Source organism: Micromonospora sp. LZ37 (assembly GCF_059359015.1).
On sequence record NZ_JCADBL010000010.1, the window covers coordinates 1 to 57,671 of the forward strand.

Genomic DNA, 57,671 nt, shown 5'->3' on the forward strand with positions numbered 1-57,671 from the left:
AACCCGGAAGCTAAGCCCTCCAGCGCCGATGGTACTGCACTCGGGAGGGTGTGGGAGAGTAGGACGCCGCCGGACAACCATTCCATTCAGGCCCACCCCGCAAGGGGTGGGCCTGAATGCGTTTCCAGACAGTTTCCCGGCGCAGGTCCGTGAAAGCCGCGGGCGGCACCGGCCACCGTGGAGTGAGTACCGAGACCGGGCAGCTCCGCCGGCCTCACCGCCCTTCGACCGGGTGACCTCCAAGAAGCGCAACGTCGTACCGGCTCAAGCAGTGGCGTGACGTGGCGAGCCGATAGGCCGGACGTTCATCCCGCTACCGCGCCGGCCTCGTCCTGGTCGCGGCCGTCAGCTGTCTTCTGCCGGAAGAGGCATCTTCAGCGGCGCCAGAATTGGCGCGGCGCGAACCCGTCACGTCGCAGCCAGTGCTCGGTGTAGACGATCCGCTCCGCCTCGACGACCACGAGTGTGTCCTGGGGCGGCTCGGACAGCGGTCGCCCCCGCTCGGCGTGCTCGTTCTCCCATCGGAACGCCGTCCAGTAGTGGGCCCGCTCCGGATGCTGCGGGTCAAGCACCTTGGCAGTTCCGAACAGTTGAGCACCCCGGCTGCTGGCGAGCCCGACCAGCGGCGCGAAGATGCCGATGGACACCCGCGGGTCGGTAGCGATGTTGCGCATCTTCGGCGAGCGGGCGCAGCGGTGAAGAGCACCGCGAAGCCAAGCGGGTAGTACCGCACCGGGGTGGCCAGCGGTCCGTCAGTTCCCGTGGTGGCCAGCACGCACATGTTCTGTGTCGACAGCAGGTGGAGGATGCGCTCTTCGAGCCGCTCGCGATCGAGCCGCTTCCCCGGCGTCGGCCCGGTCAGCCACGGATTCGTCAACGGCATGCAGTGTCCTCGACCATGGCGAGCACCATACCCATTTGACCTGCACGTCGACTACCAAGATCGATAGGGCAGGTAGCGAGCTGGAGCCTGCCGGAAGGCACGGCCGCGCAAGCCCCTACGGGCGTACGTGTGAAGGCCATTCACCAGGAGTGAGGCGGCCGTCACTAGGGCACACTGACCGGGTGGACGATGTGCGGTGTGACATGGAGATGGGCTCCGGCCCGGGCGGCCCGGCCGAACCGACCGTGCGGGTGGCGCTGGTGGGAGAGCGTGGCCTGCTGCGTACCGTCGTGGCCGGGGTCCTCGCCACGACGCCGGGCTTCGAGGTGGTCGGACAGGGTGTCCCGGACCAGGACGCCACCGGAGCTGACAGCCGGGCGGATCTCGTACTGATGGACCTCGACACGGTCGAGGACCCCTGGACCCTGACCGGGCGCCTGCACGCCCGCCGTCCGGAATGCGCGGTGGTGGTGCTGACTGCCCGGCGTACCGCGCGGGTGCTGCGGCGGGCGCTCCGGGCCGGCGTGCGGGGGCTCATCGGCAAGGACGTGGCGCCGGCGGAGCTGATCGACCAGCTTCGCGCGATCGCCGGCGGGCAGCGGAGGATCGATCCGCAGACCGCGCTGGCCGCTCTGGACGCCGCGGTCAACCCGTTGAGCGAGCGGGAACGGGAGGTGGCCGCGGCGGCCGCCCGGGGGTGGTCCGCCAGGGAGATCGCCGCCCGGCTCCACCTGGCTCCCGGCACGGTCCGCAACCACATCTCGACCCTGCTGCGGAAGACCGGCGGACGGAACCGGTGGGAGGCGGTGCAACACGCCCGGGATGCGGGTTGGATCTGACCGACATGCGTCGCCAGGGTTTCGCGGGGGCAGCATCTTCCATAGGATCCCTAACCGTGCGTCATCGAGTGCGCACGTCACGTCAGGCAGCGGGGGGTTGTCGACGGAAGGGTCCTGCATGGTCCGCACGCTGCTCGCGCTCAGGGGGAGGTTGGTCCGGGGGGCACTGGCCCACCTGTTGGCCGCGGAGGAGGACATCGACGTGGTCGGGGAGGCGGACACACCGAAGGAGTTCCAGGCCGCCCTGCGGGCCGAACGTCCCGATGTGGCCGTCATCGACGCTGAGATGGTCACCGCGGACCAGTTGTGCGACCTCGCGTCGGGCGACTCCGGCGGTCCTCCCGGCGACGGTCGGCTCGGCCGGTTGCTGGTGCTGGTGGAGCAGCGCCGCGCGGCCCGTCTGGGCCCGGTGCTCGTCGAACACGGCCGGCGGATCGGCTTCCTGAGCCACGACGTGCCGCCCGCGCGGATCGCCGACGGCGTGCGTCAGCTCGCGGACGGGCAGGTCGTCCTGGACCCGGACCTGGTGGTCGCGGCGCTGGCGGTCGCGGAGAATCCGCTGACCCCCCGCGAGCGGGAGGTGCTCGACGTGGCGGCCGAGGGCCACCCGGTCCGGGACATCGCCCAGAAGCTGGCCCTGTCGGCGGGGACGGTCCGCAACCACCTCTCCCGGGTCATGGCGAAGACCGGCGCGCGTACGCGGCTGGAAGCGGTGCGGATCGCCCGCGAGTCGGGCTGGATCTGACCTGAGCGGGCTCACCGTAGCCGACGAGTTCCCGGTACGCGGCCGAGCGGGCGAGCAGGCCCGGGTGACTGTCGACCAGCGCGGTGTGGCCGTCGAGCAGCAGGACCCGACGGGCCCGTAGGGCTGAGCTGATCCGGTGCGCGATGACCACCAGTGTGCCGGGCCGGTCGGCGAACGCCTCCTCCCAGCGCGCCTCGGTGGCTGGGTCGAGGTGGCAGGTCGCCTCGTCGAGGATCACGAGGGACGCGGGGGAGAGCCACGCCCGCAGCAGAGCCAGTTGCTGGCGCTCCCCGGCGGAGAGGTCCGCCGGGCACAGCGTCGCGTCGTGGCCGCCGAGCCGGGCCAGCAGCCCGGCGAGCCCCAGCCGCGTCGCCGCCCGCGTGATCGTCTCGTCGGGCAGGTCGGGGCGCAGGTAGGTGAGGTTCTCCCGGACCGTGCCGGTGAAGACGTACGCCTCCTGGGGGATCAGCACGCGCCGGTCGGCCAGCTCGGCCGGGGTCGCGTCGGCCACCCGCACCCCGCCCAGGTGGACCGTTCCGGCCTGCGGCCGCAGCACCCCGGCGACGAGTCCGGCCAGGGTGGACTTGCCGATGCCGCTCGCGCCCACGATCACCAGGTGGTCCCCGACGGGCACGTCGAGGTCGAATCCGTCGAGCACCGGGTCGGCGTGCGGGCCGTACCGGAAGGTCACGCCCCGCAGGGACAGCGCCGGCGCCGCCGTTCCCGGCGTCGGCAGCGGCACCCGGGCGGCGCTGGTGGCCGGCCGGTCCGGGGCGCCGGCGCGCAGCAGCCGGTCGAGGGTCACCGCGAAGCGGAGCCCCCCGGCGGCCACCCCCTGGACCAGGGTGTGCAGGGCGGGCTGCACCCCACTGACCACGTAGACCAGCGCGCCGAGCACCGCGCCGGGCCCGAGCCCCTGCCGGACCAGCCACGGGGTGGCCAGCAGCACCACCGGCACCGGCACCCACCCGCCGACGGCGAGGGTCAGTCCCCGGGTGACCGCCATGGTCGCCAGCCGCCGCTCCACCCGGGCCTGCGCGTCGACGTGCGCGCCGACCCAGCCGGTGACCCGGTCCCGCGCGCCGCTGACCGTGACGTCGCGGTGGCCGATCACCGCGGTCACCGCCACCCGGCCCAGCTCCTCGTCGGCGAGCACGTACTGCCGCTGGCGGGCGATCATCGCCGGCAGGGCCGCCACGAACAGGCCCAGCCCGACCAGCATCGGCACCGCCACCAGCAGCGCGACCGGCGCGGCCAGGGAGACCAGGCCGACGAGGGCGGCGGCGGCGGTGAACAGGAAACCGCGGACCACCATCAGCAGGCCGGCGTAGGTGTCCCGCACCATCTCCACCTGGTGGCTGAGCCGGGCCACCGCGGCGTCGTCGCCGCGCCCGCCGGCCGCACCGGTCAGCGCGCCGGTGACCACCCGGCGCAGCAGGTCGTCCCGGAACGGTTCGACCACGTCGCCGAGCAGGGCGTACGTCCGGTTGGTGCCGACGGCGCCGACGAGGACGGCGAGAGCGAGCAGGCCCAGCCACAGCAGCCCGGCCGCCGGCCGGCCGGCGAGGAAGCCGTCGTCGACCGCCCGCGCGGTCAGCAGGCCGGCCAGCGTGGCCGGCAGCGCCTCCGCGAGCGACCAGCCGGCCAGCCGGTACAGCTCGGAGCGGCGGGACCGCAGCGCCGCCCGGGTCACCTCGCCCACGGTGGTCACGACCGGAACACCGCCCGGTAGTCGGGGTCGTCCCACAGCGTCGGGTGCGGGCCGACCGCCCGGACCCGGCCGCCGTCCACCCAGGCCACCAGGTCCGCCCGGGCGGCCATGCCGACCCGGTGGCTGACCACGATCCGGGTACGCCGGTCGTCCGGCGCGGTCAACGCCCGGGTCACCCGGTACTCGGTGACGGTGTCCAGGCTGGACGTGGCGTCGTCGAGGATCAGCAGCCGCTTGGCGCGCAGCGCCCGGGCCAGCCCGAGCCGCTGCCGTTCGCCACCGGACATGGCGACGTCGGCCAACGGCGTCCGGTAGCGGTGCGGCAGCCGCTCGACGAAGTCGTGGATGGCCGCCGCTCTCGCCACCGGCGCCGGGTCGGCCCCGCAGCCGACGGCCTCGCCGACGGTGGCGCCGACCAGCACCGGCCGCTCGAAGCCGTAGCCGGTGGCGGTGGTCAGGGCCGTCGCGGTCAGCTCGGGCAGCGGTACGCCGTCGAGGCGTACCTGGCCGGTGTCCGGGTCGCGCAGCCGTCCGGCGACGGCCGCCAGCAGGGACTTGCCCGCCCCGGACCGGCCGACCACCACCAGCAGCGTCCCACCGGGTACCCGCAGGTCCACCCGGTCGAGCAGGGGACGCCCGTCGGCGCCCCGTACGGTGACCCCGCGCAGTTCCAGCTCGCCGGGCCCGGGGGGCAGGGTGCGGGTGCCGTGTTGCCGGACCGGCTCGTCGAGCACCTCCGTGGCGCGGCGGCAGCCGGCCCGTACCCGGACCGCCGCCTGGAGGGTGCTCACCACCGTGCCCAGGCCGGCGCCGATCGCGGCGTACTGGAGGGCGGCCAGCAGCTCACCGGGGGTCAACCGGCCGGCGGCCAACGACACCCCGCCGACGGCGACCACCGCCAGTTGCAGCAGCGGGTTGAGCACCGCGCCCCGGGTCGCCGCCCCGGCCAGCACGCTCCACGTCCGGGCGCCGTACGCCCGCAGTGTCGGGACCGGGGTCAGCACCCGCGCGACCTCGCGTTCCAGGGTGCCGGCGGCGGCGATGGTGCGCGCGCCGGCCAGGGCCTCCACCAGGAGGCCGGCGAGCGTGCCCTGGGCCTGCTGGTAGCCGGCGACGGCGGCGGACGCGTCGGCGACGAAGCGGCGAAGCAGCACGCCCAGCAGCAGCAACCCCACGACGAAGGTGAGGCCGAGCCACGGGTCGATCAGGGTGAGGGCCACCAGGCTTCCCACCGGGGGCAGCAGCACGGTGCCGGCCCGTACCAGGGTCGGGGCCGCCTGGCCGGCGTCGGCCACCTGGCCCACCAGCCGGCCCACCAGGTCGCCCACCGGGTGACGGGCCGCGGTGCGGGGGTCGAGGGAGAAGATGTGCCGGGTCAGGGTGTGCCGGAGAGCGGCGACGGACCGGGCGGTGGCCGCGCCCGTGCCGTAGTCGCGGATCGCGCCGGTGAGGACCAGCACGGCGATCAGCCCGACGGCGATGAGCAGCCAGTGGCCGGAGGAGGCCTCCGGCGTCACGCCGACGGCGGCGTCGACGGCGCGACCCAGGATCGCGGGCAGCGCCAGTTCGGCCGCCACGTGCGTCACGGTGACCGCGGCCAGCGTCGGGGTCCAGTGGCCGGTGGATCTGACGGCGCGCAGCAGGAGCCGGTCGGCCGGGTCCATGCCACCCCTCTCCCGTCGTCGCGCGGCCCCGGACCGGGGTAACCGGTCCGGGGCCAGGCGAACTGATCGTCAGTTACAGGTGGTGACGCTCAGCGAGCTGTCGCCGCAGAGCAGCAGGCTGGCGCGGCTGCCACCGCCGGTGCGCTCGGCGGCCGGCAGTTCCATCCCCTGGAGGTCGAGCAGAGCCATGTCGGTTCCTCTTTCTCTGTCGATGGTGCGGATCGGTGGGTCGGAGTGGTCGTCGGGTCGACGGCCACCAGGTCAGTTGCAGGTCGTGACGCTCAGCGAGCTGTCACCGCAGAGCAGCAGGCTGGCGCGGCTGCCACCGCCGGTACGCTCGGCGGCCGGCAGCTCCATCCCCTGGAGGTCGAGCAGAGCCATGTCGATTCACCTCCTTCCAGATAGTTCGGGTCGGTCGGCCCCGGGATGACTCCCGGGGAGCTGGTGGGCCGGTCAACCGGCCGGGGTGGTGGTGTCCTCCGCCCGGGTCGCCTCGGGCAGTGGCGTCAGGAACGGCAACCGGACCGCGTCCGCCGGTCGGGTCGCCGCCAAAGCGGTCAGGACGCCCGCGGTGCCGGTGGCCAGGTCCATGGAGAGCCGCAGCAGCTGGTCGCCGGGGAACGCGGTCGCGCCCCGGTACGGCAGCGCGTGCCAGCTCAGCAGCCGGGCCTGGTGCCGCGCCGCGTCGTACTCGCCCCGTTCCGCGAGGTAGGCGACGATCCCGGCGCGGCCGGCGAAGAGGCCCGACTGGGCGTAGAAGGGGGAGTCGGCGCACCGCCGGATCGCGGCCGCGGTGGTCCGCAGCTCCTCGTCGGGGCGGTGGCGCAGGTACTGGTCCAGGACCAGCCCGATGCCGACGCTGCCCTCGGCGAGGTACGGCATGGTCCGCCAGCCCTCGTTGACCTCGAGGTGGCCGGCGTCGCGCAGGACGCAGCGGCGCAGGTCCTGCCGCAGCGCGGTGGCGGCGTGGTCGAGCAGCGCCGGATCGTGGTCGAGTTCGTACATCCGCAGCAACATCAGCGCCACCCCGGCGCCGCCGCGGGTCAGCCCCGCGTACGGGTGCCGGCCGCCGCTGATCTCCGCGACGGACTCCACGTCTCCGAGCCGGTCGACGACCAGGCCGACCGCCCGCCGGGCGGCGTCGGCGTAGCGCCGCTCGCCGGTCACCCCGGCGAAGTGAGCCAGGTTGAGCGCGATCCCGGACAGCCCGTCGGTCAGGTCGTTGCCCAACTCCGTCCAGGGCTGGTCGAGGCAGAGCTCCAGCAGGCGGAGCGCCTCGTCGCGGTGCCCGAGCCGGTCCAGCACGTACGCGACGCCGTGCAGCCCGTCGTAGAAGCCGAGGCGGCTGCCGGGGGCCGGTTGGGCGACCCGGTCGATGAGCCACCGCGTGTGCTCGGGGTCGGTGGGGGCGCCGGCGGCGTGCAGGGCCCAGAGCACCCCGGCCGCGCCGTGCGCGACGCCGAGGCCGCCGTCGGCGCCGCTGAACTGGCGGATGTCGCCGGGGAAGAGCCGGTCGTGGCGGTGCGGGGTGGCGCTGGCGGTGATCGCGGCGGCGAGCCGGTCGCGCAGCCCCGGCCAGTCGTCCGGGTCGATCCGGACCGCGTCGCGGAGCGCGGCGGTCGCGGTCGGCTCGGCCGCCGCCTCGCCGACGATCACGCCGACCGTCTCGTCGAGCACGTCCCGGGGGACGGGGAACTGCGCGGCGACCACGTCGGCCAGGTGCGCGGCCTTGGCCGGGGCGAGCCGCAGCATCGCCGTCAGCGGCAGGAACAGCGCCAGCCGCAGGCAGGCCAGGGCGTACCGGTCGACGGCGAGGCCGGTGCGGTCGCGCGGCGCGGCGAAGGCCTGGTTGCGCAGCGCCGGCCGGTCCGCCTCGCCGACGGGCGCGGCGACCTCGAAGTCGACCAGCGTGACCGTCCCGTCCGGACCGACCAGGATGTTGAACATGTGCAGGTCGCCGTAGACGATCCCGTGGGCGTGGATGGCGTCGACCGCCTCGGTTACCTGCCGGTGGACGTCCAGCGCCCACCGGGTGTACGCGGCGCGGTCGCCGTCGTGGTTGACCAGCGGGTAGCGCTCCACGACCACCTGGTTGAGCGGGCGGCCCTCAACGAACTCCAGGGCCAGGAACTCGTGCCCGCCGAAGCTGAACTCGTCGTGCACCCGCACCAGGTGGGGCACGTCGGCGAGCCGGCGCAGCATCTCGGCCTCCCGGCGCAGCCGGGTCACCGCGTCGGCGCCGGTGGCGTCCAGTCCGGCGTGCGGACGGGCCTCCTTCAGCACCACCCGCGCCCCGGTTCGGGTGTCGCGCGCCTCGTACAGGCCACCGCCGTTGGAGAAGTGGATCACCTTCTCGATCCGGTACGGCAGGTCGGTGGTGTGCGCGGCGTTGCGGGCGGCCAGGTGCGGGGCGAGGAAGTCGGGCAGGGTGACCCACTCGGGCACGTGGAAGACCGGGTCCCGGCGGTCCGGCACCAGCGTGCCGTCCGGGTCCTCGATCGCCGCGACGACCTGCCCCTCGGGGGAGAGGCAGTAGCGGGCGGCGAAACCCCCGTAGCGCAGGTAGACCGGTCCCTCGCCGTAGCGCAGGTCGCTGAGGATGTACGGGCCCTGCTCCCCGTCGAGCAGCGCCGCCAGCTCCTTCGCGGTGAGCTCCAGCTCGGCGTCGTCGCGGGGGTAGACGGTGATGAACTTGCCGCTGCTGCCCCGCCGGGCGTATTTGCTGTTGCGCATGAGCAGCATCCGCGGCCCGCGCAGGTGCTTGTACGGGATGCCCCGGGGCTGGCAGTAGTCCATCACCCGGGTGAGCACCCGTTCGGCGTTGTCCAGCCGCGCCGACACGTGGATCTTCCAACCCTGCTGGGGGAGGGAGCCGCCGACCGGCGCGTGGATCAGCCAGTCGTCCTTGACCTCGACCTCCCAGCCGTCGGCGGTCGGGCGGTCCGCGGCGTACCGGGGGGTCTTGGTGCTGGCGCTGGCCAACGAGTCGTAGAAGAGCGGGTCGACCGCGCAGAACGAGTCGTATCGGTCATCCATGTCGCCTCCCTCCGCTGCCTGATCGGGTCAGGTCAATCCTGCGGACGGACGGCGGGTGTGCACAGTGCGATGAGTCATGGACCCTGGGTGAGTTTCGCACCCCCGGATCGTGACAACTGCGGAGTTTGAACTCGCGAACACCGCTTCACCTGGGACGACGTACCTCGTGACGGCCACCGGGGACGGGATCCGGTCCCGCCCCCGCCGGCCGTGCCCCGGTTTCAGCCGGCGGCGACGGAGGCCAGGTAGCTCTCCGCCCGGTCCGGCGCCATGAACCAGTGCTGCAAGTCGTTCGGGTCGCTGAAGCCGTTGGCGAACCGGCGGGCCACCGTCGGGTTCACCGAGGCCGTGCCGAGGACCTGCTGCACGTGCGGTGGCAGCGGCTGGAGCATGGCGTTGGTCCAGTCGGTGACCGCCAGCCCTGTCTCCGCCCAGAACCGCTCGAACGTCCGACCCATCCACTCCCGGTCGAAGGGTTGGTCACCGCGCTCCACGATGGACCGCAGATACGACGCCGCGCACTTCGCGGCGGTGTTGCTGCCCTGGCCGGTGATCGGATCGTTGGCGACCACCACGTCGGCCATGCCCAGGACGACGCCGCCCGAGGGAAGCTCCGCCACCGGGTGGCGCACCGTCGGGGTGTACCGGCCGGACAGGGTGGCGCGGGCGTCGGTCAGCTCGACCCCGGCGCACCGCTCGTAGATCCACGGGGTGTACCGCCGGGCCAGCTCCAGGGTCAGCCGGAGGTGCTCGGCCGGCTCCCGGCGTTCGGTCCACAGGTCGAGCGGGCCGCCGGGCACCGCCTCCCAGAACAGGATGTCGCAGGGGCCGGAGAGGGTGAGTGCGGGGATGACGAACAGCTCGCCGAGCCCGGGCACCGCGTTGAAGCTGACGTGGGGCACCGGCCAGAGCGGATCTGGCGCCATCCCGTGCACGTACGCTACCGCCAACCCTCGCTGGGGGGCGGTGTGCACCGAGCGCTGCGGGTCGCGGTCGAAGACGCCCACCAGGTCGCCCTTGCCGGCGGCCACCACGGTGAGGTCGTACCGGCCGAGCCGGGTCAGCCCGTCCAGGTCGGCGGTGGTGACGCCCTGGTAGTGCACCGTGCCGCCGCGCTGCTCGAACAGCTCGAGCCAGGCGGCCATCTTCACGCGCTGGTCGGTGCTCTGGGCGGGCTCGTCCAGGGGGCAGGGGATGCGCAGCGCCCGCTCTCCGGGCGGCGCGGAGAGCGACACGTGCAGTCCCTGCAGCGGTGGCGCCTGGTCCTGCCAGAGGTCCAGCCCGTACCGCCGCTCGATGCTCAGGGCGGCGCCGAACATGGCCTGCGTGCTCATCACCGCGCCCCGCCGGATCTCCTCCGGCGTGCGGGCCGCCATGACGGTCACGTCGTAGCCCTCGGCGAGCAGGCTCAGCCCGAGCTGAAGACCGGACTGGCCGGCCCCGACGATCAGAATTTTCCGCATTGGTACCTCCAGGTGGTTGGGCTACCGGGCGGCGGGGACGCCCGGGGACGGGTCGCCGGTGCGGTGCATCGTGTGCTCGACGACCGCCAGCAACGCTCGGGCGACCGAGGACGGGTCGCGGAGGTCGCCCGCGATGACCGGCACCGCGGGGGAGAGCCCGAGGGCCTCCCGTACGTCGTCCAGGTGGTGGGTCAGCACGCCGTCGAAGAGGTTCACGCAGACCACGAACGGCAGGTCGGTGTCCTGCTCGAAGTAGTTGACCGCGGGGAACGACGCTTCCAGGCGGCGGGTGTCGGCCAGCACCAGCGCGCCGACCGCCCCCCGGCACAGGTCGTCCCACATCGGCCAGAACCGGGGCTGGCCGGGCGTCCCGAACAGGTACAGCACCAGGTCCGGGCCGATCGTCAGCCGTCCGAAGTCCATCGCTACGGTCGTGGTCGTCTTGTCGATCCCCGGGTCGAGCCGGTCCACGGTCTCACTGGCCGCGGTCATCCACGCCTCGGTGTTGATCGGTGGGATCTCCGAGATGGACCGGACACAGGTCGTCTTGCCGACCCCGAAACCGCCGGCGATGACGATCTTCGCCGAGGTCAGCAGCGGGCTGTCAGGCAAGCTGGCGGAGGCCATCGCGGAGTCTCTCCAGAAGGCGGAAGTCGAACGGTGAGGTGTACTGGTCACTGTGGACCCGCAGCCGGTCGGTGGCGGCGAGGTCGTCGACCACCACCCGGGTGACACCCAGCGTCATCCCGCAAACCGCGGAGAGCTCGGCGACGGACCGGGTCCGGCGGGCGTGTTCGTAGAGCGACCGGGACTCGGGCAGCAGACCCGAGGCGAAGACGGCGTCGTAGTACGGCACCGACACCAGGGTGTGCACGAGCAGGTGACGCCGGGTGCGGGTACGGCCTCCGGTGAGGATGTACGGTCGCACCTTCCAGTACGGGGTGGGCACGGTGGCTCCCTCGGTTCTGGCCCGTCAGCGGGCCGGCTGGCTGGCGGTGAGGCGGTGCAGTTCGCTGCGGACCTGCGGGGTGAGCGCGTGTCGCACCGCTCCGACGAACTGCGTCATCCGATAGGAGACGACCCGCAGGTCACAGCCGGCCGCGGCGGCGACGGCCAGGCCCGCAGACTCGCCGACCCGCATGAACAGCAGGTGCCCGCGCGGCAGCCGGACCGTCAGGTACTCCGAGGCGCCGAGGTCGAGCAGCGCGGCGCTGCGGTCGGCCATGCTGAGCAGCCCCGAGGTCAGCGCGGCGAGCTGGTCGCCCAGGTCGCGGGGAACCTGACGGGACGCGGCGAGCTGGAGGCCGTCGAGGGAGACCAGCAGGGCGTGGTTGACGCCGGGCACGTCCTCGGCGAACTGCCGGATCAGCCAGGCGCAGTCGGGCTGGCCCGGGCCGGGCGTCGGCGGGGCGTCGTCGCGCCGGTGGATCGGGGTCATCGCAGGTGTCCTTCGTGCAGAGGGGCGGACTGTGCGTCGCTGATGCCGGCGGCGAAGGCGGCGGTCTCGTCGGGCCAGGCGTCGGGGGCGGACCCGTCGTCCACGCCGGTCGCCGCCGCGGACCGGGGCGGCGGCTGCCCCCCGGTCGGCTCGTCCGCGCGGACGCTTCCGGGCGTCCGTCGGGGCAGGCCGGCGCCCGGACCGGGCTGGCCGGCCCGGGTGCCGGGGTCGTCGCCGGCCGACGGGGCACCCAGCGCGTTCAGGCGCACCGTGGGTGACTGAGCGGCGTGGGACGGCGGCATGGGTGCGCTCCGATGGCGGGTCTGGGCCCAGGCCGGCGAGGGACCGGCCGGTGTCGGGGGCTCCGCGGCAGGCGCTCCGGCGGGCCCAGTCGCCACGTCGCACAGCAGGGCGCCGGGGATCAGCGCCGTTGCGGTCGTTCCGCCCGAGGGCCGGTTGGTGAGAGTGACCCGCAGCTGATTGGCGCGAGCCAGGTGCGCGACGACGACCAGGCCCAGGTGCGCCGCCGGGTTCTGCCCGGCCGGCGCCGGGCCGGTGCCGGCGAGCATGGCGTTGAGCGCCGTCAGGTGGTGAGGGTCCACCCCGACACCGGCGTCCTCGATCCGCAGCAGCACGCTCCCGTCCTCGGTGACGAACGCGGAGACGGTCACCGCCGAGGAGGGGGGCGAGAAGCGGGCGGCGTTGTCGAGCAGCTCGGTGAGCACCCGGATGACATCGTCCGCGGCGAACTCGACGACGCCGAGCGCCACGACGTGCCCGATCCTGATCCGGGGGTAGTACTCGACGGCCGAGGCGGCGGCGCGTACCACGTCGACCAGGGTGACGGTTTGCGGATCGGCGTCCTCGACCCGGCGACCCAACAGGACCTGCAGGTTCTCCGCGTGGCGGCGGATCCGGGTGTTGGCGTGGTCGATGCGGTAGAGCCGTTCCAGCCGTTCCGGGTCCTGCTCGTCGCTCTCGACGGCTTCGAGGTGGCTGCCCATCTGGTAGGCCGTGGCGAGGATGCGCAGGGCGAACTGCTCGCAGATCGCCGGCCAGAGGGTGTCCGTCGGCTTCTCGGGCGGGGGCGGGGGTGCGGTCTCCGCCGCGGCGACTGACCACTGCGCCACCGTCGGGTCCAGCCAGCGGGCCGCGCGCTGCCGCCAGGTCAACTGCCGCCGCGTCGAGGACTCCATTCGGGAAACATCAGCATGCTTCATGAAGTACCCGATCTATCGGTAATAGTCCTTTCTGGCATGGTGCAGCAGTCAACCACCGTCCTGTCCGGATGGCAACATTCAAGGTCAACTTGGGCCGGTTTTCACACCGCCGTACGCCATCGCGCCCGCCCCACGACCGGACCGACCGGCACGACACCACATGTATGCATCGCGTGCGACTCCCGGAACGCAACAGGCAATTCGATACGACACGGCGACGCGTCTCGTACGCGGGCGGTCGTCGGGGCGTGCGTCACCGGGTCGGCGGTCGGGCTCCCGCCGTCGGCGGTGGAAGGTGCCACGGGCCGCAGGCTCGCGGCACCCGCGGGTCAGCCGATCAGGTCCACAGTCGGCAGTGGCAGCTCGGGCAGCGACACCGAGGGCCTCGGCTTCGGCTCCGTCGGCAGGGGCAGTTCCGGCAGCGACGGCAGGAGGTTGCCACCCGACGCCGGCGTCGGCTTCGACGTCGGCTTCGGCGTGGGTGGCCGCGGGGCGGCCGGGCGGGGGGCCGGCGGACGGGTGGAGGCCGGACCGCCGGACGGGGAGGTCGTGGCGGGCGGCGTGAGCGGCGTGGGCGGCGGCGTCGAGGCGGCGCACCGGGGCCAGGTGGGACAGGCCGGAATGGTCATGTCGCCGAGAACGGCGTCGAGCTCGGCCAGCAGCCGGGCGGCCTCGGCCGGATCGCCGACCCCGGCCAGCTCCCGTCGGGCCTGGTCGACCAGCTGCCGGGCCTCCTCGAAGCGTCCCGCCGCGGCGGCCTCCCGGGCCCGGGCGATGGTTTCCTCGACCAGCCGCACCTCCGCCCGTTCGGGGTGCAGGACCTTGGTGAGCGACCACAGTGGGCTGGCCGGGCCCGCGTCGCGGCTGCCGATCCCCAGCCCGGCCACCAGCACCAGCGCGGCGGCCACGGCAGCGGCCAGCCGCACGGCCCGCCGCCGCAGGGGCAGCGGCCGGACCGGGGCGAGCGCGGGCGTCGGGGGAGCGTCGGGTCGGACCTGGGCGTGGTCGGGGTCCGGCGTGCCGGCGACCCACTCGAGCTCGTCCACCCCGGCGGCGACGTCGTCGCGCCAGGCGGCCAGCATCGCCGTGAGGTCGTCACCGTCGGACTCCGCCCCGCCCCGCCCGAGCGCGTCGAGGAGCAGGTCGTCGTGGGCGACCGTGCCGAGGTCCAGCTCCGCACCGTCGTCCGGCCAGCGCTCACTCATGCCGCCACCTCGTCGAGTCCGTTGCCGGCAAGCGTACGGAGCCGGGCGAGGGCGCGGGACTGGGCCACCCGTACGGCCGGGGCGGACATCCCGAGGATGGTGCCCACCTCATCGGCGGGCAGACCGACCGCCACCCGCAGGATGACGATCTCCCGCTGGACGTCGGGGAGGCGGTGCAGCAGCACCGCGAGCCGGCGGGCCAGGTCCGTGGCGACGGCCTGCTGCTCCGGCCCCGGCGCGGCGTCCGGGTGCTCGATCGGGGTGTCGGTGACGGCGACGGTGGCGTCGCGTACCGCCGCCCGCTGGGCGTCGGCGACCTTGTTCGCGGCGACGGCGAAGACGAACGCCGAGAACGGCCGGCCCTGGTCGCGGTAGCGGGGCAGGGCCTTCAACACCGCCAGGCAGACCTCCTGGGCGACGTCGTCGGCGGTGGTGTACGCACCGCCGACGCGGCCGAGGCGGGCCCGGCAGTAGCGGACGAGCTGTGGACGCACGTCGCTCAGCAGGGCCGCCATCGCCGCCCGGTCGCCGTCGGCGGCCAGGCGGACGAGCTCTGGCTCGATCGCTGTCGTCATTGATGCGAAACACCTTCGTTACCGGCGGGTGAACGAACGTTATCGAGACGCACGCCACTTCGCCAGGCCACATTCGGTGTCCGCCCGGTGACGCGAAAAAGGTTGTTGCGTTCCGACGGGCCGCCCCGATGTCACAGGTAACCAGCGACGAGGGGAGGGCAGGATGGGTGTCGAGGTGGCCGTGCGGGGACTGACCAAGTCCTTCGGCGGCCAACCGGTGTGGTCGGACATCAGCCTGACCCTGCCGGCCGGTGAGATCTCGGTGCTGCTGGGCCCCTCCGGCACCGGCAAGTCGGTCTTCCTCAAGACCCTGGTCGGCCTGCTGCGGCCCGACGCCGGCTCCATCCTGATCGAGGGCAAGGACCTGCCCCGGCTCTCCGAGCGCGCGCTGTACGAGGTGCGCAAGCTGTTCGGCGTGCTGTTCCAGGACGGCGCGCTCTTCGGCTCGATGACCATCTACGACAACGTGGCGTTCCCGCTGCGGGAGCACACCCGCAAGTCCGAGTCGCAGATCCGCGCCCTCGTCACCGAGAAGCTCGACATGGTCGGCCTGGTCGGCGCCGAGGGGAAGCTGCCCGGCGAGATCTCCGGCGGCATGCGCAAACGCGCCGGCCTGGCCCGCGCGCTGGTGCTCGACCCCCGCATCGTCCTGTTCGACGAGCCGGACTCCGGACTGGACCCGGTCCGCACCGCGTACCTGAACCAGCTCATCATCGACCTCAACCAGCGCACCGGCGCGACGTTCCTGATCGTCACCCACGACATCAACACCGCGCGGACGGTGCCGGACAACATCGGGCTGATCTACCACGGCCACCTGGCCATGTTCGGGCCCCGGGAGATGCTGCTGTCCAGCACCGAGCCGGTGGTGCGGCAGTTCCTCAACGCCCAGCGGGTCGGCCCGATCGGCATGGCCGAGGAGAAGGACGCCGAGGAGCTGCAGGCCGAGGCCGACGCCGGCGCCGAACTGGCCCCGCTGCCGCCCATCCCACGGCAACTGCAGCCCTCGGACGGACGGCCCCGCGCGGCCGAGCGGACACCCGGTCAGTGGCTGCGGGAGAACGGCGTCACCCCACCACCGGGCTCCTTCGAGGAGCAGCGCGGCGCGCAGCCGCCGACGGTTGAGCCGCGCCGTGAGGCCATGCACCGGGAGGAGGCCGGATGAGCGCCCCCGTCGCCGTGCTCCGCGGCACCGGCGAATTCTTCGCCTTCTGCCTGGACACCCTGCGCGGCCTCGGCCGCCGGCCGGTGCAGGTCCGCGAGTTCGTCCAGCAGGCCTGGTTCATCAGCTCGGTGTCGATCCTGCCCGCCGCGCTCGTCGCCATCCCCTTCGGCGCGGTCATCGCGTTGCAGCTCGGCTCGCTGGTCCGGCAGCTCGGCGCGCAGTCGTTCACCGGCGCCGCGTCGGTGCTCGCGGTGGTCCGCGAGGCGGGGCCGATCGTCACCGCGCTGGTCATCGCCGGCGCGGGCGGCTCGGCGATCTGCGCCGACCTCGGCTCCCGCAAGATCCGCGAGGAGCTCGACGCGATGCAGGTGCTGGGCATCGACCCGATCCACCGCCTCGTGGTGCCCCGGGTGCTCGCCTCGATGCTGGTCGCCGTCCTGCTCAACGGGCTGGTCAGCGTGGTCGGGGTCAGCGGCGGCTACCTGTTCAACGTGGTCATGCAGGGCGGCACGCCCGGCGCGTACCTGGCCAGCTTCCAGGCCCTCGGCCAACTGCCCGACCTGCTGGTGGGTGAGGTCAAGGCGCTGCTCTTCGGCGCCGCCGCCGCGCTGGTCGCCTCGTACAAGGGGATGACCGCGCGCGGCGGCCCGAAGGGGGTCGGCGACGCGGTCAACCAGAGCGTCGTCATCACCTTCATGCTGCTGTTCGCACTGAACTTCCTCGTCACGGCCGTGTACTTCCAGGTCGTACCGCAGAAGGGGAGCTGACGTGCCGGCGCTGCGACACCTCGACGACCTGGGCGGACAGCTCGCCTTCTACCTGCGCGCCTTCGCGTGGACGCCGCGCACCCTGCGCCGCTACAAGCGCGAGGTGGTACGGCTGCTGGCCGAGGTGAGCTTCGGCTCCGGCGCGCTCGCCGTGCTCGGCGGCACCGTCGGCGTCATCTGCTTCCTCACCTTCTTCACCGGCACCGAGGTCGGACTGCAGGGCTACCAGGCGCTCAACCAGCTCGGCAGCAGCGCGTTCACCGGTTTCGTCTCGGCGTACTTCAACACCCGGGAGATCTCGCCGCTGGTGGCGGCGCTGGCGCTGTCGGCGACCGTCGGCTGTGGCTTCACCGCCCAGCTGGGCGCGATGCGGATCTCCGAGGAGGTCGACGCCCTGGAGGTGATGGGGGTGCCGTCGCTGCCGTTCCTGGTGACCACCCGCATGATCGCCGGGTTCATCGCGGTGATCCCGCTCTACGTGGTCGGCCTGCTCTCCAGCTACCTGGCCACCCGCACCATCGCCGTGTACTACTTCGGACAGTCCGCCGGTACCTACGACTACTACTTTCACCTGTTCCTGCCGCCCGAGGACGTGCTCTGGTCCTTCTTCAAGGTGCTGGTGTTCAGCGTGATCGTGGTGCTGGTGCACTGCTACTACGGCTACACCGCCCGCGGTGGGCCGGCCGCCGTCGGCGTTGCCGTCGGCCGGGCCGTCCGCCTGGCGATCGTCGCGGTCAACATCGTCGACTTCTTCCTGTCGCTGGCCATCTGGGGCGCGACCACCACTGTCCGGATCGCGGGGTGAGCATGAGAAACCGACTGCTGGGCATCATCTTCATCGCCATCCTGACCGCGGCGCTGACCACCTCCGTGCTGCAGTACCGCAAGGCGTTCACCCCGGTCGCCTGGGTCACCCTGCACGCCGACCGCACCGGGTTGCAGCTCAGCCCGGGCGCCGACGTCAAGGTACGCGGCGTCGTCGTCGGCGAGGTCCGCTCGGTCGGCAGCCGGGGCGCCGGCGCGACCATCCGGCTGGCCCTGGACCCGGCCACGACGTCCCGCATCCCCGCCGACGTCGACGCGCGGCTGCTGCCCAAGACGCTCTTCGGCGAGCGGTACGTCGAACTGGTGCCGCTCGGCGCCGCCACCACGCCGATCCGGGACGGCGCGGTCATCGACCAGGACCGCAGCCGCGCGGCGGTGGAGCTGGAACGCGTCCTCGACGAGGCGCTGCCGCTGCTGCAGGCGATCCGACCCGACCAGCTCGCCGTGACGCTGGGCGCCATCGCCACCGCGCTCGAGGGGCGCGGCGAGCAGTTCGGCGCGAACATCGTCCGGCTGGAGGCGTACCTGCGGCAGCTCAACCCGGCGCTGCCGACGATCGCCGAGGACGTCCGCAAGCTCGCCGTCGTGCTGGACAGCTACGACGCCGCGCTGCCCGACCTGCTCGCCCTGCTGCGCGACGTGACCGTCACCGCCCGCACCATCAGCGACCAGCGCGGGCAGCTGGCGGCGTTCCTCGCCGACACCACCGACACCGCCGACGCCACCCGGGGCTTCCTCGACCGGCACGGCGACCAGCTCATCGAGCTGGGCCGGGTCAGCCGGCCGGTGCTGGAGCTGCTCGCCACCTACGCCCCCGAGTACCCGTGCCTGATGAGCGGGCTGGTCGCCCTGCAACCCCGGGTCGAGGAGGTCTTCGCCGGCGGGCGGATGCACATCACCCTGGAGGTCACCCGCGACGGCGGCAAGTACGAGAAGGGCCGCGACGAACCGGTGTACGGCGCGGACGACGGCCCGAACTGCCGCGGCCTGCCCGACCCGCGGCAGCCCGCGCCGGGGGTGCCGGTCGACGACGGCTACGACTATCGGGGCGAGCGCCCGCGTACCCCGCTGATCGTCGGCACGCCCGGCACCGCACCGGCCGGTGGTTCCCCGGCCATGGGCCGCGCCGGCACCGGCGAGGAGCAGGCCCTGGTCAAACCCCTCGTGGGCGCCGCCACCGGCACCCTGCCGGCCGAGGTCCCGGACATCGCGGTCCTGCTCTGGGGTCCGCTGCTGCGCGGCGGGGTGGTGAACGCCCGATGAGCACGAAGACGCTCCCGTCGCTGCTGAAGCTGCTGGCCTTCGCCGCGGTGACGCTGCTGCTGACCGCGCTGCTGGCGCAGACCCTCGGCGCCTTCCCACCCGGCGGCGTCACCTACCGCGCGCGGTTCACCGACGTCACCGGCCTGTTGCCCGGGGACGACGTCCGCGTCGCCGGGGTGAAGGTGGGCCGGGTCCGCGACATCCGGGTGGTCGACGACACCGTCGCCGAGGTGACCCTCACCGTCACCCCCGACGTCCCGGTGGCCACCAGCGTCCGCGCCAAGATCCGCTACCGCAACCTGGTGGGCCAGCGGTACGTCGCGCTGAGCGAGGGGCCGGGGGAGGGGCGACCGCTGCGGCCCGACGGTCTCATCCCGCTCGCCCAGACCACGCCGGCGCTGGACCTCACCGTCCTGTTCAACGGCTTCCGGCCCCTGTTCACCGCCCTGGACCCCGACGACGTCAACAAGCTCGCCTACGAGATCATCCAGGTGCTCCAGGGTGAGGGCGGCACGGTCACCAACCTGCTGCGCCGCACCGCGTCGCTGACCAACACCCTCGCCGACCGGGACGCCGTCGTCGGACGGGTCATCACCAACCTCAACGGGGTGCTGGCCACCCTGGCCGAGCGGGACCGCAACCTCGACCAGAGCATCAGCCAGCTGCAGGAGTTCGTCTCCGGGCTCTCCGCCGACCGCAAGGCCATCGGCGAGTCGCTGGTCAGCATCGGCGAACTCACCACCGCCACGGCCAGCCTGCTCGACGAGGTACGACCCCCGCTGGCCGCGGACGTCCGCGCCCTCGACGACCTCGCCGGCACCCTCGACCGCAACGCGGCCGTCATCGACGGCACCCTCGGGCGGCTGCCGGAGCGGTACGAGGCGCTGACCCGGACCGCCTCCCACGGCTCGTGGTTCAACTTCTACCTCTGCGACTTCGACGGCAACGTGGCGGTGTCCGGCCGGGCGCCGCTCGATTTGCCCACCTTCAGCGCCCCGGCCGCCCGATGCGCCAGCGGAGGCAGCCGGTGAGACCGTTCCGGGAACGCAACCCCGTCGTCGTCGGCGCGGTCGGCCTGACCCTGGTCGTCGCCGCCCTGCTCGGCGCCTTCCAGCTCGACCGGCTGGCCGACCTCACCGGACGCGCCTACCAGGCCGCCTTCCACGACGCCAGCGGCCTCACCACCGGCAACGAGGTCCGGGTCGCCGGCGTGCGGGTGGGCAAGGTGACCGCGGTCGAACTCGCCCGCGACGGCGCGCCCTACGTCCGGGTCCGGTTCCGGGTGGACGACGACAGCATCCGCCTGGGCGCCGACACCGGCGCCACCATCCGGATCAAGACCGTGCTCGGGCAGAAGTACCTGGCCCTCACCCCGGCCGGACCGGGCCGGCTGCCCGAGGGCGGGCAGATCCCCCTCGCGCGCACCGCGGCGCCGTTCGACGTGGTGCAGGCGGTCACCGGCCTCGCCGACACCCTCGACAAGGTCGACACCGAGCAGCTCGCCGAGGCGTTCACCACCCTGTCCGAGACCTTCGCCGACACCCCGGACAGCGTTGGCGCCTCCCTGGTCGGGCTCTCCCGGCTCTCCCGTACCGTCGCCGGACGCGACGCCGAGCTGCGGGCGCTGCTCACCCGCGCCCGCACCGTCACCGGCGTGCTCGCCACCCGCGACGAGGAGTTCCGCAAGCTGGTCACCGACGGTGAGGCGCTGCTGGGTGAGGTGAGCCGGCGCCGCGACGCCATCCGCAAGCTGCTCGTCGGCACCGACAAGCTCGCCACCGAGCTGTCCGGGCTGGTCGACGACAACCGCGAACGGCTCGCGCCCGCGCTGCGCAAGCTGCGCGACGTGGTCGCCGTCCTGCAACGCAACAAGGACGACCTGGAGAAGACCATCCAGCGGATGGGGCCCTTCGTCACCGCGTTCGCCAACGTGGTCGGCAACGGCCGCTGGTTCGACTCGTACGTCTCCGGTCTGCTCCAGCCGTACCAGCCCACGACGGGAGGCCGCTGATGCCCGGTCCGATCCAGCGCTGGCGACGGCCGCTCGCCGCCGCCACCGTCCTCCTGGTCGCCGTCGCCGCCGGGGTGGTCGTCCTGCGGGACGACACCCCGCCGCGGCTGGTGGTCGCCCACTTCACCCGCGCCGTCGGGGTGTATCCCGGCTCCGACGTGCGGGTGCTGGGCGTTCGCGTCGGCGAGGTGGTCGCGGTGACCCCGCGGGGCCGCACCGTCGAGGTGCGGATGCGCTACGAGCACGACCTCGACGTGCCCGCCGACGCGCAGGCGCTCATCGTCCCGCCCAGCGTGGTCAGCGACCGGTACGTGCAGCTCACCCCCGCCTACGCCGGCGGTGCCAGGCTCCCCGACGGGGCCGAGATTCCGGTGGAGCGGACCGCCGGGCCTATGGAGATCGACGACGTCTACCGGGCGCTCGACGAGTTCAACCGCGCCCTCGGCCCGGAGGGCGCCAACCGGGACGGCGCCCTGTCCAATCTGGTCGCGACCGGGCGCGCCAACCTGGAGGGCAACGGGCAGAACCTGCACGACACCCTCGACGGGCTGTCCCGGGCCTTGGGCACCCTCTCCGAGGGCCGGCAGGACCTCTTCGGCACCGTCACCAACCTGCAACGCTTCACCACCACCCTGGCCCGCAGCGACCGCCAGGTCCGCGACTTCAACCGGCAGTTGGCCGACGTCGCCGAACAGCTGGCCGGGCAGCGCGACGAACTCGCCGCCGCACTGCGCAACCTCGCCACCGCGCTGGACGAGGTCACCGGCTTCGTCCGCCAGAACCGGGCCGCGCTGACCGGCAACGTGGCCGCGCTGACGGAGATCACCGCCGTGCTGGTCCGCCAGCAACAGGCGGTCATCGAGATCCTCGACGTGGCCCCACTCGCCGTGAGCAACCTCCACCTCGCCTACAACCCCCGCTCCGGCACCCTGGACACCCGCAACAACGCGACGGGTCCGTACGACCCGGCCGCCTTCGCCTGCTCGCTGCTGGTGGACCAGCTCCCCGCGAAAGAGGTGCCGGCGAAGTGCCTGGCGCTCGCGCAGACGCTGCACGAGCGCGGGCTGCCCCTGACCGAACAGCTGAAAAAGCTGCTCAAGCTGCCGCCCGGCGCCCCGGGGATCGGGGGGTCCCCACCGGGTCCTCCGATCAGCTCCCCCGGTGCGCCGATCCCCGACCCGGCGCCGGGCGGCTCCCCCATCACCAGCGACCCCACCCTCGGCGGCATCCTGCGGGGCACCCCGTGAGCCGGCGGGCCCTGCGGGCGCTGGCCTGCGCGGTGCTGGTGGCGCTGCTGCCGAGCGGGTGCGGCCTGCCGGACCTCGCCGACGTGCCGCTGCCCGGCGGCGCACCGAAGGGCGAGGGCTACCGGATCACCGCCGAGTTCGGCGACGTGCTCGACCTGGTGCCGCAGGCCGCCGTCAAGGTCGACGACGTCACCGTCGGCAGCGTGGAGAAGATCTCCCTCGCCGGCTGGACCGCCCAGGTCACCCTCCGCATCGGCGCCGACGTACGCCTGCCGGCCGACGCCACCGCCGCCGTGCGGCAGAGCAGCCTGCTGGGTGAGAAGTACGTGACCGTCGCCGCGCCACCGACCGGCGGGTCGAGCACCCGGCTCGCCGACGGCGACGTCATCCCGCTGTCGCGCACCGCCCGTGGCGCCGAGGTGGAGGAGGTCCTCGCCGCCCTCGGGCTGCTGCTCAACGGTGGCGGGCTGGCCCAGCTGCGCACCATCAACCAGGAACTCGGGACCGCGCTCGACGGGCGGGAACCCGCCGTGCGCGACGCGTTGCACCAGCTCGACGAGTTCATCGGCGGGCTGGACAAGCAGAAGGCCGACCTGGTCCGCGCCCTGGACGCCCTCGACCGGCTGACCGCGCGCCTGCACCGGCAGAAGCAGGTGCTCGGCGAGGCGGTGGACTCGCTGGCCCCCGGCCTGACCGTGCTGGCCCGCCAGCGCGCCCAACTGACCAGCGCGCTGACCGCCCTCGGCAAGCTCGGCGACGTCGGCACCCGGGTGGTCGACCGCAGCCGCGACGACACCGTCGCCGACCTCAAGGCGTTGCAGCCGATCCTGGAACAACTGGCACGCGCCGGTGACGACCTGCCGAAGTCCCTGGACTTCATGCTGACCTACCCGTTCCCGCCGAACGTCACCGGCGCGATCGTCGGTGACTTCGTCAACCTCTCCGTCACCGCCGACCTCGACGCGGCGTCGATCCTGGCGAACCTGGTCGTCGCCGCCCCCGCACCGGCCCGCCAGGCCGCACCGGCGAAGCCGGCCGGTCCGACCCGGCCGCCCGCCGCCGGCGGCGACAAGACGCCCACCCCGCCGTCCGGCCCCGGTCCGGTCCCTGACCTGCCCCTGACGGAGTGCCTGCCCGACCCGGACGACTTCCCGGCGACCTGGACCCCACCGAAGGACTGCCTGCTGCCGGAGGGTTGTGTCCTGCTCCGGCCCGGCTCGAAGGTGCCCGTCGGCGGGCTGATCCTGCCCAAGGGCGTGGTGCCGCCGGGCACCGCTTTCCCCGCCGGGACCGAACTGCCCGCCAACACGGTCATGTCGGCGCAGTGCGTGCTGCCGGTCACCGGCGAGGTGCTCGGGCAGATCGGCGAGCTGCCCGAACTGCTCGGAGGAGGGCTGCAGCCATGATCGGACGTACCGCGAAGCTCCAGGTCCTGGCGTTCCTGCTGGTGAGCATCCTCGGCGTCTCGTACGTGGGGATCCGCTACGTGGGGCTCGGCGACCGGCTGCTCGGCGGCAGCTACGTCGTGCACCTGGACCTGGCCCGCGCCGGCGGCATCTTCACCAACGCCCCGGTCACCTTCCGTGGCGTGCCCGTCGGGCGGGTCACCGCGGTCAACCTGCGCGGCGACGGGGTCCGCGCCGACCTGCGGCTGCGCCGCGGCACCCAGGTGCCCGACGACCTGCGGGCCGTGGTGGCCCAACGCTCCGCCGTCGGCGAGCAGTACGTCGACCTGCGCCCCGAGCGCGACACCGGGCCCTACCTCGGCGACGGCGCGGTGATTCCGGCCGACCGCACCGGCGTCCCGCTGGCCCCGGAGACGCTGCTGACCAACCTCGACGCGCTGGTCCGCTCCCTCGACCCGGACGACCTGACCGTGCTGATCACGGAACTCGGCACCGCGTTCGAGGGCAACGAACAGGCGTTGGGCCGGATCCTCGACGCCGGGGACGCGCTGCTCACCGAGGCGGACGCCCATCTGCCGGAGACGCTCGCGTTGATCGAGGACGGCCGTACCGTGCTCACCACCCAGGCGGAGTCGGCGGAGGCGCTGCGGCGGTGGAGCGCCGGCCTGGCCCGGCTGGCGGAGACCCTCCGCGGCGCCGACCCCGACCTGCGCCGGCTGCTCGCCGCCGGGCCGCCCGCCGGGCAGGAGCTGGTCGCGCTGCTGCGCGGACTGGAGCCGAACATCGGCGCGCTGCTCGGCAACCTGGTGACGGTCAACGGCATCGCCGCCCGCCGGCTGCCCGGCATCGAGCACCTGCTGGTGGTCTACCCGCTCGCCGTGGCCGGCGGGTTCACCGTCGCCCCGGGCGACGGCACCGCGCACTTCGGCCTCGTCCTCAACGCCGGGGACCCGCCGTCCTGTGTGTACCGGGGCGGCGGCACCCGCTGCGGCGCGCAGGAGCGGGCGGCCGGCGCCAGCGTGCGCGGCGAGGGCAACGCGCCAAGGCAGGGCGGTCGGCCACCCGCGCCGGCCGAACCGGCGCCGTACGACCCGGCCGAGGGCGGCGGATACGACCCGGCGACCGGGACGGTGCTGGGCTCGGACGGCCGGCCGTTGCAGTTCGGCGGCACCGGCGGCCAGTCCCGGATGGCCGGCGACCAGTCGTGGAAGCAGCTGCTGCTCGCCGGGGTGACGCCGTGACGAGCGGGAAGAAGGAGGCGGCGATGCAGGCCCGCAGGAACCACACGCTGAAAGTGATCAAGGGGGCGAAGCCGGCGGCGCCGGGCCGGGCGCCGCAGCGCCGGGTCCTCTCCCGCCGGTTCACCCCGTCCGCCCAGCCGGTCGAGGAGCTGCTGCGGCGCATCGACCAGGAGCCGGTCGAGGACCCAGCGGAGCCCGGCGAGCCGGCCGAGTTCGACGACCCGACCGGCGGGGACGACCCGGCCGACCCGGACACCGACGCCGGGTCCCGGGGCGAGCCCGCCGGCACCGGCCGGTCCGGACGCCGCCGGGCACTGGTCGCCCTGCTGACCCTCGTGCTCGCCGCCACGGTCGCGGCCGCCGGGGTGACCGGGCACCGCTGGTACGTCGACCAGGCCACGGACCGGGCCCGGCAGGCGAGCCTCGCCGCCGCCAAGCAGGCCGCGGTCAACTTCGTCTCGGTCAGCGCCGCCAGCGTCGACCGGGACATGCAGCGGATCCTCACCGGGGCCACCGGCGACTTCAAGGAGGAGTTCACCCGGGGGCAGTCGCAGGTCCGCACCGCGGTCGTGGAGAACAAGGTCGACTCGCGCGGGTCCGTGCTGCGGGCCGGGCTGGTCTCCGGGGACCGCCGCCGCGCCGTCGCGCTGGTCGCCGTCGACGCCACCGTCAAGAACGTCAAGTCACCGCAGGGGCGGCCCTCGCACTACCGCATCCAGCTGGACCTGGTCCACGACCGGGACTCCGACCGGTGGCTCGTCTCCCGCCTGCAGTTCGTCGGATGAGAGAGGCAGGACCCGTGCGTACCCTGATCGACCGCGCGCGCCGGGCGCGCGTGCCCCGGCCCCGCCTTCCCCGGTTCGGGCTCGTCCCCAGCCTCGTCGCCGCGATCGTGCTCGCGGCCACCGTCGCCGGCCTCGGCTGGTGGAACGGGCACCGCGCCGAACAACGGGACGCGGCCGTACGGCAGGCCCTGGCCACCGCGCCCGCCGCCGCCAAGGCGATCTTCTCCTACGACTACCGCACCTTCGACGACAGCATCGCCAACGGCCGCACCTTCGCCACCGGCCAGTTCGGCGAGGAGTACGCGCAGACCACCAAGGCGTTGAAGCAGACCGCCACCACGCAGCAGGCCGTCGTCGCGGCGGAGGTCTCCGCCACGGGAGTGGTCACCGCGACCGCCGACCGGGTGGAGCTGCTGGTGTACCTCAACCAGTACCGGCGCAACGTCAACACCGCGGGGGAGAAGGTCGACCAGAACCGGGTGGTGCTGACCCTGGTCCCGGTCGACGGGGAGTGGAAGGTCTCCCGCGCCACGGCCATCTGACGTCCCGGGCGTTCATGAATGAACGCCCGGTCGCCCTACTTCGAGGAGAGGCTCATGTCGATCGCCCGGTTGTTCTCCGGCACCGCGGTGGCCGCCGTCGTGGTGGCCGTCGCCGCCGCGCCCGCGCAGGCCGCGACCAACGATCCGTTGTACGACAAGCAGTGGGGCCTGCGGCAGATCCACGCCGAGCGGGCCTGGGCGACCAGCACGGGAAGCGGCGTGGTGATCGCGGTCGTGGACACCGGCGTCGACCTCGGTCACCCGGACCTGAAGTCCAAGCTCGTGCCCGGCGCGACCTTCGTCGACTGCGGCCCGACCTCCTGCGGCAACGGCGACTGGCGGGGCCCCAACGGTCGGGCCGACGCCAGCGATGAGCACGGCACCCACGTGGCGGGCATCGCGGCCGCGTCGACCGGCAACGGCATCGGCGTGGCGGGGGCCGCCCCGGACGCGCGGATCATGCCGATCAAGGTGCTGGAGGAGGGCAGCGGCAGCTTCGCCGACATCGCCGCCGGCATCCGCTACGCCGCCGACCACGGCGCCAAGGTGATCAACCTCAGCCTCGGCGCGCTGCCGGGCGCCCAGGCCCTCACCCTCACCGGGCTCGAGGCCGAGGCGACCGAGGCAATCACGTACGCGCACGGCAAGGGCGTCGCCGTCATCGCCGCCGCCGGCAACGAGGCCGCGCCGCTCTGCGGCACCCCGGCCTGGGAAGCCGGCGCGCTCTGCGTCGCCGCCACCGACCGCAACGAGGTCAAGGCGTGGTACTCCAACCTGGGTGTCAAGGCCGACCTGAAGGCGGTCGCCGCCCCCGGTGGCGCCGGCCTGGTCAACTGCGACGACGACGTGTGGTCCACCGTCCCGGTGGGGACCGGCGCCGCCGGTTGCGGGCAGGGCGACTACGACGCCTACGCCGGCACGTCGATGGCGACGCCCTACGTCGCGGGCGTCGCGGCGCTGCTCGTCGCCCAGGGCCGCAGCGTCGACAACGTGTACTCGGTGCTGATGTCGACCGCCCGTACCCCCGTCGTCGGTCTGCGCGGCGTCTACTCGCCGGTGTACGGCTGGGGCATTGTCGACGCCGCAGCCGCCGTGGCCGCTCCCCGCACCTGACCCTCCCCGCAGTCGGCCCGGCCGCGACGACGGCGCCCCAGCTCGATACCGATCCCGAGCTGGGGCGTCGGCGTACCCGGACTTCCCCAAACCTCTCTTATCCCGAACAAAGGGAAGTATCGATCGGCGTGCGTTTCCTGGCGGGAACGCGAGCGGTTGTACCGGGTGTGACGGTGACATCACCCGACCTCATCATGATCCCCACAGCGGCGCGGCAGAGCTGGCGGGTCAGGTGGGCGGAGCGCGAGAACGAGCGGCGGCGGCACGCGTACGACGCGCAGGTCGAGGCCTGGCGTCGGCGCAACGACCATCTGATCCGGCTGCGGATCGAGGCCCACACCTTCCTCGGATACGCGCAGCCGCGCGCCGGCCTGCCGATGGACCTCGACGACGACGAACCGGTCTACCGGGTACTGCCGGCCGCGGAGCTGGTCGAGGCCAGGGCACGGCACGTCCCCGGCCTGCCCGCACCGGGGCTGACCCTAGCCACGGCCGACGTCGATCCCGCCGACCGGGCGCTGCCGAACGGCTTCCGCGTCGTCGACGCGGGAATGGTCGTCATCACCGACCGCCGGGTGATCTTCGCCGGGCGCACGGAACGGCGCGAGTGGACGTACGCGGACATGCTGGGGCCCGCGCACCACCCCGACGCGCCGCTCACCCTGCTGCACGCCACCGACGCGAGCCGACTCGCCGGGCTACGGGTACCGGCCGCGGCCACGGTGAACTTCCGCTTCTACCTGACCCTCGCCTTCGCCGCCGCCAGCGGCCAGCGGGCCGCCGTGGCCGCGCAGCTCGACGCCCTGCTGGCCGCCGAGGAGGCCGCGCGACCGGTCCCGCCGTCGCTGGCCGAGCCGGACCGGGCTCCGCTGGCCGCGGCGCGTCCCGACCGCCGGGCCGCACTCGTCGCCGCCGCCGTCGCGCTGGCCTTCGCCACGCTGACCAGCGCGACCGCGCACCTGCCGGAGCGGGCCGAGGTGCCGTTGCGGGCGGACGCCCCCACGACAGGCGTCGCCGACCCCGCCGACCCGCCGCACGTCATCGCCGTCGCGCTGCCGACCACCCCGGGCGACCTGGTAGCACCGCGCCCGACCACGGCCGGAACCGACACGACGGCAGCTTCCCTCCGGGCTGCGACCGGGGAGACCGCGTCCACGAGGCCGCCGATGGCGACGGGCCCGGCCCGGCCGGCGCAACCGGTCGCCCCGGCGGATCCGAAGCCGGCTCCACCGCCGGCCGCCGACCGGCCCCGGCCCACCGATCCGGCGCCGCCGACCGCCGCGCCTCCCAGCACCGCTCCGGCTCCCACCACGGCGCCCACGGCGCCGTCCGCGCCGGAGGCTCCCTTGATCGAACTCTGTCTGGAGCCGGTGCGACTGCCACTGGTGGACGGTCTGCTCTGCCCCTCGCTCGACCAGCCGTCCTGACGGCGGTGCCGCCCGCGGTGGGCGTCCCATCCGCTTGTCCCTCGGAACGCGATGGGCCGGCCCGTATCGGGCCGGCCCACCGGTCTTCGTCGCGTCGGAGGTTAGGGACGCCCGCTACTGGGTCGGGTACTGCTCCAGGTAGACCGGCGCGCCGACCCGGGTGGTGTCGGCCGCCGCGCCCACGCCGTTGACCACGTGGTCGATGATGCCGGCGCTCAGGTTCACCGTCATGATGTGGTGCAGCTTGACGCCCGGGGTCTCCGGGACCTCGAAGCCGTTCTCGGTGTGGATCGACGGGTTGTTCTGGTTGAAGACGTACACCCCACCGCCGTACAGGGTGTGGTGCTTGACGTGGTCGCCGACCTTGTAACCCGCCCAGCCCTCAACGTCGCCGTTCATCCAGTCGGCCTGCGTCGGCGGGTCGTACGGCAGCTCGTTCTGGTAGAGGATCGTCGTGCCGTGCTCACCGTTCCACACCGTGTTGTACCGCTGGAAGTGCTCGACGAACAGGCCCGTCGCCGTCACGTGGTCGCCGTTGATGACGGCGCCGTAGCGACCGGTGTTGGTCCGCCAGCGGTCGGTGTCGCCGTTGACGCCCTCGGTGAAGCCCTCGACACCGTGGTCGCCCCGCCACACCCAGGTGTGGTCGATGAGGACGTGGTCGCTGTTGACCTCGAGCGCGATGTTCGTCCGGCCGATGTGCGGGCCACCGACCCGGAAGTACACGTCGGAGAGCGTCGTGGGGTTCTGCGGGGTGCCGGCGTGGCGGCCGTGCCGGCTGCCGACCCGCAACAGCACCGGCGACTCCTCCAGACCGGCGTCGATCGTGACACCGGCCACGACCACGCCGGGTACGTCGGCGACCTGGAGCGGGATGGCGCCGTTCACCGCGGTGAGCGTGGCGTGCCCGATGCCGAGCACCACCGTGTCGGCGCGCCGGACCTGGATGCTGCGCGCGATGTCGTAGACGCCGGGGGTGATCAGGAGGTGCTTGCCGCGGGCGAGCTGGCTGTTGATGACGTGCACCGGGTCCGACGGCTTGGCGACGAAGAAGTCCCGGATCGGGATGGTCCGCCCCGGCGTCATCTGCGTACCCCAGGAGATGCCGCGGCTGTCGCGCTGCGCGGCGGGCACGCGGACCTGGTACTCGCCCTTGGCATCGACGAACAGGTACGGCTTCTCCCGGCTGAGCGGGGTGGTCTCGCGGGTGGTGTACGGCGGGTCGGGGAAGCCGCTGTCGTCCGGGGCGCCGACGGTGCCGGCGAAGACCTGGTTCCACACGGCGTTGGACCAGCCGGCGACCTCGCTGTTGCGGGTCAGCCACTGCTGCTGCGATCCGTTGGTGACGGAGGGCAGCCGGGAGTCGGCGATGAAGCCGCCGCTGGCGTACTGCGGGCCGGCGGTGCAGTAGTCCATCAGGGACAGGTTGCCGCCGCTGACATTGAGGCGGCGCATCGACACCGCCTGGGAGACGGCCCAGAAGTTCGCCGACGAGCGGCAGCCGTCCTGGCCCGCGGCGTTGATGTTGATCGACAGGTTGGACAGGGTCCGCCAGAAGTTGACCAGCGCCAGGCAGTTGGCCGTGCCGCCATCCTGGAGGCAGCGGTTGTAGACCTCGACCTTGCCGTTGATGGTGACGTCGGTGGGGGAGGCGCCCAGCCCGGAGATCTCGGTGTAGTAGCCGACCTTGATCTGCAGCGGCTGCTCGACGGTGCCGTAGGTGCCCGGCATGAACAGGTAGGCGTGCCGCGCGGTGCCCATCTCGTTGTCGACCTGCCGGGCGTGGGCGGCGTCCAGCGTCGCCTGGATCTCGCCGACCGGCATGCCCGGGTCGAAGATCGTCACGTTGGGCCCGAGGTCCGGCGCGCCGTGGCGCGGCGGGCCGGCGGTGGCCGATGTGCTGGTCAGGGTGGCGGTGGTGGTGGTCAGCACGAGGCCGAGCGCCAACGCCCGGCGCAGGCGCCGCCGCCTGTCGGGGGACTGGATGGTCATACGGTTCCTTTCCGGTGGCCGGAGGGGGAGAGCGCTCTCCGGTTCGGGTCGGACTTGCATCACGTCGTGAAAAAAGGGATCGAGATGTTTCTACCCTGTAAATCGACGGCCCGCTACCACCACGGGAGTCGAATTTGGGCCCCGGGCGCGCCCTCCCTAGTGGATACCGGCTTGGGGGCGGCGCTACGGCGTTGGAGTGGTGGCGGGGGTGGCCGCGCCGATCAGACCGCCGAAGAAGACCATGACGGTGAGGGCGATCATCGGGGCGACGAAGACATAGCCGAGGACCAGGCCGGCCACCGCCATCCCCCTGCCGGACTTCAGACCGTTGCGGGTGTCGTGCAGGCCGACGTGGCCCAGGATGACGGCGAGGACGCAGGGCAGGCCGAACACGCACCAACCGCCGAACACACCGACGATGCCGAGCACCATCGCGGCGGTGGCGGTGCCGGACGAGGGCTGGGTCGCGATCAGCATCGGCGGCGGATACGAGATGGCCGGGGGATACGGCCTGGCCGGCGGATAAGGCGCGGCCGTCGGGTATGGCCCGGCTGGCGGGTACGGGCCGGCGGGACCGGCCGAGATCGGCGGAAGGGGCCGGGTCGGCTCAGGCTGGTTCATCGTGGGGTTCCTCTTCGAGTCGGGTGAGCAGGGTGCTCACCTCGGTGTGCAGGCGACGAAGCTCCGCCGCGGTCGGGGCCAGCTCGTAGCAGTGGTGGTGCGCGGCGGCGGACAACGTCGCCCAGGCGTACGCGACCCGCCGGGCCACCTCCGCGCCCGGCCCAAGCCGGCCGCGCAGCATCAGGTGCCGGGCCCGGCCCTGCCGGCATGCCGCGACCGCGGGGCGGACCCGCCGCCAGTAGCCGTCGACGCCACCTTCGAGGGCGAGCCGGATCAGGCAGGCGCAGGCCCGCGGCCACCACCCGGCGGTCACCGCCGTCGCACCGAGGGCGCCCGCGCCGCGCAGCAACTGGTCGGCGGCCGCCAGGCAGCGGGCCGGCGTCGGCGCGGTCACGACAGGGCCTTCGCCAGGGCGCGGGCGTCGGTGACCAGGCCGGGCAGGTCCGCCCGGTACGCCCCGTGCACGCCCTCCCGGCACGCCTTGTAGACGCCGACCGCTCCACCGCCCCGGCGGGCCAGCCAACCGAGCACGTCCCCGCCCCGGTCCGCGTCGTCGAAGACGGCGAGGGCGACCATGGTGGTGAGCCGGCGGGAGGCAGCGGTGAGCGCCCCCTCGATGTCGGCATGCGGCACCCCGCGCGTCACCCGGGTCCGCCACACCCGCAGATGGCACGCCGCCTCCAGGGCCGAGCGGCACAGCTCCGCCACCACCGGCCCGCGTACCTCGGCGGGCACCTCGTCGGTGCGGGCCAGCGCGTGCGCGTCGTCGAGGTAGCGGGTGACCGGGTCGGAGCCGGGCCGCACGGTCACCACCGAGCGTTCGGCCCGGTGCACCTCCACGATCCGGGCCCGGCCCAGGTCGAGCCGGCGCACCGCGTCGGGCAGCCGGGTGTCGTGGGTGAAGACCACCACCTGCCGCTGCTCGGCCAGCTCGGCGAGGACCCGGGCCAGTCCGTCCACCTTCGACGGGTCCATGCTCTGCACCGGGTCGTCGACCACGATGAACCGGAACGGGCTCTCCGGCGCGCAGCTGCGCGGCAGGAACGTGGCCAGCCCGAGCGCCTGCATCTCGCCCTGGCTCATCACCCCCAGCGCGGTGCCGTTGTCGGCGCCGTCCACGCTGACCGGGAAGACCACCCGCCGCCGGGTGTTCGTCCCGGCCAGGGTCATCGCGCCCAGCTCGACGTTGCTCTCCTGGCGCAACCGCTCCCAGATCCGCTGCGAGTGCGCGGCGAACGGCGCCACCCGCTCGTCGCGGATCTCCGCGCCGGTCTCCTTCAGCCAGCCGCGCGCGGCCTTCAACCGGGCCAGGGTCGCCTCCCGCGCCGGCAGGCCGCTTGCGGCGGCGACCCAGTCGCGCAGCTCGGCCGCCGCCGCCCGCCACCCCGTGTCGCGCTGCCGCAGGAACCCCTCGGCGTACGCGCGGGCCGCGTCCGCCGCCGCCACCACCGTCGGGTACCGCGCCGCCAGGTGGTCGGCCAGGTCGGCCGGTTCCCCGGGTACGCCCCGAAGCGCCGCCACCGCCTCGCGCAGCGCCCCGAGCAGCGCCTCCACGCCGTGCCCGCCGGGCTGCGGCTCGCTGGAGGTCTCCGGTTCGGGGCTGCCGGGCACGATCAGGTCGTCGATCAGGTGGTGCGTCTGGCGCAGCAGAGCGGTGAGCCGGGTGGCCGCGTTCTGCGCGGCGACGCTGCGCTGCCGCAGCTCGACCAGGGACGCCGCCGCCTCGGCCCGCCAGCCGGCGTCGAGTTCGCCGGTGGCGCAGACCGGGCACGCCCCGTCGCCGCGTTCCTCGTGGTGTTCGAGGGCGAGGCGGAGCAGTTCGGCGCCGCGCAGCGCCGCCCGTGACCGGCCGCCGTCGTACCGCAGGGTCTCGGCCGCGGCGTCGCGGAGCTGCCCGGCGAGCCGGGTGACCTCGTCCACCGGCGGCGGGGTGAGCGCGGCGAGTTCCCGACAGAGCAGCACCGCCCGGTCGGTGGTCGCCTCGTCCGGCTCGTCGAGGATCGCGGTCACCTCCGCCAGGTCCACCGCGCCCCGGCCGCGCAGCAGCGCCCCAGCCCGTCGGGCCCGGTCGTCGTCGACCTCGGCCAGCGTGGCCGCCAGGGTGGCGCGCTGGGCGCGTACCTCCTTGACGGCCGCGTCGTGCGGCCGGGCGGCGCGCAGCAGACGCTGGTCGGCGTCGGTGAGGGCGTCCAGGCCGAGGATCGCGAAGAGCGCGTCGAAGAGCTGGCTCTGCGTGCCGGCGGCGAGCCGACCCAGCTCCGCGGCGGTGAGGAACGGCCGGTACAGCTCCAGCGGACGCGCCAGCCCCAGCTCGGCGAGGTCGCCGTGCCGGCCCTGCGCGCCGGTCACCGTCACCTCCGCGTCGGCCAGCTCCGCGCCGACTGGCCAGGAGCGGGTCACCCGGGTCGGCGTGGCCACTCCGTCAACGCGCAGCTCCACGCCGATCCGGCACGGGTCCGGGGCGTGCAGGTTGCGCCACCCCGTACGCCAGACGCTGGTCTTCTCCGCCCAGCGGGCGCTGTCGCCGGTGAGGGCGAGCTCGACGGCCTCGGCGAAGCTGGACTTGCCGGAGCCGTTGCGGCCGACGACCAGGGTGATGCCCGGGCCGGGCCCGATCTCGAGGGTCTGCTCCGGGCCGACGCCCCGGAAGCCGGCCACGGTCACCGACGTCAGCCAGATCCGCTCCGCCGGCTCGCCCGTGCCGACCGGGCGCGCGTCCAGCCGGGTGGGGTGGCCGGCGAGGGCGGCGGCGAGGTCGTCGTCGTCGCTGAGCGCGGCGAGGACCAGCTCGGCGGTGTCGGCGGGCACGGTGTCGTCGGCGGCCAGCCGGTCGAAGATCAGCTCGGTCAGGGGCTGCTGGGGCAGGGTCATGGTCGTCTCCAGGCGCGTGGTGTCCGCGGGCCGACGGTGGCCGGCCCGCCCGGGTGAGCGGTGGATGGGCATGCTCGCCAGCGGGATGTGCTGACGCTTTCGAGCTGATGACGTAGACGGATCAGAGGCGGCGGTGTTGGCCGCCCGGTGGCCGGCGCTCAGCCGGTCAGCGCGGCGTGCCAGTCCCGCAGGAAGGCCTCCACCAGGGCGTGCGCCCTGGGACGCAGGTCGAACGACTCCACCTGGCGGCGGCGAGCCATGTGGGACAGGCCGTCGGCGGCCTCGTTCAGGGCGTGACCGCTGTGCCCCTTGACGTGCGCGAAGTTCAGGTCGGGACGGCGGGCCACCAGCCCGGCGAGCCGGACCAGGGTCGGCTGGTCGGAGCAGCGGCGCTGCCGCAGGCTGTAGCCGGCCGGCATCGCCCCGGTGTGGCCGGCCTGCCAGCGGTGCAGGTACCGCAGGGCGCTGAGGCTGTCCACAAGCACCGTCATGCCGGCCGGCGCCTGGTCGTACCCGGTCAGCAGGTAGTCGACCGCGCGCAGCTCGTTGATCAGCACCCGGGAGGCGCCGGTCGGGTCGAGCCGGCCCGTGCCCCGACCGAGCAGGCCGTAGTGGCCGTCGCTCACCACGTACCCGATGCCGCCGACGCGGCCCTTCCAGCTGGCGTCGGTCGCGGCCACCAGCGGCGCGGAGCTGTCCGCCCAGCGGCGGACCTGGCCGCGACCGGGCTGGTGATCCGACCGGTCGGGGTTGGCGCAACCGCCCGCCGACCCGACGGCCTGGTCGGGGCGGCAGGAGAGGTGGTGCTGCGTTGCGAGCTGCTCGGCGGTGTCGAGCAGCTGCGCCGCCGAGCCGAGCTCGTTGTAGTGAGCGGCGGTCAACGCCAGCCGGACCGCGTCGCCCACGGCGGTGCAGGTCTCGCAGCGATGGGGCTTGACGTAGGTACGGAGAGCGGCGGCGCGGTTGTGCAGGGGAACGGGGAGGAAATCCAGGGCGCGGTGGAACTCGTCGAGACGCACGGAGCTTCCCCCTCAGAACTCGGAAACGTCGGTAACGACGGCGGTCAGCTTGTCGCCGGAGCGCTTGGTGCTGGCCATCTCCTCCTCCGGGACAGAGGCGGAGTCGCCAGTCACCTCGAAGGTGTTGATGATCGGATCCTCAGCACCCTTGACCTGGTAGGTCACCTCGTACGTCTTGGACGGGTCCAAGTCGCCAGCGCCGGCGTAGGTGACGTTGATCCGGTAGGTCACGTTGCAGCCGGCGCTGCCGAAGCACTGCTTGCTCAGGACCTTCACCTTCAGCTTGAAGTCGCTCTTGGTCGGCGTGTCGTAGGTGACGGACGGCGGCTCGGTGGTGGGCGGTGCCGCGGCGGCCGTGGTAGCGGCCGAGGTCGTGGCGGGCGGGGTCGGAGCGGTCGAGGTGGACGCGGCAGCCGGGTCGGGCTTGTCGGCCTTGTCGGCTGTGGCCAGCAGCGCGCCGCAGCCGCCGAAGCAGAGCAGCAGCACCAGGACCACCCCGCCGACGATCCATCCGATGAGCGGCTTCTTCCGACGGGCGATGGGCTGAGGGTCCACGGTCTCCGGCGGGCCGGGCTGGGCGTCGGACTGCGGCGGGAACTCGGGCTGGGTCAAGACTTCTCCTTGTCAGGTGAGTGGGCAGGGATCAGCGGCCGACTTCCGTGTTCAGCCGGGCGAGTCGGTGCCGGGGATCGAAGCTGGGTGTGTGTGCCTGATCAGACGGACGGGATGCCGATGACCTCAACCTCGACGCCTTCGGTGCGCAGCGTCTTCATCGCCTGGTAGAGCGCGACCTGGGCGAAGGTGAAGAGGGTGTCGACGGTGAGGGCCCGGCCCGACTTGAGCGCGATGGCGTAGACGACCTTTCGCGGCCGGAAGTCTTCGCAGACATCGGGCGCGTTGGGCTGCTGGCGGACCAGTTCGACGAACTTCGCTCGGGCCTCGGCGTCGTAGCGGAGGGCGTAAAAGGAGGTGACTCCCTGCGTGAAGAGGTGGCTGAGCGGGGAACTGCCGGAGGCCCGCTTCACGTGGATCAGTTCGCCGTTGGGGCCCAGCAGATCGCAAGCCTCGATGCCCCGCGGGTGCTGCGCCGTGTAGAGAAGCTTCTTGTCAAGCAGGACCAACCGCTGGTCGCGCTCGGCGGCCGAACGGTTGTAGCGGTCCTCGCGCGACACGTCCCCGGTCCACGGCGGCAGGACGACCGTGGACGGCTGGGCCAGGATCTGGGCGATCTCCTGGCGCAGGAACTCGCGGTGCCGGTCGCCGATCTCGTACCACTTGTCCTCGTGCAGCAGCAGGTGGCTGGTGCCGACGGCGATCTCGGCGGTGATCCACCGGGAGAGCCGCGTCGACGCCATCTCGTCGTTACCGCCAACGTCGCCACAGAGGGTGAGCGTGCCGGCGCGCAGGCCGGTCCACCGGTCACCGTCGAGTGCATGGTTGGTGTGGGCGAGGATCGTGGCCAGGTCCAGCTCGGCGGCCAGGCTAGGCCGGCGCCCGGACTTGGGCACCTGGATCCGGTACGACCCGACGTGCTCGATGTCGGCGATGAGGTCGCCCGGCACGGCCACGCCGAGCTCGGGCGGCTCCTGCAGCGCCAGCCGCTGGTCCATGGTGTCGACGAGTTCCTGCATCCGCGGATCGGACGGCGGAACCGGTCGGATCTGGGTGATGAATTCCAGGTCGGCCAGCGGACTCTCCTGCTGACACACCCGGTCGATCTCCCGCAGATCGGCCAGGAGCCCGTCGGGCTCGACGCAGAGCGGGATGCGCAGTGCGTCACCGCCTTCGACCTTCACCGAGCGGCCGGTACGGCGGCACGCCGTGAGGTTCGGGTTGTCCGTGCGGCCGCACACCTGGCCGACGATCTCGCCCCACTTGTCGATGCCGTACTTCCAGATGGGCTGCCCGCCGGGCACCAGGCTGCGGTCCACCCGCCCGCTGGAGCCGACAACCCGGCGGCGGACCTGGCGGATCTCGCTCGGCAGTAGCGCGCGGACGGCGAAGGACACGCCAAACGTCGGGTCGAACCAGTCGTGGTCGACCATGAACCGGCCCAGGGTCCCGTACGCCAGGGCGTACGCCCGTTCGTCGACGGCCAGAAGCAGCGCACCGCCGCCGCTGCTGTAGCCGAGGTCGACATCCTCGCCGATGAGCCCGGCAAGTACGTCGCACCACTCGGCTCGGGCGCGCGGCACCGTGCCGTGCACCAGCAGCGCCGGCACGCCGGCGATCTGCCGAGGCAGCGGCTCGAAGCCGTTCTCCCGCAGGTAGTCCTCGTTCAGAGCAGCAACGAGCCCGTCCGCGGTAGGTGGCACGGTGAGTCGGTAGACGGTCGTCGGGTAGGTGCCCAGCGGGGCCGGCGGCATCGGGTACTCGAACAGGGCGGGCTGGTTGGGGGAGCGGCGCCGGCGGCCCTTGCGGGTGGCGCTGGCAGGGTTCGTCGCACTGCGCATGTCGATTCTCCTCGCGTAGAGATTCGTGCTGGCGGAGGTGCGGTGCGGACTGCGCCGGGGGAGGGCTTCGCGGGTCCCGCCCCCGGCGAGGGCGAGGGTCAGCTCAGAGCGACGGTGACGCCGCCGGAGAACGGCGAGTCGTGCAGCTCGAGCTTGGCGAGCTTGATGCCCTTCGGAATGTCGAAGACCACGACGCCGGTGACCTGGTTGCCGGGGTTGATGTCGTTGAGGAACGTCTCGGCGTTCTTGTTGGCGTAGATGGCGGCGCCGCTGTCGGCGGAGTACTCGGTGCCGTCGGCGGCATACGCCTTCTGGCTGCTGCCGTCGAACATCTGCGCCTCCTTGCCGATGTTCTTGACGTTCACCGTGACGAGGCAGAACTGGCCCTGCGCCTTGGCACCGACCACACTGGTGCCGACCTTGGCGACGCCGCACTTGGCCGACTTCACGGTGAACTCGAACTTGCCGTCCCGGGCCGGCTGGCCGACCTTCGCGGTCTTCGGCTTGTCGTCGCCCTTGGCGCCCCCGGCGTCCGCCTTGCTGGTGGCCTCATCGGTGGTGCCGGCACCGCAGCCGAGCGCGATGAGGCCGGTGGCGAGCAGGGCGAAGGTAGCGGTCTTGCGCATGCTGAAGCTCCTGTCTAAAGAAGAGGGATTGCTGGTCGACTCGCCGGATCGGCGCTTCGTCGACGCCCATGAATCACAGCAGGAGCTACGACCTGGAGTCCAACTCTGGGGTTTCCAAGCGCTGATAACCCCGGTTACCAACAAAAGAGCTTCAGAAAAATACCGTGCGAGTCCACGGTCGACATGACCAGCGTTGATCCCGAGGCAGGGAGATACAGAGGTGGCGTGATTGCCCACGCCGGCGTCGTTACGCCGCCCGAGATCGCCACGCCGCCCCGGGGTGGGGCGGCGCGTCGTCACCCCGCGGTGCCGCCGGTATCCCGGCTTGCCACGGCCCTGTCAGGTCGACCGCAGTCCTCCGCTGTTCAAGGCATGGGAGGTCGGCGACGTGCCGCAAGTAGGAGGCACGGGTCGGCGAGAGGATTCCCAGCTGCCGACCCGTGGTACCTCCATACGTCCGAGCCGGTGTCGCTACTCCCTCGGCGCTCCGGGTGACCACTGGTTGGCGAAGGTTTCCATCTGGCGGATGACCAGGTCGACGGCGGCGCGCTCGTGGTCCGGCGGGTAGTCGTAGCGGGCCAGCAGCCGGCGGATGTGACTGCGCAGCTTGGCGCGTACCGGCTCGCGGGAGAACCAGTCCACCGTGATCGACGACTGGATCGACTTCACCAGCTCTCGTGCGATTGCCGCGAGGGTGCCGACGCCCATGAGCTCCGTAGCCGCCCCGTTCTGGGCGACGGCGTCGTAGAAGGCGAGTTCGGCGTGGTTCAGCGGAGGATCGAACTGCTGGCCGCGTCGGGCGTCGGCGGACACCTGCTTGGCCAGCTCGACCAGCTCGACGATCAGCTGCGCGCTGGTCAGCTGCTGACGCATGTAGCGGTTCATCAGGTCTTCGAGTTGGGCGGAGAAGCGTTCCTGCCGGACCACGTTGTGCTTGGTGACCTCGCGCATCTTTCGTTCGATCAGCCGGCGCAGCGCCGCGGCGGCCAGGTGCGGGGTCTCAGAGTTCTCCAGGCGTTCCAACGCCACCCCGTTGAGCTCGGTGATGTCGAGCTTGCCGAGGCCCGCCTCCTCGTAGATGTCGGTGATGTCGGCGGCGTCGACCACCTCGGCGGCGAGCTGGGACAGGTAGCGTTCCACCTCGGCCGTGTTGGGCAGGCCTTTGGCCTCCCGGTCGGCGGCCTCCTCCTTGACGATCCAGACCCGGACGTCGCGGAAGTAGTGGATGTCGCGGCGCATCCGCTGGATGTCGCCGGCACGTTCGGCGAAGTCGCGGCTGGTCGCGCAGAGCGTGTAGAACCGTTCCAGCCGGCCCGCCGCCTCACGGAAACGCCGGTGCAGCGGCTTTGTACCGGGATCGACGTCGTTGCCGGGCGTTCGCGGGTTGCGAAGGAAGTTGGCGGCCTTCTTCACTGCCCGGCGCCAGCGGGTCGGGTCCTTCTCGTCGTCCAGGATCTCCCGCCACTTGACTGGGGCCAGCATGGCCTCGAGGACCGAGATCTCGTTGTGCACCTCACTGATGGCACGCTCGATCTCGCGGCCGAGGGTCTGATCCTCCTGGTCGCTGGGCGTGTACTCGGTGAGCGCCTTGCGCAGGTTCTCGGTCAGCGGGGCGTAGCCGACCAGCAGGCCGTCCTGCTTCTCGCGGAACCGGCGGTTGACCCGGGCGAGCGCCTGCATCAGGTTGGCGCCCTTCATCGGCCGGTCCATGTAGATGGTGTGGATCGGCGGCGCGTCGTAGCCGGTGAGCAGCATCGAGTGGACGATCAGCAGCTCCAGCTCGTCGTCCGGGGCCTTGGCGCGGGCCTGGATGGTCTTCTGCTGTGATGGGCGCAGGTGGTGCGGGCGTAGCACCTCCTTGTCGCTGGGCACCCCATGGAAGACGATCTTCATCTTGCCCTTGTCGACTGCCGGGTCCGCCCAGTCGGGCCGCAGCTCCTTGAGGGCGTCGAAGACGCGGACGCAGATCTCCCGGGTCGCGCAGACCAGCATGGCCTTGCCCGGCCCGCCGAGCTGCGGCCGCATCAGCTCGCGCCGCTTCTCCCAGTGCTCGACGAGGTCCTTCGCGAGGGTCTCGACCCGGTCGGGGGCGCCGTAGACGGTGTTCATGGTGGCCGCGTACGCCTCGGCCTTGCGCCGCTCCGCGTCGTCCAGGCTGGCGGTGAGCTGCTCCACCTGCTCGTCGATGCTCTCCGGGTCGATGTCCGGCGGCAGCGACACCGGGATGATCCGCGGCTCGTGGTAGACCCGCACGGTCGCCTCGTCGTCGACGGCGCGCTTCAGGTCGTACACGTCGATGTAGTCGCCGAAGACGGCGCGGGTGTTCACCTCGGCGGTGGCGATCGGGGTGCCGGTGAAGGCGATGAACGTGGCGTGCGGCAGCGCGTCACGCAGGTGCCGGGCGTAGCCGTCCAGGCTGTCGTAGTGGCTGCGGTGCGCCTCGTCGACGATCACCAGGATGTTGCGCCGGTCGGAAAGGAGCGGATGCGGCCTGCCGGCGTCGCGCTCCTCTTTCGTACGCCCGAACTTCTGCAATGTGGTGAAGATGATGCCGCCGGCGTTCCGGTTCGACAGCTTGTCCCGCAGCTCGGCGCGGGTGTCGGCCTGCTCCGGCTCCTGGCCCAGCAGCGTCTGGCTGTCGAGGAACGTGTCGAAGAGCTGGTCATCGAGGTCGTTGCGGTCGGTGAGCACCACGATGGTCGGGTTCTTCAGGGCGGGGTGGCGGGCGGTCATCGCCGCCGTGCACACCATCTCCTCGGACTTGCCGGAGCCCTGGGTGTGCCAGACGACGCCCGCCTTCCCGTCGCTCTGCGATGCCCGCACGATGCACTCGACGGCCCGGATGACCGCGAAGTGTTGGTGGGCCTTCGCGATCCGTTTCGCCTTCGACGTGAAGTTGACGAAGCCGCCGGCGAGCTCCAGGAAGCGCCGCTGGTTGAACAGTCCGTAGAGGGCGACGATGAGCGCTTCCGGGCCGTCGTATTCTGGCGCGGTGGTGTCGACGCGTTCCCCCTCGTCGTCGATGTTCCACGGCGCGAAGTGCTCGTAGGGGGTGAACGGGCTGCCGTACTTCGCGGTGACCCCGTCGGAGATCAAGCACAGGACGGCGTGCCGGAAGGCGAGCGGGAACTCCGCGAGGTACGCCTGGAGTTGGGCGTGCGCGCCGGTCAGGGTGGCGTTCTCGTCGGCGGCGTTCTTCAGCTCGACGATCGCGACCGGCAGACCGTTGAGGTACAGCACGATGTCGAACCGGCGCCGGAAGTCACCATCGACGATCGTGACTTGGTTGATCGCCCGGTAGACGTTGCGGCCGGGGTCGTGCAGGTCAGCCAGGCGCACGGTGGGATTGTGGTCGGCACCGTACGCGTCGGTGTACGTGATCGAACGGATGCCGTGGACCAGCCGCTCGTGTGCCGCCCGGTTCTCGGCGAACGCCTCCCGGGAGGCCACGTCGGTGGCGGCCCGCATCGCGTCGGCGACCGCCGTGGGCGGCAGGTCGGGGTTGAGCCGCTCGATCGCCGCCTGCAGGTCCTCGACGAGCACCAGATCGGCCCAGTCCCGCCGCTGCCCCGACCCCGGCGCGAAATCCTTCCCGGCACCCGGCTCCCACCCGAGCTCACCGAGCTGGTCCAGCGCGAGCGCCTCCCAGTCCGCCTCGTTCATCCACCCGCCCGCACCCACCACAACCCCTCCCCGTTAACCGTTTACTTACCTAAACCGCTTCTTCCACGACCTTCTCGGCGTCCCTGACCCGCAACCGCCCCGACATCAACTCGGGCAACAACGTGTCCCGCAGGCGTACGAGGACGCGCGACTCCTCCATGAGGGATTTCAGATGGCGGAACGCGACGCCAACCTCGGCGCCGAAGGCCGAAAGCTGACCAAAGTCCGGTCGACGCACGAAGAAGTCCGCCGCGTCGGCAGCACTCACTCGCTGCCGCCCAGATGAACCCACCATTTTCCGTATCGCGTGTTCCCGGAAGCGCTCATCTCGGGCGAGGAAGTAAGAGAACTCCGGCGGCACACCCTCCCGAGACCGCATCACGATGAACTCAGTCGACCCGGTTCCGGTCTCACCATCCTTGAGGAAGTCCACGTATCCTGTCTTACCGTTCTCCAAGCAGGGGGTGATGCGGGCCAGTACCGTGTCGCCATTCTGGAAGCGGCTACCGCCCTTCGGGGGCCGGTGAGCCCAGGTCCGGATCGAGGATAGGCGCGTAGGTAGGGCCGCCATGTCAACGTAGACCGCGTCGTCCTGAGTGGGGCGTGGCGTGCGTGGATTGAACTCGACCAGCTCGGTAATGGCGCAATCACCCTCCCCTGCCGTGCCGAGAGTGGCGAATTTCGCCTGGAATATGCCGTCATACGTTGCCGCGATTCGGTCATTAATCGCGATCTTGTCATCCAGAGCGGAAAGCAGGGCGACGACGGCGTTCTGAACGGGCAGCTCGGGAACCGGAACCTGCAGTCGCGACAGATCGCTTCCTCTGATACCAGCTGCAGCGACTTGGTGGATTATCGGTTCTATGGATTGGCGGCCCAGGGCCGATCGGAAGTAGTAGTAGTAGTAGCGAGGATTCACGGTCGCGGAATCGAGTCGCACTCGGATTAGGTGACTTTCCCAGGTGCGCGGCTCGATGCCTGCGGCGACGTAAACACATCTCCCAGCACCCTCGTACTTTAACGATTGCCGTACGAAAAGCAAATCGCCTTCCTGGAGAAGGTAGCGCTGTCGCTCTGTATCCGTGAGGGGAACGCGCTCGCACTCCTGGTCTGCAATGACGTCGTACTTGAAGGCCTCCCCCATGTTCACCATCGGAACACCGCTTCCACGTGTGGCCGACGGATAGCTGACGCCATTGCGTAGAGGTGAGGCGAATAGTTGCTGGAACTCGGCCTGCTTCATCGCGTGACCTCGCCCAGCCGGCTACGAAGAGCCGCTTCAATCCGGGACGACTCGTCGAAGTGGGCGTACAGCTCCTTGGTGAGGCGCTCGATGCGGTCGGCGAGCGGCTCGGCGTCCGGGTCTTCCTCAGCTTCGGCGGCGCCCACGTACCGGCCGGGGGTGAGGACGTGGTCGTGGGCGGCCACCTCGTCGAGCTTCGCGGAGTAGCAGAAGCCGGGGATGTTTTCGTAGGTCTGGCCCTTGGTCTTGGCGGACTTGGTGCCGCGCCAGGCGTGGTAGGTGTCGGCGATTTTGGTGATGTCGTCGTCGGTGAGGACGCGCTCGGTACGGTCGACCATGGTGCCGAGGGCGCGGGCGTCGATGAAGAGGATCTCGCCGCGCCGGTCGGTCAGCGCCTTCGCGCCTTGCGGGGTCTTGTCCTTCGTCAGGAACCACAGGCAGGCGGGGATCGCGGTGGTGCGGAACAGGTTCGGCGGGAGAGCGACCATGCAGGCCACCAGATCAGCCTCGACCATCGCGCGTCGGATGTCGCCTTCGCCGGACTGCTTCGATGACATCGAGCCGTTGGCGAGGACGACGCCAGCGCTGCCGCGGTCGCCCAGCTTGAAGAGGATGTGCTGGAGCCAGGCGTAGTTGGCGTTGCTCTGCGGCGGCACACCGTAGCGCCAGCGCGGATCGCTCTCGCGGCGCGCCCAGTCGCTCATGTTGAACGGCGGGTTGGCCATGATGAAGTGGGCCCGCTGGTCCGGGTGCTTGTCGTCGGAGAACGTGTCGGCCCAGCGGTCGCCGATGCCGACCGGGTCCATCCCGTGGATGGCGAGGTTCATCTTCGCCAGCCGCCAGGTGCGCTCGTTGGCCTCCTGACCGTAGACGGCGATGTCGTGGGTGTGGTCGCGGCCGGCGCGGGCCTCGACGAACTTCTTCGACTGCACGAACATGCCACCGGATCCGCAGCACGGGTCATAGACCCGGCCCTCGTAGGGCTCCAGCACCTCGACAAGAACCCGCACCACGCTGGACGGGGTGTAGAACTCGCCGGCCCGCTTGCCCTCGGCGCGGGCGAAGCGCTCCAGGAAGTACTCGTACACCTCGCCAAGGACGTCCTGTGCCTTCCGGTCGCCGTGGCCGGTGAAGCGGGCGTCGCTGATCAGGTCGACGAGTTCCTTCAACCGCTTCTGGTCGACGTTGTCCCGGTTGAAGATCTTCGGGAGGACGCCGGTGAGTGCCGGGTTCTCCCGCATGATCGCGTCCATGGCGTTGTCGAGCAGCTCGCCGACGCCGGTGGGGGCGTTCTCCACCAGGTAGTCCCAGCGGGCGTTCTCCGGGACCCAGAAGACGTTGGCGCTGGTGTATTCGTCACGCTCGTCGAGGAACTCGGCGCGGCGGTTCTCCGGGATGTCGGAGAGGCTGTCCGCGATCTGGTCGCGGCGCTCGGCGAACGCGTCGGAGACGTACTTCAGGAAGACCAGGCCGAGGACGAACTCCTTGTACTGTGCGGCGTCCATGGAGCCGCGCAGCTTGTCGGCGGCCTTCCACAGGATGTCCTGGATCTGCTTGGTGCTGGACATGCCGGGCAGCTCGCCCTGTCCGTTGGCACGTTTGCGTGGGGGCACTGTGTGTTCCGTTCTCTCGTTCAGGAGTTCGTACCGTACAGAGTGGTGAGGGTGCCGTCGGCGAAGCCGGTTATGGCGAGTTCGCGCAGTTCGGCGAGGAGGTCGGCCTGCCGTCGCAGTAGGCGCTCGCGTTCGTCGAGGCGGCGCAGCACGTCGTCCAGGCGGGCCGCCTCGTTCCGGCTCAGGTCGGGGATCGTCACGTCGCGCAGCCGTGGGCCGCGCACCGCGCCGGGGCTACGTGCGGTGTTGCGGGCGGTGTCCAGCAGCCCCTTCAGCACCCGTGGGGTGAGGGCGTCACCGGGAGACGTGCGCAGACCACGGGCCGGAAACTCGATCACCGAGAAACCGTCCTCGTCGAGGAGGACACCGAACTGGGGCACGGCGGTGACCACGAGGTCACCCGGGTCGGTGAGGGCGACGTGCGGGTACTCGGCGGCGAGCGTGAGCCGGTCCATCCAGCGCTTCGCCGATTGCGCGACGACCTCCACGGCGCCGATGACCCGATGGTGGCCGTGCGGCCTGACATGCTCGGGTAACAGGCGGTGCCCCGGGAGGAGACGGACGCGGCGAGCCGTGCGCAGTGCGCCGAGGGAGAGCTCCCTCGGCCGGGTCCCGTCGCGCTGCACCGCCCCGGTGTTCAGGGCGCCGTGCTCGTCGGCGTACCGGATGGTTTCTTGCTCGGCGTCGGTGAGACGGCGCTCGAGCTCGCCGATCAGCGCGGGCCGGTCGGCGGCCTGCCGGGAACGCAGGGTTACCGACGCCGGGCCCGGCGGCCGCAGCGTAGCGCCGCGGCGCAGGTCGAGGGCGTCGAGCGGGACCACCAGGCCCGTCCGCGGGTCGTGCCCGTCACGCCGGTGTCCCTCGGCACGCCACAACAGAATGTCCTCGGCCGCGGTCTCCACGACGCGCTGATCGAGGGCGCCTCCGCTGAGGTCGGCCAGCAGTAGGCGGCCCTGGGTGTCCGGGACGGGATCGCGAGTCAGCGTCCAGAGCGCGACGGAGTGGCCGGGGCGGGCCGGGAAGACGCCGCCGGGGAGTCGCACCACGGCCTCGACGAGGCCACTGGTCAGCAGGTTCGCCCGCTTGGTGATCGCGTCGGTTTCGCGCAGGGCGTCGACCAGGCTCGCGGCGGGGCCGACCACGACGGCGGTGCAGCCGGGGCCGAGCCGATCGGCGATGTCGCTGATCCTGGCGAGATCCTCGGCCGTGTCGCAGAGCTCGGCGGGCTGGTAGGGAAGCCTGGTGACGATCACGTTCACGTCGGCGAACTCGTCGTTCAGGTCGTCCGGGAGCACCGCGAAGTTGAACTCGGGGACGCCGGTGAGCAGCAGGCGGCGGCGGATCAGACGGGCCAACTCGGGGTCCGGCTGCGCGGCGTTGAAAACCAACGCCTCCGGCTCCTGACCGACCAGCAGGGCGGCGAGTAGATCGCCGGAGCCCGCATGAGGGTCGCCAACGGTGAGGCGGCCGCCGGTGCGTAACCGACCAGGCACGTCGGCGGTGAGCCGGATCAGCGTGACCAGGTGGGGAGTGAGCGCATCGGTGGCCAGTTCCGGCCAACCGAAGCGAGCGCAGTTGCCGAGCAGGAACTGGTAAGCCCGGCTCGCCTCGTAGGCGCCCTCAATGAACTGCTCGACCATCCCCGGAAGATCGGCCAACGCCGGGGCTTCCTGCAGGTTGGTGAGCAGGAACTCGTCATCGGGGTCCAGCCGCTCGGCCAGCGGCAGTGGATCGGCCGGCAATGGCCGTCCGGCCAGGTGACGCAGGCAGAGGGCGGCGCCCAGGGACAGCACCAGGCGGCGGCCGCCGTGCGCACGGGCGTACGCGGTCAAAGTGTGCATCGCGCGCTCGGCGCGCAAGCTGTCGGCGTCGGCGTTACCGAGCTTGCGGTCCAGCAGCCAGGTGAGGACGGCGTCGGCGGGGAAGAGCGGCTGGCCGCTGCTGCCCGGGGCCGGAGCGGGGAAGTCGGGGTGGCGGCGCCGCCAGGTCGTCACGACTGGGCGCTCAACCTGTGCCAACAGGGCGATCTCGCCGTATGACATCAGCTCAGTGGCCACGCCTCTCACCTCCTCCGCGATCACGGAGGCTCACTGTAGTCGTGACGATCGTCGTAGTCGACGCCACTGCTTGATAACCCGCCTTATCAAATATCCGTATCCGCTGTGCGGACGGAGGATGGTGTTCTAGTCCGGCGAGTGGCTGCGGCGGCTCGTCCGCGGTGTGGTTACCTTCGTCGACTCGGCGCGGACGCCCCCACTGGGCATCAGGAGCAGCAAGACCAAGATCGGCATCAAGATAACTGAGCGAATGGCAGGGCTGACTGTGCGGTACTTCGTGGGCACCCACGGGCGGATCGACCGCTCGTGGCTCGACGAGCAACCCGAGATGAAGCGACACTTCAAGGAAGATCCGCAGGACTGGCTCGCGGTCCTCCCCTATGACGTGGCGTTGCGTGACGTGGAGCTGATCAAGGCGGTCGTCGAGCCGAAGACGCTGGGGGAGGTGCGCCGGTCACCGCTCGCGCTTCCACTGGTCAAGGCCCAGTTCGATGATCGGGCGGCCATGGACGGTGAGCCGGCGTTCAACGACCTGGGGGACGACGTCCCGTTCGATTGGTATGACGATCTCGGTCTCTTCTGGCGGCCGGACCCACGATTGCGTACGGCGGAACTGGCGCCGCCCAGCCTGCTCGCTACCTTCGGCCGGGAAGACCACGCGTACGGCATGGACTACGAGCCGGCGACCTGGTTGCCGCTCGACGACCAGGTCGCCATCGAGGCGGCGCTTCGCGAGCTGGGGCACGAAATCGCCTACGACGACACCCTTCTGGACCGCTACCTGGCGTAAGTCGGTCAGGGAGCCGTGAACTGGCAGCTCTTCAAGATCACCCGGATGGTTGAGTGTGGGGCCGCGGTGTCAGCTCTAAGGTCGAACGGATCTTCATGAACGATGACATCACTCTGCTCCGGCACGACGACCGATGGGCGGGATCGCGGCTGAGGGCACACATGGCCTGCCCGATCGTTCTTCGGTTGACGTCTGCTTGGGCCGCAGATGGAACGTTCAGCTTCTCGACGAGCGCCTGATCAGCGGCGCGGTAACAAGACCTGGCTCGTGTAGTTGGATGGAGAAACCTGAAATGGGCGGAATCGTCGGCATGACCGAGGACCTTCCGGCGCAGGATCGGCTGCTGCAGGCGACCATCCGTCAATGGCGTGACAGTCTCATCAACCTCTCCGGCACGAACCGGCTTCTCAACTTCCGACCGAGCAAGTCAGGGGCGGTCCGGGTGCTCGATCCGGCCGCCCCGGAGGTTCTGGCCGGTCTGAGCGCCGGCCGCTACTTCCGGTTCCGTCCTGCGGAGGAGGGCAGCGACGAGTTTGAGACGGCATCGACCGAACCGGGCCGCGCCCTCCCCGCGGGTGATCTCGGCACGTCGGGCAAGGCTTTCCGGGTCGATGTCCTGCGCACGGACAAGCCGGTCAGTGATCTGAGCTCGGCACTTCGCAACCTCATGCGTCGGTCGAACCAGGAGTTCCTGGACCGAGGACTATGGATCCTCTACCTCGCCTTCGGATCGCTCACTTGGACTGACGGTGACAAAGCGCGGTACACCAGTCCGCTGCTTCTCGTCCCGGTCCGGCTCGTTGCGACCGGGGCGCGGCAGCTGCCCTTGCTGCAGCGCGCGGACGAAGATCCAGTGGTTAACCCGGCGCTGGCGCTGAAGCTCAATCAGCTCATGGTCACGTTGCCGTCCGTCGACGACCTCGAGGACGTCGCCTATGCCGACTTCCTGGCCGACGCGCGGTCTGCGGTTGCCGAGCACGCCGGCTGGCGGGTCAACGACGAGGTCACCCTCTCCTACTTCTCGTTCGCGAAGGAGGCGATGTACCGCGACCTGCTCGACAACGAGGCGTCTGTCGCCGGACATCCGGTTATTCAGGCGCTGGCGACAGGTGGGCGAGGCTCGGGAGGCGCCGGCTTCCTCTTCGAAGAGTTGACCGACGATCGGATCGACCGGGACATGCCTGCGGAGCAGATCCCGCTGGTGCTCGACGCCGACTCCTCGCAGCGGGCCAGCGTCGCCGCCGCGCTGGCAGGCCGCTCGTTCGTCATGGACGGCCCGCCCGGAACCGGGAAGTCGCAGACCATCGCGAACATGATCGGCGCACTGCTGCACGCCGGTAAGCGGGTGCTGTTCGTCTCCGAGAAGGCTGCGGCGCTCGAAGTGGTCCGGAACCGGCTCCACGACGTGGGGCTCAGCGCCTACCTGCTGGAGCTGCACTCGCACAAGGCGACGCGGAAGGAGGTCGCGTCGGCTCTGGGGCAGGCATTGGAGACTGTTCCGGTCGCCCCGAGCGGGATCAACGACATCGATCTGGACAACGCCCGCCGCAGCCGTGAGGAGCTGAACGCGTACGCCGAAGCCATGAACGTGCTGCGGGCGCCGCTCAACTACTCGCTGCACGACGTCCTCGGCATGATCGCCAACTTGCACGACGTGCCCGCGGCTCCGATGAGCGGCATCGTGCCCGTCGATCTGACCGTCGAGATGTTCGGCACCGTGCGGGCCACCGCTGCGGCGCTGGCCAGGGCCTGGCGCCCCGCTTCTCAGGGACGCTCGTTCGCCTGGCGTGGTGTCACGCATCGCGGCTCCCTGGACGCACGTCTCTACGCAGCCGATTCAGCGCTCGACGCGTTGGCCGGCGTCACCGCCGCCCATTCGCCACTGGCCGCCGCGTTCGACGTCAGCCGGTTGTGCCAGGCGTCCGATCTCGCGCGCATCGTCGCCCACTGCGCGGTACGGCCGGCCGGCGTGCCGCAGCAGTGGCTGACCGCTGCGGCGCTCGACTCGGCCAGGGAATCCGCGGATCGTCTCGCCACGGAACTGCGGGAGCTCGCCGAACGGCAGGACGCAGCCAGCCGTGCCGCCGGTGTGTCCTGGTCCGACATTCCCACTACGGAAAGCACGCCGGACCTCGACACCTCCGCGCTGGAAGACCTCACGGTGGCGCCACTGCACCTCGCAGGACTGACCTCGGAGCAGGCCACGGTGCTTGCCGACACATTCGCGCGCGACGCCGAGACACTGCAGGCCGCCAGCCGTTCGCTCACCGGGCTGGCCGTCATGCTGGGTGTGCCGCCCGTCGTGTCGTTCGACGATGCCGAGGCGACTCTGGCGGTGGCCGGTCTCGGCGGCAGCGACATCCGTCCGGAACGTGCGTGGCTATCCGCCGAGGGCCATGCTGCAGCCACCCAGGCCGCGCAGGCGCTCCAGCAGGCCATTGCCGCCCTGCTAGAGGCAGAGAAGGCAGCGGCACCGCACTACACCGATGCCCTGCTCGTGGCGGACGTCGAGGGATTGGCGCACCGTTTCGCGCACGAGCACCGGGGCATGAAGAAGCTCGGCGGCGCTTACCGCGCCGACAAGCGTGCTCTAGCGGCGTTCACCTGTGCGGGCGTCGCCTGGCAGTCGGCGCGCGACCAGCTGCTGTTGGCGATCGCCTGGAAGCAGGCCGCAGCCGCCCTCACCGAGTCAGAAACTCGGTATGCGGAGACCCTCGGCGCCTACTACGACGGCCGTTCCACCGACTTCGGCCGGATCGCCCGGGCGTTGGCGGCTGCGGACACCGCGATCCGCCAGGCCCGCACCACCGACTTGCGGAAGCTGGCCGATCACATCGCCCGTGACGCGACCCCCAACGCCAGCGTCCTCAACGTCGCCCACGAGACGCGCGCGCGGTTGCAGGACTGGCGGTCGCGCCTGGCACCGGAACCGCTGCCCGCCGCACGGCCGGAGCTCGCGCTGCTTCCCATCACGGAGGCAGTCGGATGGCTGCGCACGCACCTGACCCCACTGCGGTCGGCGGCTGTGCTGGCAGGGTCGGTCAGCCAGGCGGTGAACCGACAGTTGACCGTCGCAGAGTCCCGCCACCTGCTTGAGCTGCGCGCGTCCGTCGACGCCGCCTACACCGCGCTCGCAGCAAGCGGCCACGGTTACTCATCGATCCTCGGCTCGCTGTACGCCGGCGAGCGGACCGATCTGCCGTCGGTGCACACGGCACTGGACTGGGCCGCACAGATGCGCGCCTGCACGAAGGGCTTCGACGAGCCCCTGACCCTCGCTCAGGCGGAGGCGCTGGAGAGCATCGTCCCAACGCCCCAACTCGGCGACATCGAACGGCGGTGGGCCGCAGCGCGTGCCGATCTGCTGGCGGCCTTCGAACCGGGCAGGCACGCGGAACTCGGCACCGAACTCGACGACTACGCCGAGGCGGGCGACCTCATCGCGGCCCTGCGCGAGGACAGCGCCGGACAGGACGAGTGGTTCGCGTATCAAGGCGCTCGCGCTGAACTCGTCGCCGTGGGACTCGAGACCGCCATCGACTTCTGCATCACCGAGGGCATCAGCGCCGAGCAGGTGCCGCTGGTTCTGGAGCGAGCCCTGCTGCAGGAGTGGGCCGACCATCACCTGCATCAGGATGCGGCCCTACGTGTCATGCGGGCCGAGGATCGCGACTCACTCGTGGCCGAGTACCGCGCCCTGGACCGGGCGCTCATCACGGCGGCGACCTCGCGGATCATCACCGCGTGCAATACGCGTCGGCCTCGCAACAACCTCGGTGAGTCGGGTGTCATCCGCCGCGAAGCTGGCAAGAAGAAGAAGCACATGCCGGTGCGGCTGCTGTTGGAGCGTACGCGCCATGTCACTCAGGCGATCAAGCCATGCTTCATGATGTCGCCGCTGGCGGTCAGTCAGTATCTCCCGTCCGACCTGCGGTTCGACGTCGTCATCTTCGACGAGGCGAGTCAGGTCGCACCCGCCGACGCTGTCAACTGCATCTACCGAGGCGACGCGCTGATCACGGCCGGTGACCAGAAGCAGCTCCCGCCGACCAGCTTCTTCACCGCCGGCGTCGCCGACGACAGCGACGAATGGGATGAGGAGGCCGAGGACGGTGTCGACTTCGAGTCCGTTCTCGACCTCATGAAAGGTTCTGCGGAGTTCCGCGCGCTCACGCTGCGCTGGCACTACCGGTCCCGGCACGAGGCGCTCATCGCCTTCTCGAACTCGTCGTTCTACAAGGGCCGGCTCATCACGTTCCCTGGAGCCGAGGACGTCGGTCCCGACGTGGGCGTGGAGCTGTTCCACGTCGCCGGCACCTACCGGCGCGGCTCGTCGCGCGACAATCCGATCGAGGCGGCCAAGGTTGCCGATCGGGTCATCCACCACTTCACCACCCGCCCCCACCTCACGCTCGGTGTGGTCAGCTTCTCCGAGGCACAGGCCGCCGCCATCGAGCATGCCGTGGAACAGGCCCGCCAGGACCGCCCTGAACTGGACAAGTTCTTCACCGACGACCGGCTCGACGGTTTCTTCGTCAAGAACCTCGAATCGGTGCAGGGCGACGAGCGCGACGTGATGATCTTTTCGATCGGGTACGGCCCGGACGAGGCCGGCAAGACGACGATGAACTTCGGCCCGTTGAACCGGGCCGGTGGGTGGCGGCGATTGAACGTGGCCATCACCCGGGCGCGCTTCCGCAACGAAGTCGTCGCCAGCGTGCGGGCATCCGACATCGTTGCCGCTGCCGGCAGCGAAGGGTTGCGGCATCTGCGCCGCTATCTGGACTACGCCGAGCGTGGCATGGCGGCACTGGCGCTGGACACCAGCACCGGCGGTGATGCCGAATCACCGTTCGAGGAGTCGGTCATCTCCGTGATCCGCTCCTGGGGCTACGAGGTGACCCCGCAGGTCGGTGCCGCCGGCTACCGGATTGACATGGGGGTGCGTCATCCGGATCGGCCCGGCGTCTATGTGCTGGGCGTCGAGTGCGACGGTTTCCAGTATCACTCCTCCAAGGTCGCCCGGGACCGGGACCGGCTGCGTGATCAGGTGCTGCGCGGCCTCGGATGGCGGCTGCACCGGATTTGGGGCACCGCTTGGTATCGCAACCGTCTCGGCGAGGAAGAGCGCCTGCGTGTCGCGATCGAGAAGGCCGTCGCCGCTCCAGTGCGTGGGCTTTTGTCCAGTCTGGAAGAGGCGATCGAGCGCCCCACGGTCACCACCGAGGCAGCGGCCCTCGACCTGCATCCGACTTGGGTGACGCCGTACCGGACGGCGATGGTCGATCGCCTGCCGTACTGGGCGGATCCGGGCGAACGCGGGAGCGCGCACGCCATGCGGGTCGGCGTCGCCGAGGTCGCCGCCGTCGAAGGGCCGGTGCATATCACGGTCATGCACCAGAGGTTGCGCGAATGCTGGGGCATTGGCCGGGTCGGATCGCGGATCCGGGACAACATCGATGCCGCGATTCGTCAGGCTGGTCTCGACCGTGATGGCGATTTCGTGCGTGTGCCCGGCGCCGTCGTCAGCGAGGTCCGTAGCCCCGTCGACGCCTGCAGCCGCAGTGTCGAGCAGGTCCACGACGACGAGTTGGCGCTCGCCTTGACGAATCTCGTCCGGGACACAGGTGGCGTGGCCCGCGACGAGCTGAGTGCACACGTGGCCAAGCTGTACGGCTGGACCCGGCGTGGACCGGACATCTCCCGGCGCCTTGGACTACTCATCGACCGCCTGGTCGCTGACGGCGTACTCATCGCCAATGGGCACAGCCTGTCGGCCGGCTTCGCCGCCTCGAAGGATCGTGAGTAGTTGACGCCAGACGGCGCGGAGCCGCAATGCGCCCACAACAGGGGAGTGTCGCCATCCGTACCCACTTCACCCTGCGCATGCGCATGAATGCACCGGCGAACCACGTGGCCGCTACGGCGGCCACGTGGAACGGGAGGGGAGCGTCGATTTACCCTTGGTCCTAATCAGCTCGCGAGGTGAAGCGCCATGGCCGCATTGACGAAGGCGGACCAGTTCTTGGAGCTGAAGATGAGAACGGGCCCGGTGTCGTGCTTGGAGTCACGTACGGCGACGATGCCGGGGAGGTTGGTGGCGACTTCGACGCAGGCACCGCCGTTGTCGCCGCTGCGGGTGCTCTTGCGCCAGATCGCGCCGGTCAGGTCAGTCATGCCGCGTCTCCCCGGTGATCCTCTTGATCATGTCCTTCGATTCTGCCTCGCCGAGGGTCAGCGCATCCAGACCCTTCCAGACGCGTTCATAGGCGGCCAGCTCGTCCGGCTTGTCAAGGTAGAGCGCCCCGGTCAGCGACTCGGAGTAAACAACGGACGGTTCTGGTGCGGCCCGGCCACCCTTGGTTGACGGGAAGTCGAGAATCATGAAGGTGCCGGCGACCGCACCGGGCTGAGGCCCCGCTGCGAGCGGCAGCACTCGGACGGAGACGTTCGGCAGCTCCGAGAGCTTAAGCAGGTGGTCGAGCTGGGCGGTCATCACCGCTGGGCCGCCGACGGTGCGGCGGAGCACCACCTCGGACAGCACCGACTCCAACCGCGGAGCTGCCGGCAGCCGTCGCATCAGCAGTGCTTGCCGTTGTAGCCGCACCTGGACAGCCCGCTCGCGCTCCTCGTCGCTCAGCGTCCGGCCGAGGCGGTAGAGCGAGTGCGCGTACTCCTTGGTCTGAAGGATGCCGGGGATCAGCGACTCGTCGTAGCCGCGAAGGCGGGAAGCGGCGGACTCCAGCCCCACGTACAGCTCGAACCAGCTCGGCACCGCGTCCCCGTACGCGTGCCACCACCCCTTCGACTTCGTCTCCGCCGCCAGCCCCCGCATCGCCTCGGTCATCTCCGGCGACACGTGGTACAGCTCGCACATCGCCTTGACGTCGAGCACCCGCACCGGCCCCAGGCCGCTCTCGATACGCCAGATCTTCTGCCGGCTGTACTCAAGAGCTTCGGCAGCGGCGTCCAGCGTCACCCCCGCCTCGGTCCGGAACTGGCGCAGCAGCCGACCGAGCTGCCGCCGCGGCACGGTCGATCCGACATCCTCCGTCACCCGAGCACTCCTTGATTCCATTCCGCAACACTGCGTAACGCGTCCACGTAACTCATATCGGTTGCAGTAAAAGAAGTCAACGCTCCGCCCATGAATTCTGCCGTGGAACGTTGCATCCCCACTGCGCTCTGTCACACGATGACTACAAGGCCCTGATGCCGTACCGCTGATCGCAAGCTGCGGTGGCAGGGCGGGGTGGGTCCGCGCGTGCGGGGAGGGCGAGTGTCCCCACCCCTTCCAGCCGACACGAGAGGCAGACAGCAGATGAGCGTCCGCAATCAACGCCCGACCTACGGCGGCGCGGCGATGCCGTACACCCCGCTGCTGCCCTGGCAGGTGCGCGAGCGCCGCTTCAAGCCGGTCGGGCTCGGACGCCGCGGCCTTGAGCCGGACCACGTGTACGCCTTCCTCGACCGGGTCGCCGTGGACATGGCAGCCGTCTACGCGGCCCTGGCCGAGAGCCGGCGGGAAGCCGCCGTCCTCAAAGCCGGGATGCACCACCCCCGCGCGGACCGAGGCCCCAAGGCATGAGCGAGCGGTACGTCATCCACCTGCCGGTCGTCGCCGCCGACCTGCCCGCCGCGCAGCGCCTGGCCCGGGTGGTCGGCCGCTGGGTGCTCGTCCTGCCCCAGACCGACCCGGGGGAGACCACCGTCTCGGCCGAGGACGACCAGAACGTACGCCATCGGGTCTTCTGCGACCTGCTGATGCCCGGCGGTCGGCGCTGCCTGCTCCGCGCCGACCACGACGGCCCGTGCTCCCGCCGCCTGCGCCGTTGAGCCGCTGCTGCGCCAGGCGTCGCTACCGGGTGTCGGCAGTTCCATCAAGGGCTGGGCGCGTAGGGCGTTACGACGGTGACGGGGCATGGCCGGTCGGGCGCCGCCGGCCGCTGAATGCCGGCAACCCACCGGCTGCCGACACCGGCTGACCGTTGCCGAGCGCCGAGTGGTGGAAGTCGCCGACCTTCTGGTAGGTGGACGCATAGGTGTTGCCGTTCCGGTCCATCACGAAGATCGCTTGGCCGGGTACCACGAGGACGATGCCCGCGCCGGACGTGTCGTACGACCCATCCTCCTCCCGAAGCCGCCGCCTGCCGACTCACCCTCGACCTTCCGATCAGGCGGCCCAGACCGGGTGTGCGGCGGCCAGCGCGGCGGCCTGGTAAGGCGTAAGCGGTGAACTGTCGGCGACGACCTCAAGTTGCCACTTCTCCCGTAGGGAGGTCCACAGCTTGGAGGTCAGGCCGGAGTGCATCTTGAGTTCGTCCGTGCCGTCGGCCACCCGCAGCACGTACAACCACGTCGCTCCGTCCGGGGCGCCGTCGAAGGGGTCCCGCCAGGCGCGATGCAGGCTGTGGCCCCGGCGCCGCGGGGCTTCGGTGGACAGGAACGTGTCCGCCAGGATCGGGTCGGGGGCATTCGCGGGGCCGGTCGGGCTGAACCGGTACGGCGGTGGGGGCACCTCGGCGATGACCGGCACGTTGAGCAGGGCGGGGTCGTCGGGGTCGCCGAGGAAGGAACGGATCAGGTCCTGTTCCTCGGGGCTGATGGCGACGACCTCGTACGCCAGGTTGAGCAGGAGTGTCGCGTCGGCCAGGTCCCACTCACCCGCGGCGTACTGATCGCGTAGGGCACCCAGGGTGTCGTCGGACAGCCGGCCCGCGAGCCGCGCGCACATGTCGGTGATCGCCGCGTAGGTCTTCTCGTCCATGGCGCTCATTTCTTCCTGTAGTCGCCGAGCACTGTTGTGGTGACGTTCCCCTGAGCGTCCTGGACCACTCTAATGATCTTGTTGCCCTTCGGGCCTTCCCACGTCCAACTGCCGTCACCACCCACATCGGGGTGACTGTAACGGGGCGGGTTGCCCATCGGCACGCCCTTCGGAGCGGGGTTCGGCGCGGTCGGGTTGGTGATGACGCCCGGGTCGTCGGGGTCGGTCGGGAAGGCGGTGCGCACCTCGCCGCCGGCGAGCACGATCGTCTTGACCTCAACACCGTCGACCACGCCCTTGTAGTCGTAGGCCCACGCCGGATTGCCATCGGCGTCCTGGGTCAGGTACGGCCCCTTCGCCGGCGGGCCCTGCTGTGTCACCTGGTACGTCGCCTCGAGGATCCTCGCCTCGTCCCAGTCCTTGGGGAACTCGGTCTTCTTCGAGAAGCCGGTGCCCGCGAGGTGGCCACCCTGCCGGCCGCCGTCGCCCTCGATGATGTGCTTTCTCGACGCCGCACTGTGGTGGATGTCGTCCGCCGCGGGCGGCGCGGTCGGTGGGGTGGTCCTGCCGGGCCCCGTCGGCGTGGTGGGGCTGTTGGATCCCTGGCCGGTACCCCCGGGACGGCCCGACTGCGCGGCCTGGGCGATTGCCTGCTGCGCGCTCGAGATGCCGTTGCTCGCGTCGATGCCGCCATGGCTCCTCGATGGCCCCCCGGTGGTGCCGTCACCACCGTCCGCGCCGCCGGGCGTCTTCGGTTTCGCCATGAACGCCTTATCCGTTGATGAGCCGGGAGAGGTTGGTCAGGCTGGTGACCAGTGCGGTGACGTAGGTGAGGATGCGCGCGGCCCATTTGACGACGGCTGCCGCGATCTGCGCGGCGATCACCGGGATCGTGACGACGAAGATGGCCTCGACCGCCCAGACGACCACCCGTGCCACCAGGTCGGCGATGAGGTCGCGCACGATGTCGCGGGTGAAGGCCACCAGGCTCCCGGCAGCCTGGGTGGCCACCGCCATCGCGGTGGAAACCGCCCCGAGCCCGCTGATGGCCTCGACGTTGTGGCCCATCAACCCCTGGTACGCCTCGGCGGCCTGCCCCTGCCAGTCGGGCAGGTCCCCGTCGAGACGCGACCGCAGGTCGGCGGCCATGCGCTGCAGTTCGACGGCCATGTTGTCCCAGGTGGCGGCGTGCGAGGCCACCACGTCGGGCATTCCGGTGAGGTCGTCGAGGATCTGCCGCAGCGGCTCGAAGTACTCCATCGCCCAGCCCAACCCGTTGGCCAGCAGCGCGCTGAACGGGTCGATCACGCTGGCCACGACGTCGAGCCCGAACGCGGCGCCGGCAAGCAGATCGTCGACCCAGCCCTCACTCCTGATCGCGTCGA

Annotated in this window: 49 protein-coding genes, 1 rRNA gene and 1 pseudogene (1 of these 51 running past the window's edge); 20 read left to right on the forward strand and 31 right to left on the reverse strand. The window is 71.5% G+C overall.

The genetic code is table 11. From position 1 onward, the window contains the following. Positions 1–75, forward strand: a 5S ribosomal RNA gene (rrf, locus tag AC5L3Z_RS20205); the annotation flags it as partial. Positions 76–374: 299 nt separating this feature from the next. Here the strand turns inward: rrf and AC5L3Z_RS20210 are convergent. Then, positions 375–883, reverse strand: a pseudogene (locus tag AC5L3Z_RS20210) (pyridoxamine 5'-phosphate oxidase family protein). 182 nt (positions 884–1,065) lie between these two features. Between AC5L3Z_RS20210 and AC5L3Z_RS20215 the strand changes: the two are divergent. Then, entirely contained in the window at positions 1,066–1,722 is a 657-nt protein-coding gene (locus AC5L3Z_RS20215) for a LuxR C-terminal-related transcriptional regulator (RefSeq protein ID WP_494844174.1), read from the forward strand. A 118-nt stretch (positions 1,723–1,840) separates the two neighbouring features. Continuing rightward, entirely contained in the window at positions 1,841–2,467 is a 627-nt protein-coding gene (locus AC5L3Z_RS20220; RefSeq protein WP_494844176.1) for a response regulator transcription factor, read from the forward strand. Here AC5L3Z_RS20220 and AC5L3Z_RS20225 read toward each other — a convergent pair. From AC5L3Z_RS20225 to shbA, 12 genes are all read right to left on the reverse strand, one after another. Continuing rightward, positions 2,397–4,178, reverse strand: a complete 1,782-nt coding sequence (locus AC5L3Z_RS20225) for an ATP-binding cassette domain-containing protein (RefSeq protein ID WP_494844177.1) — start codon at positions 4,176–4,178, stop codon at positions 2,397–2,399. The two genes, AC5L3Z_RS20220 and AC5L3Z_RS20225, sit on opposite strands and share 71 nt — an antisense overlap. Further along, positions 4,175–5,842 (reverse strand): ABC transporter ATP-binding protein, encoded by a 1,668-nt coding sequence (locus AC5L3Z_RS20230; RefSeq protein ID WP_494844179.1) that lies wholly within the window; start codon positions 5,840–5,842, stop codon positions 4,175–4,177. Before AC5L3Z_RS20230 ends, AC5L3Z_RS20225 begins: the two co-directional genes overlap by 4 nt. 69 nt (positions 5,843–5,911) lie before the next feature. After that, the gene (locus AC5L3Z_RS20235; protein WP_088647629.1) at positions 5,912–6,031 is read right to left on the reverse strand and encodes a SapB/AmfS family lanthipeptide; all 120 of its coding nucleotides are present in this window, start codon (positions 6,029–6,031) and stop codon (positions 5,912–5,914) included. Positions 6,032–6,103: 72 nt separating this feature from the next. Continuing rightward, positions 6,104–6,223, reverse strand: coding sequence for a SapB/AmfS family lanthipeptide (locus AC5L3Z_RS20240; RefSeq protein WP_088647629.1), 120 nt, complete (start codon positions 6,221–6,223; stop codon positions 6,104–6,106). A 72-nt stretch (positions 6,224–6,295) separates the two neighbouring features. Then, a complete protein-coding gene (gene lanKC / locus AC5L3Z_RS20245; RefSeq protein WP_494844181.1) occupies positions 6,296–8,878 on the reverse strand; it encodes a class III lanthionine synthetase LanKC in 2,583 nt (860 codons plus the stop codon). Positions 8,879–9,099: 221 nt separating this feature from the next. Beyond that, positions 9,100–10,341, reverse strand: a complete 1,242-nt coding sequence (locus tag AC5L3Z_RS20250; RefSeq protein ID WP_494844183.1) for a styrene monooxygenase/indole monooxygenase family protein — start codon at positions 10,339–10,341, stop codon at positions 9,100–9,102. Positions 10,342–10,362: 21 nt separating this feature from the next. Next, a complete protein-coding gene (locus tag AC5L3Z_RS20255) occupies positions 10,363–10,968 on the reverse strand; it encodes a GTP-binding protein (RefSeq protein WP_334533712.1) in 606 nt (201 codons plus the stop codon). Further along, the gene (locus AC5L3Z_RS20260; protein WP_334616142.1) at positions 10,946–11,290 is read right to left on the reverse strand and encodes a DUF742 domain-containing protein; all 345 of its coding nucleotides are present in this window, start codon (positions 11,288–11,290) and stop codon (positions 10,946–10,948) included. Before AC5L3Z_RS20260 ends, AC5L3Z_RS20255 begins: the two co-directional genes overlap by 23 nt. 24 nt (positions 11,291–11,314) lie before the next feature. Continuing rightward, positions 11,315–11,779 (reverse strand): roadblock/LC7 domain-containing protein, encoded by a 465-nt coding sequence (locus AC5L3Z_RS20265; protein ID WP_334533717.1) that lies wholly within the window; start codon positions 11,777–11,779, stop codon positions 11,315–11,317. Continuing rightward, positions 11,776–12,975 (reverse strand): sensor histidine kinase, encoded by a 1,200-nt coding sequence (locus AC5L3Z_RS20270; RefSeq protein ID WP_494844185.1) that lies wholly within the window; start codon positions 12,973–12,975, stop codon positions 11,776–11,778. Before AC5L3Z_RS20270 ends, AC5L3Z_RS20265 begins: the two co-directional genes overlap by 4 nt. 353 nt (positions 12,976–13,328) lie before the next feature. Further along, positions 13,329–14,204, reverse strand: coding sequence for an anti-sigma-D factor RsdA (locus AC5L3Z_RS20275; RefSeq protein WP_494844186.1), 876 nt, complete (start codon positions 14,202–14,204; stop codon positions 13,329–13,331). Continuing rightward, positions 14,201–14,779 carry an RNA polymerase sigma factor ShbA gene (shbA, locus tag AC5L3Z_RS20280; RefSeq protein ID WP_494844187.1) on the reverse strand — a complete coding sequence of 193 codons (579 nt, stop codon included), beginning with the start codon at positions 14,777–14,779 and terminating at the stop codon, positions 14,201–14,203. Before shbA ends, AC5L3Z_RS20275 begins: the two co-directional genes overlap by 4 nt. 163 nt (positions 14,780–14,942) lie before the next feature. On the opposite strand from shbA, the gene AC5L3Z_RS20285 reads away from it, so the two are divergent. The 13 genes from AC5L3Z_RS20285 (at position 14,943) to AC5L3Z_RS20345 (ending at position 28,571) form a co-directional block, all read left to right on the forward strand. Then, positions 14,943–15,944 (forward strand): ABC transporter ATP-binding protein, encoded by a 1,002-nt coding sequence (locus tag AC5L3Z_RS20285; RefSeq protein WP_494844189.1) that lies wholly within the window; start codon positions 14,943–14,945, stop codon positions 15,942–15,944. Beyond that, a complete protein-coding gene (locus AC5L3Z_RS20290) occupies positions 15,941–16,711 on the forward strand; it encodes an MlaE family ABC transporter permease (RefSeq protein ID WP_334533730.1) in 771 nt (256 codons plus the stop codon). The genes AC5L3Z_RS20285 and AC5L3Z_RS20290 overlap by 4 nt, the downstream gene beginning before the upstream one ends. A 1-nt stretch (position 16,712) precedes the next feature. After that, complete coding sequence (locus AC5L3Z_RS20295) at positions 16,713–17,516, forward strand: MlaE family ABC transporter permease (RefSeq protein WP_494844190.1); 804 nt, start codon at positions 16,713–16,715, stop codon at positions 17,514–17,516. Between the two features lie 2 nt (positions 17,517–17,518). Beyond that, positions 17,519–18,799, forward strand: a complete 1,281-nt coding sequence (locus AC5L3Z_RS20300; protein WP_494844191.1) for an MCE family protein — start codon at positions 17,519–17,521, stop codon at positions 18,797–18,799. Further along, the gene (locus AC5L3Z_RS20305; protein ID WP_494844193.1) at positions 18,796–19,830 is read left to right on the forward strand and encodes an MCE family protein; all 1,035 of its coding nucleotides are present in this window, start codon (positions 18,796–18,798) and stop codon (positions 19,828–19,830) included. Before AC5L3Z_RS20300 ends, AC5L3Z_RS20305 begins: the two co-directional genes overlap by 4 nt. Further along, complete coding sequence (locus tag AC5L3Z_RS20310) at positions 19,827–20,810, forward strand: MCE family protein (protein WP_494844194.1); 984 nt, start codon at positions 19,827–19,829, stop codon at positions 20,808–20,810. Before AC5L3Z_RS20305 ends, AC5L3Z_RS20310 begins: the two co-directional genes overlap by 4 nt. Continuing rightward, positions 20,810–22,057, forward strand: a complete 1,248-nt coding sequence (locus AC5L3Z_RS20315; RefSeq protein WP_494844196.1) for an MCE family protein — start codon at positions 20,810–20,812, stop codon at positions 22,055–22,057. Before AC5L3Z_RS20310 ends, AC5L3Z_RS20315 begins: the two co-directional genes overlap by 1 nt. After that, entirely contained in the window at positions 22,054–23,463 is a 1,410-nt protein-coding gene (locus tag AC5L3Z_RS20320; protein WP_494844197.1) for an MCE family protein, read from the forward strand. The genes AC5L3Z_RS20315 and AC5L3Z_RS20320 overlap by 4 nt, the downstream gene beginning before the upstream one ends. Then, positions 23,460–24,704, forward strand: coding sequence for an MCE family protein (locus AC5L3Z_RS20325; protein WP_494844198.1), 1,245 nt, complete (start codon positions 23,460–23,462; stop codon positions 24,702–24,704). The genes AC5L3Z_RS20320 and AC5L3Z_RS20325 overlap by 4 nt, the downstream gene beginning before the upstream one ends. Continuing rightward, a complete protein-coding gene (locus AC5L3Z_RS20330; protein WP_494844200.1) occupies positions 24,701–25,489 on the forward strand; it encodes an Rv1363c family protein in 789 nt (262 codons plus the stop codon). Before AC5L3Z_RS20325 ends, AC5L3Z_RS20330 begins: the two co-directional genes overlap by 4 nt. Positions 25,490–25,503: 14 nt before the next feature. Then, on the forward strand, positions 25,504–26,031 hold the full coding sequence (locus AC5L3Z_RS20335) for a hypothetical protein (RefSeq protein WP_494844201.1): 528 nt from the start codon (positions 25,504–25,506) through the stop codon (positions 26,029–26,031). 54 nt (positions 26,032–26,085) lie between these two features. Continuing rightward, entirely contained in the window at positions 26,086–27,144 is a 1,059-nt protein-coding gene (locus AC5L3Z_RS20340; RefSeq protein ID WP_494844203.1) for a S8 family peptidase, read from the forward strand. A gap of 173 nt (positions 27,145–27,317) precedes the next feature. After that, positions 27,318–28,571, forward strand: a complete 1,254-nt coding sequence (locus AC5L3Z_RS20345) for a hypothetical protein (RefSeq protein WP_494844205.1) — start codon at positions 27,318–27,320, stop codon at positions 28,569–28,571. Between the two features lie 114 nt (positions 28,572–28,685). On the opposite strand, the gene AC5L3Z_RS20350 is transcribed toward AC5L3Z_RS20345, so the two are convergent. The 12 genes from AC5L3Z_RS20350 to AC5L3Z_RS20405 form a co-directional block, all read right to left on the reverse strand. Continuing rightward, positions 28,686–30,563 (reverse strand): pectate lyase-like domain-containing protein, encoded by a 1,878-nt coding sequence (locus tag AC5L3Z_RS20350; protein ID WP_494844207.1) that lies wholly within the window; start codon positions 30,561–30,563, stop codon positions 28,686–28,688. Between the two features lie 183 nt (positions 30,564–30,746). Further along, positions 30,747–31,040, reverse strand: coding sequence for a DUF4190 domain-containing protein (locus AC5L3Z_RS20355; protein WP_494844209.1), 294 nt, complete (start codon positions 31,038–31,040; stop codon positions 30,747–30,749). A gap of 130 nt (positions 31,041–31,170) precedes the next feature. Then, a complete protein-coding gene (locus AC5L3Z_RS20360; protein ID WP_494844210.1) occupies positions 31,171–31,578 on the reverse strand; it encodes a hypothetical protein in 408 nt (135 codons plus the stop codon). Further along, positions 31,575–34,055, reverse strand: coding sequence for an AAA family ATPase (locus tag AC5L3Z_RS20365; RefSeq protein ID WP_494844212.1), 2,481 nt, complete (start codon positions 34,053–34,055; stop codon positions 31,575–31,577). Before AC5L3Z_RS20365 ends, AC5L3Z_RS20360 begins: the two co-directional genes overlap by 4 nt. A 158-nt stretch (positions 34,056–34,213) precedes the next feature. Beyond that, the gene (locus tag AC5L3Z_RS20370; protein WP_494844213.1) at positions 34,214–35,074 is read right to left on the reverse strand and encodes a ribonuclease HI; all 861 of its coding nucleotides are present in this window, start codon (positions 35,072–35,074) and stop codon (positions 34,214–34,216) included. 12 nt (positions 35,075–35,086) lie between these two features. Then, positions 35,087–35,686 (reverse strand): hypothetical protein, encoded by a 600-nt coding sequence (locus AC5L3Z_RS20375; protein ID WP_494844214.1) that lies wholly within the window; start codon positions 35,684–35,686, stop codon positions 35,087–35,089. Between the two features lie 101 nt (positions 35,687–35,787). Next, positions 35,788–37,527, reverse strand: a complete 1,740-nt coding sequence (locus AC5L3Z_RS20380; RefSeq protein WP_494844215.1) for a DUF6119 family protein — start codon at positions 37,525–37,527, stop codon at positions 35,788–35,790. Between the two features lie 98 nt (positions 37,528–37,625). After that, positions 37,626–38,153, reverse strand: a complete 528-nt coding sequence (locus AC5L3Z_RS20385; protein ID WP_494844217.1) for a DUF4352 domain-containing protein — start codon at positions 38,151–38,153, stop codon at positions 37,626–37,628. Positions 38,154–38,624: 471 nt separating this feature from the next. Next, on the reverse strand, positions 38,625–41,834 hold the full coding sequence (locus tag AC5L3Z_RS20390; RefSeq protein WP_494844560.1) for a type I restriction endonuclease subunit R: 3,210 nt from the start codon (positions 41,832–41,834) through the stop codon (positions 38,625–38,627). A gap of 31 nt (positions 41,835–41,865) precedes the next feature. Next, positions 41,866–43,059, reverse strand: a complete 1,194-nt coding sequence (locus AC5L3Z_RS20395; RefSeq protein ID WP_494844218.1) for a restriction endonuclease subunit S — start codon at positions 43,057–43,059, stop codon at positions 41,866–41,868. Next, a complete protein-coding gene (locus AC5L3Z_RS20400) occupies positions 43,056–44,627 on the reverse strand; it encodes a type I restriction-modification system subunit M (RefSeq protein WP_494844220.1) in 1,572 nt (523 codons plus the stop codon). The genes AC5L3Z_RS20395 and AC5L3Z_RS20400 overlap by 4 nt, the downstream gene beginning before the upstream one ends. 65 nt (positions 44,628–44,692) lie before the next feature. Then, entirely contained in the window at positions 44,693–46,729 is a 2,037-nt protein-coding gene (locus AC5L3Z_RS20405) for an SAM-dependent DNA methyltransferase (RefSeq protein ID WP_494844222.1), read from the reverse strand. A 163-nt stretch (positions 46,730–46,892) separates the two neighbouring features. Between AC5L3Z_RS20405 and AC5L3Z_RS20410 the strand changes: the two genes are divergently transcribed. Next, the gene (locus tag AC5L3Z_RS20410; protein WP_494844224.1) at positions 46,893–47,519 is read left to right on the forward strand and encodes a hypothetical protein; all 627 of its coding nucleotides are present in this window, start codon (positions 46,893–46,895) and stop codon (positions 47,517–47,519) included. 277 nt (positions 47,520–47,796) lie between these two features. Next, entirely contained in the window at positions 47,797–53,328 is a 5,532-nt protein-coding gene (locus AC5L3Z_RS20415) for a DUF3320 domain-containing protein (protein WP_494844225.1), read from the forward strand. A 164-nt stretch (positions 53,329–53,492) separates the two neighbouring features. Here the strand turns inward: AC5L3Z_RS20415 and AC5L3Z_RS20420 are convergent, their stop codons facing one another. Together AC5L3Z_RS20420 and AC5L3Z_RS20425 are read right to left on the reverse strand one after the other, a co-directional pair. Further along, entirely contained in the window at positions 53,493–53,696 is a 204-nt protein-coding gene (locus AC5L3Z_RS20420; protein WP_494844227.1) for a DUF397 domain-containing protein, read from the reverse strand. Continuing rightward, positions 53,689–54,576, reverse strand: a complete 888-nt coding sequence (locus AC5L3Z_RS20425; RefSeq protein WP_494844228.1) for a helix-turn-helix domain-containing protein — start codon at positions 54,574–54,576, stop codon at positions 53,689–53,691. The genes AC5L3Z_RS20420 and AC5L3Z_RS20425 overlap by 8 nt, the downstream gene beginning before the upstream one ends. 264 nt (positions 54,577–54,840) lie before the next feature. Between AC5L3Z_RS20425 and AC5L3Z_RS20430 the strand changes: the two genes are divergently transcribed. Next, positions 54,841–55,107: a DivIVA domain-containing protein gene (locus tag AC5L3Z_RS20430; RefSeq protein ID WP_494844229.1), complete on the forward strand. Its 267-nt coding sequence runs from the start codon at positions 54,841–54,843 to the stop codon at positions 55,105–55,107. Next, on the forward strand, positions 55,104–55,355 hold the full coding sequence (locus AC5L3Z_RS20435; protein WP_494844231.1) for a hypothetical protein: 252 nt from the start codon (positions 55,104–55,106) through the stop codon (positions 55,353–55,355). Before AC5L3Z_RS20430 ends, AC5L3Z_RS20435 begins: the two co-directional genes overlap by 4 nt. 67 nt (positions 55,356–55,422) lie before the next feature. Here AC5L3Z_RS20435 and AC5L3Z_RS20440 read toward each other — a convergent pair whose 3' ends face one another. From AC5L3Z_RS20440 to AC5L3Z_RS20455, 4 genes are all read right to left on the reverse strand, one after another. Continuing rightward, positions 55,423–55,608 (reverse strand): hypothetical protein, encoded by a 186-nt coding sequence (locus AC5L3Z_RS20440; RefSeq protein WP_494844232.1) that lies wholly within the window; start codon positions 55,606–55,608, stop codon positions 55,423–55,425. 84 nt (positions 55,609–55,692) lie between these two features. After that, positions 55,693–56,286: a hypothetical protein gene (locus AC5L3Z_RS20445; RefSeq protein WP_494844233.1), complete on the reverse strand. Its 594-nt coding sequence runs from the start codon at positions 56,284–56,286 to the stop codon at positions 55,693–55,695. A 5-nt stretch (positions 56,287–56,291) separates the two neighbouring features. Next, positions 56,292–57,050, reverse strand: a complete 759-nt coding sequence (locus tag AC5L3Z_RS20450) for an EndoU domain-containing protein (protein WP_494844234.1) — start codon at positions 57,048–57,050, stop codon at positions 56,292–56,294. A gap of 7 nt (positions 57,051–57,057) precedes the next feature. Then, positions 57,058–57,671, reverse strand: the 3' portion of a protein-coding gene (locus tag AC5L3Z_RS20455; RefSeq protein ID WP_494844236.1) for a WXG100 family type VII secretion target. It continues 88 nt past the right edge of the window; only the last 614 of its 702 coding nucleotides appear in the window; its start codon lies off the right edge, out of view — the gene reads right to left on this strand; the stop codon is at positions 57,058–57,060.

Coding starts and splice junctions, on each gene's coding strand:
- lanKC (WP_494844181.1), bottom strand. CDS start 8,878: ATGGATGACCGATACGACTCGTTCTGCGCGGTCGACCCGCTCTTCTAC.
- AC5L3Z_RS20230 (WP_494844179.1), bottom strand. CDS start 5,842: ATGGACCCGGCCGACCGGCTCCTGCTGCGCGCCGTCAGATCCACCGGC.
- AC5L3Z_RS20265 (WP_334533717.1), bottom strand. CDS start 11,779: ATGACCCCGATCCACCGGCGCGACGACGCCCCGCCGACGCCCGGCCCG.
- AC5L3Z_RS20290 (WP_334533730.1), top strand. CDS start 15,941: ATGAGCGCCCCCGTCGCCGTGCTCCGCGGCACCGGCGAATTCTTCGCC.
- AC5L3Z_RS20415 (WP_494844225.1), top strand. CDS start 47,797: ATGGAGAAACCTGAAATGGGCGGAATCGTCGGCATGACCGAGGACCTT.
- AC5L3Z_RS20350 (WP_494844207.1), bottom strand. CDS start 30,563: ATGACCATCCAGTCCCCCGACAGGCGGCGGCGCCTGCGCCGGGCGTTG.
- AC5L3Z_RS20430 (WP_494844229.1), top strand. CDS start 54,841: ATGAGCGTCCGCAATCAACGCCCGACCTACGGCGGCGCGGCGATGCCG.
- AC5L3Z_RS20435 (WP_494844231.1), top strand. CDS start 55,104: ATGAGCGAGCGGTACGTCATCCACCTGCCGGTCGTCGCCGCCGACCTG.
- AC5L3Z_RS20400 (WP_494844220.1), bottom strand. CDS start 44,627: ATGTCCAGCACCAAGCAGATCCAGGACATCCTGTGGAAGGCCGCCGAC.
- AC5L3Z_RS20315 (WP_494844196.1), top strand. CDS start 20,810: ATGCCCGGTCCGATCCAGCGCTGGCGACGGCCGCTCGCCGCCGCCACC.
- AC5L3Z_RS20275 (WP_494844186.1), bottom strand. CDS start 14,204: ATGAGTGAGCGCTGGCCGGACGACGGTGCGGAGCTGGACCTCGGCACG.
- AC5L3Z_RS20395 (WP_494844218.1), bottom strand. CDS start 43,059: ATGAAGCAGGCCGAGTTCCAGCAACTATTCGCCTCACCTCTACGCAAT.
- AC5L3Z_RS20255 (WP_334533712.1), bottom strand. CDS start 10,968: ATGGCCTCCGCCAGCTTGCCTGACAGCCCGCTGCTGACCTCGGCGAAG.
- AC5L3Z_RS20220 (WP_494844176.1), top strand. CDS start 1,841: ATGGTCCGCACGCTGCTCGCGCTCAGGGGGAGGTTGGTCCGGGGGGCA.
- AC5L3Z_RS20355 (WP_494844209.1), bottom strand. CDS start 31,040: ATGCTGATCGCGACCCAGCCCTCGTCCGGCACCGCCACCGCCGCGATG.
- AC5L3Z_RS20380 (WP_494844215.1), bottom strand. CDS start 37,527: ATGCGCAGTGCGACGAACCCTGCCAGCGCCACCCGCAAGGGCCGCCGG.
- AC5L3Z_RS20420 (WP_494844227.1), bottom strand. CDS start 53,696: ATGACTGACCTGACCGGCGCGATCTGGCGCAAGAGCACCCGCAGCGGC.
- AC5L3Z_RS20340 (WP_494844203.1), top strand. CDS start 26,086: ATGTCGATCGCCCGGTTGTTCTCCGGCACCGCGGTGGCCGCCGTCGTG.
- AC5L3Z_RS20270 (WP_494844185.1), bottom strand. CDS start 12,975: ATGGAGTCCTCGACGCGGCGGCAGTTGACCTGGCGGCAGCGCGCGGCC.
- AC5L3Z_RS20240 (WP_088647629.1), bottom strand. CDS start 6,223: ATGGCTCTGCTCGACCTCCAGGGGATGGAGCTGCCGGCCGCCGAGCGT.
- AC5L3Z_RS20385 (WP_494844217.1), bottom strand. CDS start 38,153: ATGCGCAAGACCGCTACCTTCGCCCTGCTCGCCACCGGCCTCATCGCG.
- AC5L3Z_RS20450 (WP_494844234.1), bottom strand. CDS start 57,050: ATGGCGAAACCGAAGACGCCCGGCGGCGCGGACGGTGGTGACGGCACC.
- AC5L3Z_RS20235 (WP_088647629.1), bottom strand. CDS start 6,031: ATGGCTCTGCTCGACCTCCAGGGGATGGAACTGCCGGCCGCCGAGCGC.
- AC5L3Z_RS20250 (WP_494844183.1), bottom strand. CDS start 10,341: ATGCGGAAAATTCTGATCGTCGGGGCCGGCCAGTCCGGTCTTCAGCTC.
- AC5L3Z_RS20445 (WP_494844233.1), bottom strand. CDS start 56,286: ATGGACGAGAAGACCTACGCGGCGATCACCGACATGTGCGCGCGGCTC.
- AC5L3Z_RS20300 (WP_494844191.1), top strand. CDS start 17,519: ATGAGAAACCGACTGCTGGGCATCATCTTCATCGCCATCCTGACCGCG.
- AC5L3Z_RS20285 (WP_494844189.1), top strand. CDS start 14,943: ATGGGTGTCGAGGTGGCCGTGCGGGGACTGACCAAGTCCTTCGGCGGC.
- AC5L3Z_RS20305 (WP_494844193.1), top strand. CDS start 18,796: ATGAGCACGAAGACGCTCCCGTCGCTGCTGAAGCTGCTGGCCTTCGCC.
- AC5L3Z_RS20325 (WP_494844198.1), top strand. CDS start 23,460: ATGATCGGACGTACCGCGAAGCTCCAGGTCCTGGCGTTCCTGCTGGTG.
- shbA (WP_494844187.1), bottom strand. CDS start 14,779: ATGACGACAGCGATCGAGCCAGAGCTCGTCCGCCTGGCCGCCGACGGC.
- AC5L3Z_RS20365 (WP_494844212.1), bottom strand. CDS start 34,055: ATGACCCTGCCCCAGCAGCCCCTGACCGAGCTGATCTTCGACCGGCTG.